Raw genomic sequence first — 52,802 nt, forward strand, 5'->3', positions numbered from 1 at the left:
ATCGTCACATGTTTTCAAGTAACTTCTACACTGTATTACAAGATTTTCAATTTGCTCCCTAGTCATTAGTGTGGTTAGTTCTTGTAATTTCATCATAATATTCATCCGTTCATTAGGTTGATAATAATCACAAATATATTGAAACTCTGCAAAAGTCATATCCATTTGTCTTAGGAGATATTCCATATTCTCAAATTTTGGCGTCGCCTTATTGCTCTCAAATGCAGCAACCGACTGCCTACTAACCATTTGCCCTGCCACCTGAGTTTGAGATAAATGCTTATCTTCTCGTATTTTTTTAAAAATCTTATAGTAATCCCATCTCATCTACTTACCTCCAAAATTTCAGGCGCAAAAAAACTTGTCATACACAAAAACGCTTACATTTTTTATTGTATACTATCTATAAATAAAAAACAAGGAGGAATATCATATGAGAATCGTACATTTCATCGTAAAAACTAGAATGGCAAGTATCTTACCTCTTCTGGTTTTCTTATTTAGTAAACCACTCTGGCCGTGGCTTCCATAAATTGAATACATAAATAAAAGAGTAAAAATAAAATGAATAATACCAATAAGCTAGCAAAATCTCTCATTCTTTTCTCTGTTATAGGAGCTCTATCATTACTCAATACACACGAAATTTATGCAGATGAAACAAATACTAATTCAGAAACCATAGGTCAAAGTCGAAGCTATGGAGGACTTACTTATCAAAAAACAAATGTACGGTATCGAAAAGAATGGTCTAACTATACACCTGTTAGCTACACAGTGACTACAGGAAGAGCAGGTGCTAGTATATCCGTAAATCAAAGTAAAACTTTTGGCACAAGTATATCGGGAGATGTAAAAGGTATTAATATCGGAGCTCAGGCTTCTATATCTAGTGGTGTCGGTTACACATTAAATGTCCCTCCAAGAAGAAGCGCTTACGTTGGATTTAGGGTTTTATATGAAATCGAAAGTGGAACTAGAATTGCTAGATTTTACGACGGTGGAGAATTTAGCAGAAATTCATATACTGTAAAACGACCAATTAGAGGAGAATATAGATTAATCTATAGATAAAACATATGAACACCAATATAATAGGAAAGCTCTGCATATTACTATCATTTCTACTCGCAATTATATGTCTATCCTATCAATCTATTTTTTTACCTGAGGGAGAATTGTACGAACCTTACATTTTATCTCGAAATTTGTTAATCATTTCAATCTTAAACTGGACTTTTTTACTTGGCCTCTATTTAATATATAGAGAGGGTAAAAATAAGAATGTCAATCACTAAGGGGCAGGAACTCAAATTATTAAATGCTAAGAAAAGGTAGTTTGACTTTATTCATTCTTAACAGTCTTCAACCGATAGTTTAAAACCGTATTTTGAAATTTCAGATATAATAGATTGAAATAAAAGGTGAACAAATCGATTAGGAAAGTCAAATTAATTTCTAGAAATGTTTTAGCAATCACGATATACTACTCTAGATTCAATCTGCTATCAACTGATCTTTATTTATAATTATCATACGTCAAAGAGAAACTGACCTTGTTTAAAGCAATCAAAAAAAACGAATAAAACAAAATTCTGACTCTCCAGAAAACTAGTTTTATTCGTTTTTTATGTTTAAGTCTAAATTTTTATTTCAAACTCTAATAACTTAACGCACTTCTGCATTGACTTTTTCTTCAAGAGACGCTTGGATTTTTTCCATGTAGCGTGCGACTTCTTCGTCCGTCAAGCTGTCTTCTGGATTTTGGAAGGTCAAGCTATAAGCCATTGACTTCATACCAAGTCCCAATTTTTCTCCTGAGAAGACGTCAAAGAGTTTGATATCTGTCAAACGTTTCACGCCTGCAGCTTGGATAGCATCTACAACTTCTTGGTGAGTCACTTCTTCCTTGAGAAGGAGGGCAATGTCACGGCTAACTGCTGGGAATTTAGTAATTTCCACAAATGGAGTAGCAGGTTGAAGGGCAGCTTCGATGGCTGAAAGGTTAAGCTCAGCTACATACGTTTCTGGAATATCGTAATCCTTAGCAGTGACTGGATGCACTTGCCCAAGAAAACCAAGAACTTGGTCACCGAGTGAAATCACGGCTGTACGTCCTGGATGAAGGCTAGCGATTTCAGATGTTGCTGTATAAGTTACTTGGAGTCCAAAACGAGCAAAGAGGGCTTCAAGGATTCCTTTAGCATAGAAGAAATCAACTGGAACTGCTGCTGTTTGGAAATCTTTTTCAGCAACCAAGCCTGTCAAGGCAAAGGCAAAGCTATTGATTTCATTTGGAAGTTCTTCTTTTGGATTACCTGTTTGTTCAAAGACTTTTCCAATCTCGTAAAGAGCCAAGTTTTTATTCTTACGAGCCACGTTGTAAGCAACTGTATCTAGGATACCAGAAATCATATTTTGACGGAGGACAGAACGGTCCACTGTCATTGGCCACATGAGTTCAGTAAGGTTACTTGGTTGAGCTGTGAACTCAACTGCTTTTTCAGGAGTTGTCAGAGCGTAGGTGATGATTTCTGTCAAACCTGCCCCTTCAGCAATCGTACGAATTTGACGGCGAAGTTTTTGTGTCGCAGTCAATTCACCAGCTGTCCCATCATCTTTTGGAAGGCTGGTTGGCAAGCGGTCATAACCATAGATACGAGCGATTTCTTCAAAGAGGTCTGCCTCGATAGTGATATCCCAGCGACGACGTGGGACGCTGACTGTAAAGCTATCTGCATTTCCAGAAAGACCAAAGCCAAGACGACGGAAGACGTCTTCTACATCCGCGTAAGAAAGTTCAGTTCCAAGAACACGGTTAACATCAGTAAGAGTTGAAGAAACTTCCACATCAGAGGTATCAAGCTCACCCGCTGAAACGATGTCTTTACGCACAGTCGCACCTGCAAGTTCGGCAATCATGCTAGCTGCCGCATCAAGTGCTTCGTTAACTGTTGCCACATTAATCCCTTTTTCAAAGCGAGAAGAGGACTCTGAACGAAGGTTGAGGCGACCGCTAGTCTTACGGATAGATTTTCCATTGAAAACAGCAGCTTCAAGGACGACACGACTAGATTTTTCAGAGATTTCTGTTGCTTGACCACCCATAACACCGGCAAGGGCTACTGGCTTGTCAGCGACAGTGATGACTAGGTCATTCACGTCCAAGTCACGTTCTTCACCATCTAAAGTCACCAATTTTTCACCAGCACGCGCTTCACGCACACGGATGTCAGTCCCTTCAAAGGTATCCAAGTCAAAGGCATGCATAGGTTGACCAAAGTAAAGCAGGATATAGTTGGTCACGTCCACTACGTTATTGATTGGACGAATACCTTCATTCATGAGGAGATTTTGCAACCATTGTGGACTTGGTGCGATAGTCACATTGTCCAAGATACGAGCTGCATAGTAAGGCACCTTGTCTGTTTCAATATCTACAGAAAGGGCATCTGCTGCGGCTTGATCTGTTTCTGAAAGAGTAAATTCTTTAAAGTTGACTGCCTTATCATAGATGGCTGCTACTTCGTGAGCTACCCCACGCATAGAAAGGGCATCAGCACGGTTAGGTGTGATTGAAAGTTCGATGATTTCATCATCTAAATCTAGATATGAGAAGACTTCCTCACCTGGAACGGCATTTTCTGGCAAAATTTGAATGCCATCTGCAAATTCCTTAGGCACAACTGAGTCAGAAATTCCCAATTCACCAAGGGAACAGATCATCCCAAGTGACTCCAAGCCACGGATTTTTCCTTTTTTGATTTTGTAGTTGTCAGCGATGCGAGCTCCTGGAAGAGCCACCATAACCTTGATACCAGCACGTACATTTGGGGCACCACAGACGATTTGACGAGCTTCTTCTTCGCCAACGTTAACCTGACAAACATGGAGGTGAGTTTCTGGCACATCTTCGCAGGACAAGACCTCACCGACGACAATTTTTGAGAGACCAGCAGCAGGTGATTCCACACCTTCGACCTCGATCCCTGTAGTTGACATTTTTTCAGCCAACTCTTGTGATGGCACATCAATGTCCACCAATTCTTTTAACCATTTATAAGATACAAGCATAATTCTGATTGTAAGATCCTACCAAGTAAGACCTTTTCAATTCCTTTCTTTTTCTTCGAGTCAGCCCTTACCATTTACCTGACTAGGACTGTATTACATGTTTCAATCTTATTTAAACTGTTCTGAGAAGCGGACATCTCCTTGGTAGAATCCACGGATATCGTTGATTCCGTAACGGAGCATAGCTACACGCTCTTGTCCCAGACCAAAGGCAAATCCAGAGTAAACAGTCGCATCGATACCACTCATTTCAAGGACACGTGGGTGAACCATACCGGCTCCCATAATTTCGATCCAACCAGTTTTCTTACATACGTTACAGCCTTCTCCACCACACTTGAAGCAAGAAACATCTACCTCAACAGATGGCTCTGTGAATGGGAAGTAAGAGGGACGCAGACGGATCTGACGCTCTTCACCGAACATTTTTTGCACAATCAACTGAAGGGTTCCTTGAAGATCAGCCATAGAGATATTTTTCCCAACAACCAAACCTTCGATTTGGTGGAATTGGTGACTGTGGGTCGCATCGTCCGTATCACGACGGAAAACACGTCCTGGTGAGATCATCTTTAAAGGACCTTTAGAAAAATCATGGGCATCCATAGCACGCGCCTGAACTGGAGACGTGTGCGTACGGAGCAAGATTTCTTCTGTGATATAGAAGGTGTCCTGCATATCACGGGCTGGGTGGTCTTTAGGAAGGTTCATACGTTCAAAGTTATAGTAGTCTTGCTCTACTTCAAAACCATCCACGACTTGGTAACCCATCCCAATGAAAATATCTTCGATTTCTTCACTGGTTTGTGTCAAAACGTGGCGGTGACCAGTCGCAACTGGACGACCTGGAAGTGTCACATCGATACTCTCGCTAGCCAGTTGAGCCGCGACTTTCTTTTCTTCCAAAAGCTTAGCTGTTTCTTCAAAAGCTGCTGTCAAGACATCACGAGCTTCATTGACGTGTTTCCCGATAATTGGACGCATCTCAGCAGAGACATCTTTCATTCCTTTGAGGATTTCAGTAAGCGATCCCTTTTTACCAAGGACTAAGACACGCAAATCTTGCATCTCTTTTTCATTTTCAGCAGTAATCTGCTTCAAGCTAGCCAGCGTTTCTTCACGAAGCGCTTTTAATTGTTCTTCAATAGTTGACATAATTCCTCCATCAGTCACTTATCAGATAAAAAGAAAACCACATGCCAAAAACTCCACTCGGAGCGTTGACACGCGGTACCATCCGTTTTCATCTGACAAGTCAGACCTTCATTTCTAAATCCATGCGCAAGTGAATTCACCCAGCTTTCATATAGAGAGCTTGCAGTCACGGCTCTCCTCCCTGATATACTTCCCTTGAGTTACTAGTCTTGCGGATTCCTATTCAATTACTACTTAGTTTATCAGATTTTGAGTTAAAAAACAAGTTAGATTAGACTAATTTCAGTATAAAAAGGAACAAGGTAACTTCTCAAAGTAACTTCCACTTGGCTAGCCGAAGTGGAAATTAGTCTAAAACGGATTTTTATGGTGGAATTAAGTATGAGACGTTTGAGTTAGAAATGAGATCCACTATGACAAAACATAAACACCTTACCCTTTCAGACCGTAATGATATCCAATTAGGCTTAGAGCGCGGTGAAACCTTCAAAGCTATCGGACAATCCATTCTAAAAGACCCGACCACTGTTTCCAAAGAAGTCAAACGAAACAGACAAGTCCGAGAGTCTACATGCCATAACCTTCCTTGCCCTCTACTCGATAAAGCTCCCTTTGTCTGTAACGGTTGCCCTAAAAGAAGACAAAATTGTGGATTTAAAAAAATTTTCTACCTAGCTAAGCAAGCTCAAAAGCAGTACGAACAAACTCTTGTCGAAGCTCGTGAAGGCACTCCCCTTAACTCGCAGACTTTCTGGGACATGGACAAAGTCATTTCTGATGGTGTTAAAAAGGGACAACACATCTATCATATCCTCAAAACTCATAACCTTGATGTCAGCTCCTCAACTGTCTATCGACACATCCGAAAAGGATACCTATCTATCGCTCCGATTGATTTAGCCAGAGCCGTTAAATTCAAAGAAAGACGGAAAAGTAAGTTACCTTCCATCCCTAAAGAAGCTAAAAAAGGACGTTCCTATGAGGATTTCCAAAATTATTTAGCTCTTAACCAACTGAACTACTGGATGGAAATGGACACTGTTATGGGCAGGATAGGAGGTAAAGTCCTACTCACCTTCAATCTCTCTTTCTGTAACTTTATCTTCGCTAGGATTCTGGATAATAAAACTGCCCTTGAGGTTACCAAACACCTCTATAAGCTCAAGAACACTCTTCACCAAGCTGACAAAGATTTCTTCCTACTCTTTCCTGTCATCCTGACAGATAATGGTGGAGAGTTTGCCAGGGTTGATGACATCGAAATGGATGTTCGAGGAGAAAGTAAACTCTTCTTTTGTGACCCTAATCGCTCTGACCAGAAAGGCAGAATTGAGAAAAATCACACGCTAATTCGCGACATTCTTCCAAAGGGAACTTCCTTTGATAACTTAACTCAAGAGGACATCAATCTCGTTTGTTCGCATGTCAACAGTGTCAAACGGGCTGCTTTGAATGGAAAGTCAGCCTATGAACTTTTTGCCTTTACTTATGGAGAAGAGATTCCTAAGCTTCTCGGTATTTCTAAAATACCTGCAGAAGATGTCTGCCAGTCTTCTACATTACTCCAACATAAAATCTAAAAACTAACCTAAAACCCCATTCAAACGTCTCACACTAACTTCCACCATAGCGGAACTTAATCTGAAACGCCTTCAGATGAGGGGATTTTGTGCGCTCTTTTTTTCGATGCCTTTCGGCTACAAAAGCGATGAAATCAAGCATTAGTAAAACCAGTGGAACTTACCCTGACACGGATTTCCACTGGTTTTTATGATTTTTATCAGACTAACTTCCACTTCTACTAGCGGTGGAACTTAGTTTGGGAATTTACCTAAAAAGGAACAAGACACAATGCACTACCTATTTGTAGGGCCTGTTTCATCTGCTTTCCTTTTCAACAAAAGAGTTGCTGCTTGATTAAAACCATCACACCAGTTATACCATTTTGCTTCATACTCATCTTGATCTAAGATATGATTTTTTAAATCTAGAACAGAGTAAATTTTTCTTTCTTCGCAGGCTTGCGCATAGAGATGATACAGTTCATCACTGCCGTCTCTATCAAACTCAGCAGAAATCGTATCCCGACCTGCCAATAAAGCCTGATAAGCCCTATGATGGCCATCTGTAATCAACAAGCAATTGCCAAATGCAAGAATACTAATTGGATCAACATTGTTTAGTTCTACCGACTGATAAAGTGTCTGGATGCCTGCTAGTTTCTTTTCTGATAAGTATAGTTGAGTCGGATGAAGATCTGCTATATTGACTTTCATTTCTTTCTCCTCAAAGGAATTTGATACTCACTTCTGCTTACCTTTAAATCGCCATTGGAAGCGAAGTTTGTCATAGAAGGGAAATTCGATAAACAGGACTCCCACGCCCACACAGAGACTGGCAAGGACATCTGATGGATAGTGAACTCCCAGATAGACCCTTGATACCAACACACTGACTAGGTAGAGACCAAGGACGATTTGCACGATTTTTCTCCAGACTGGATCTTTCATCCGTTGACTGAGGACGACAATCAGAGTGCCTACCATCAAGGTTACAGCCAGAGAATGTCCACTTGGAAAAGAAAATCCCTTCTCCTCTACCAAGTGTAAGATAGCTGGTCGTGGGCGCTGGTAGATATTTTTAAAGATCACGATTAAAAGACCTGCCAAAGCCAGATTTCCCAGCATAAAGAAACTTTCTATCTTCCATCGCTTACGATAAAAGACAAAGGCTGCACTGGCAACCCAAGTGATAATCACTGGGATATCAATCAAGCGTGTGATAGCCCTAAAAAGAATAGTTAAGTAATCTGGCAAGTCTCCTCGAACGGCAGTCTGAATAGGTTGGTCAAAACCGACCAGCGTTTCAGGGTAAAATTTGACCATATAGCCAAGAATAACGAAAAGTAAAAGGGCAAAACTGCCCTTCATTAAAAATGTTTGTTTATCTCTCATAATGTTTCAAGGTTGGTTTCAAGAGAACATACAACAACCAGAATGAAACGGAAAAGATGACACCCTCAATCAAGTTAAAAGGCAACACCATAGTCATTAGGTAGTTGGAAAGTCCCAAAATTTTTCCAATATCAAAGTTAGCAAACTTAGCGTACAAAGGAACAGCGTAAACATAGTTGAGAACCAACATTGCCACAGTTAAACCAATAGTCCCAGCTAGAGAGGCTAGTAGGAAACGAAGGGGTGTCCGTTCCTTTTTCCAAATCGAAGCAAATACGATGACAAAAACTCCCAAAGCTACGATATTCATTGGCAAACCAATGTAGGTATTCACTCCCTGGCTGTTAAGAAGCAGTTTCAAGAGTGAGCGAAGCAAGAGAACTCCTAGAGCAGCAGGCAAATCCATGACCACCAAGCCCACAAGGACTGGCAAGATACTAAATTCGATCTTGAGGAAGGACGCCGCTGGCAAAAGCGGAAAGTCAAAGTACATCAGCACAAATGATATGGCTGATAGAATCGCAATGGTCGAAAGTCGACGTGTGTTTGTCATAACAGGTTCCTCCAATTTTCTATAAAATCAGAAGAAGTTAGAAAGGATTCCTCTATCTATTCTCACTTTTTATATCCCAAAAGTTCCCTCTCACTCTATTAAGGAAATTCAAGCAGGCGGTTACAGTTTGGCTATAAATCTATCAGAACAGACAAAGCTATTCTTTCGTCTTCTCCCATCCAGACTATACTGTCGGTTGTGGAATCTCACCACATCAGCTTGCGCTCGCGGACTTATTTGGCTAAGATATTTTAGATTTATCTAGGCGTCGCAGTCGAAGATAATACTTAAAGTATATCGAGACAAGACAACGACGAGAAAGCTAAAATAGCTAGTCAAATTTACCGCCGGTCGGGAATCACACCCTGCCCTGAAGACTCTTTTATCATAACAAAAAACGCTTGCAAGCGCAAGCATTTAGTTCATTTTCATTTTTTATTTCAATTTATCCACTTCATAGGTATGAACAAGCTCAAGACCTGCAAAGTTCTGCTGTCGGAGAGCCTCATAGACAACCATGCAGACGGTATTAGACACATTGAGACTGCGGACATGTTCATCATTCATAGGAATACGGAGAGCTTTCTCAGGATGTTCTCGCATAAAGTCCTCAGGCAAGCCCTTGTCTTCACGTCCAAAGAGAAAATAATGGTCCTCATCAGTCGATAAATCCACATCAGAATACACTTTTTCCGCAAATTTCGAAATCAGATAGAGTTTTCCCTTCATCTGAGACATGAAATCCTCTAAACTGTCGTAAAAATAAATCTCTAGCTTATCCCAATAATCCAATCCAGCTCTCTTCATCTTACGGTCATCGATAGGAAAGCCCATAGGCTTGATGATGTGGAGGGGAGAATTGGTTGCAGCGCAAGTACGCGCAATATTGCCTGTATTTTGTGGAATTTGTGGTTCAAATAATACAATGTGATTTGTCATGACTTGCTTCCTTTCACCATTGCAAAAAAATAGCCACACTGCCCGGAGTCAAGCTCAGCAAACAGCGTGGTTAAGGCATCGTTAACTTACCTCACAACAGGTTTGAAGTAAATCAGCGAAACTACTTTCTTAGTATAACACTTTCAGAATCATTGTCAATAGAAACGACTTGATTTTTTCAATTTTTTCAAGCTATTTCCAAGGGGTTCTAGGAGAAAATTCTTAAATATCTGCAAAAATTGATTACTCTTTTATACCTATCTGTGGACTGGGAATGATGATATTATGGCTTCGTTATCTCAAATACTGCCGTATGAATCCACTCATTATGAATTTGTAAGTCATTTTCTATAACCCTACTAAAGGTGAAGCCATTTTTTAAAAGCACCCTCTGAGAGGCTAGATTACCTGTTGCCGTTCCTGCAATAATTCTATTGAAACCATAAGTCGTGAAGGCTTTTTCTAAAACGAGTTTAACCGCTTCGCTGGCATAACCTAAATTGCTAACATTTTCCCCAATCCTATACCCAAGCTCTGCTGTTTTTCGATTATTCTCTAAAACACTTAAATTAATTCTTCCGACCATAACGCCTTGCGAATTTCTGATAAGATGCATGTAGACATCCCGATTCGTTTGTTCCCTTAACAACTCCCTCGTAATTTCTTTAAAAACTTCTAAATCAAAATAGTTAGCTGGTCTAGGAGGTAAATTCCGCTCAAAATACTCTCGATTCTCTTTTTCAAAAAATAGACGTCTAAACTATTTTCTTTAGACAACAGCTCTAAACTGATCATTGTAAATCATCTCCCGTCATTATCTACATTCAAATTTTCTCATGTTTACACAAGTGAAATTAACACGATTTAAATTAAGTACTTTTACTATTTTATATCGTCTCTACATTATGACACTGAACTTCGTTGAAAATGATTATATTTGAATAACTTTGATTTTGTAGTGTAAATTCTACTATAAAGTATGCAAACTAATTCATATTTTGTCAAAAAGTTTCAAGCATACAATCATTAACTTTATTTCTCATACAATCTATCAATAAAAAGTTATAGAATAATTTCTCTTTACTTATCTAATGAAAACTTTGACAATACTATTTCCAAGGGTTGTAAAATCGTCCGTGATTTTGCAAGATAAGTAGTAAACTAGCTACTAAAAACAAGGCTGCCAAGAGCAAGGTAAGATAGTCTCCTTTTTTCAAGGCCTGGTAACTATACCAAGTCCGTTCTTTCTCTTTTCCAAAGCGGCGAAGCTCCATGGCGGTCGCAATGGTATCAATGCGTTCTAGAGAGCTAAAAATCAAGGGCGTAATAATGCGCAGATTGCCTTTGATTCGTTGCATGAGAGAAGCTTTCTTGGATAATTCCATCCCACGCGCTTCTTGGGACATCTTGATGGTAAAGAATTCTTCCTGCAAATCTGGAATATAGCGCAAAGTCAGGCTGACTGAATAGGCAATCTTGTAAGGCACACCAATTTGATTTAAACTGGAAGCAAACTGACTAGGGTGGGTTGTCATCAAAAAGATAATAGCCAGAGGAATGGTGCAAAGGTACTTAATGGCTAGATTTAGAAGATAAAAGAGCTCTTGACTGGTCAGAGTGTAGGCACCGATTCTCTGCCAAATCACGCTTCTCTCTCCGTAAAGTCCAACCCCATACTCAGGAGAAAAGAGATAGACCATCAAGACGTTTAAAACGGCAAATACCGTCGCAAAAACGGCCACAAAGGAAACATCTTTAAAGCGGATCTCTGAAAAATAGAGGAGAAAGACCGAAAAGATGGCAATCAGAACAAGCAGCCTGGTATCATAGCTAATCATGGCCGCCAATGACACGAGGATGAAAAAGAGAAGTTTCCCAGCTCCTGACAAGCGATGAATCACAGTATTTCTATGCTGGTAACCGATTAATTTAGCTTGCATCCTTCTCTCCTTTCTTTGTAAAATGCCGTTAAAGCAAGTGGATCCACATCGAGTTTCTTAGCCAAGTTGAAGATTGAAGTTTCTTTTAGGTTGGCTTTTACTAGCAGCTCAGGATTGCTCAACAGACTAGCTGGATCAGTATCGGCAATCAATTCCCCATCTACCATGACAAGGGCCCTGTCTGAATAATCCAGCATCAATTGCATATCATGCGTAATCATGACAATGGTATGCCCTTGTTGATGCAGTTCTTCGAGAAATTCCATAATCTCAGTATAGTTCTTCTGGTCTTGACCTGCAGTCGGTTCATCTAGGAGGATAATTTCAGCTCCTAAAACCAAGATTGATGCAATAGTCACACGCTTTTTCTGCCCAAATGACAGGGCAGAAATGGGCCAATTACGGAATTCATAAAGACCACAGATTTTCAAAGTTTCATAGACTCTCGTTTCAATTTCCTTCTCATCCACACCTCGCAAACGAAGTCCCAGAGCCACCTCATCAAAAATCATATTGGTTGAAATCATTTGATTAGGATTTTGTAGTACATAGCCTACTCGTTCCGCCCGCTCTGCAACAGAATCTCCTTTGATATCCTGTCCTTCCCAAAGATAGCGACCTTCCGTCTGGATAAAGCTACTTAAAGCCTTGGCTAGAGTTGACTTCCCTGCTCCATTTTTTCCGACAATAGCAATTTTTTCACCCTTTTTAATATCTAAATGTAGGGATTTTAAAATAGGTCTATCATCATAAGAAAAAGACACATCATCTAGTCTAAAAAGTGACTGCAAATCTGGTGTCTCTTTTACCAATTCAGTCTGCAACTGAACCTGACCTTTTGAGATAGACAAGCTATTCAGATCTGCTAATTGTTCTTCCTTAACTAAATCCACACCCAATTGACGGAGAGTGGTTAGATAAAGGGGTTCTCGAATTCCATTTTGTGTCAACAGGTCAGTCGCCAATAACTGATCAGGACTCCCATTAAAGAGGATACGGCCATCGTTTATCAAGACAATTCGATCCACAGGCCGATGCAGAACATCCTCCAAACGGTGCTCGATAATCAGAGTCGTCGTTCCCTCCTCCTTGTGAATCTGATCAATCAATTCGATAATATCCTGACCTGACTTGGGATCCAGATTTGCGAGTGGCTCATCAAACAAGAGAATCGGACTCTCATCAATCAAGACACCAGCTAGACTAACCCGCTGCTTTTGTCCACCTGATAAATCCTGAGGACGCTGAGCTAGTAAATCAAGAAGATCCAGCTTTTCAGCCCATTTATGAACACGACCTTTCATCTCATCTAAGGCTGTCACATCATTTTCTAGAGCAAAAGCCAAGTCCTCTGCCACGGACAATCCAATAAACTGCCCATCTGTATCCTGCAAAACTGTACTGACCAGATGAGATTTATCGTAGATGCTCATATCAAAGGCTGCTTGGCCCTTGATCAAAAATTCTCCAGACGGCTGCCCCTTGTAAATATTGGGAATAATCCCATTCAAACATTGACCCAAGGTAGACTTACCTGACCCAGATGGCCCAACAATTAAGACTTTCTCTCCCTTATAAATGGTCAAGTCCACCCCTTGCAAGGTCGGTTCTTGTTGCGTTTCATACTGGAAAGAGAAATCCTTCCACTCAATTATAGCTTCTTTCATCTTACTCTCTTCATTCGCTTCTTAGACTTCTATTTTATCATAAATCAAGCCCTTCTTGCAGTCTCTTCTCTTAAAATCTTAGCGCCAAAAAGATTCCTATCCTAGCTTGCTTACCCTACTAGACTATAAACAGCAAAAAGACTGGTTCCCCAGCCTTTTCCCTTATATTAATCCTTTTTCAAACTTCCTGAACGAGTCTGTGTACGTGAATAAGCTAGCAAGAGAAGGGTTCCTGCGATAGCTATAGTTACCGCGTTAGCAATACCTGCAACAATACCTTGAGCAAATACTTTTTCTGCCGCTTCTTGATATATCACAACATCTCCAAGTGGTGCCAAGACACCCCAAACAAGAGCATTTGCAAGTAGTTGAATGAGGTTAAAAATGACAATATCCTTCCATTCAAAAACACCATTGCTCACGCGAACGTACTTTCTAAATAGTCCCACAGCTAGACCAAAGAGCCCACTAGCGATAATCCAAGTCCACCACAGACCGTAACCAGCAAGAGAGTCCTTGATTGCATGCCCAATTAAACCAACAAGTAGTCCCACTAGAGGACCAAAAATGATAGACAAGAGGCTCTGTACCGCATACTGAAGCTGGATACTTGTATTTGGAACAGGGGTCGGAATGCTGATCATCCCGATAACAACAAAGAGCGCAGCTCCAACACCGATAGCAACAACTTGTTTAATTGATTGATTTTTCATCTATATTCTCCTATTTTATGATTCTATTTTCTTTATTTCAATGGTCCAAGATGAACCGACACCCACATTATAAGCCTTGGCAAAAGAACCTTGATTGATAGCCAGACCTAAACGATAGAGAGAGTTGATGTAAAGGATTGGTTGCCCAATTCTCACATCGGCAAATGATTTGCCATAGACAACCTGATTTTGATAGACCAGCATATCAGCGTGATAGATAGTCACTTCAAAACGGTCACCAAATTCTGGTTCTAGCTTGTAAAATTCTTCCCGTGTGATAGAGGTCCAAAGCGAACCGAAACGCACATCCAGAATATCAATGGCTCCCTTCACCAAATGGTCTTCAATGATAGTCTCTACGACTGGAAGCTCCACAATCTGATCTACACTAAGTTCTGGTCCCACTTCCTCAAAAGTAATGTGACCACTGGCCAGTTTAGCACCAGTATAGGCATAAACATCACGGCCGTGGAAAGTATAAGAATGCTCTGTATTTTGACGTCTATTGGCTACTTCAGAAATTTCACGAATAGCTACAATGCCAACGTGTTTCTTGATAAAGGAAAGGGTCCCATTGTCTGGTGTGACAATGTATTGATTTTTTGTAGTCTTAGCAACCACACTCTTACGTTTCGAGCCGACACCTGGATCGACCACCGATACAAAAGTCGTTCCCTCAGGCCAGTAATCCACCGTCTGAAAGAGACGATAGCTCCCCTCAAAAATATTATAAGGCGTGATATCGTGCGTCAAGTGATGAATTTTTAAGGTTGGAGATTCTTCTAAAGCCACTCCAATCATAGCCGATACCGCACCATCAACCAGACCAAAGTCTGATTGTAATACCAGTAAATTATTATTCATTTTATCTCCTTGTATACCCTTTATCATACCATATTTCAGAGAAAGGTGCTAATAGCTATTTTAATTGCTTAGGGTATAGTTTTACCTTATAGCAAATTTCCTACTAAAAGCTCTTGTTATTAGCTAGTAGGTGCATTTTTTCTTGAAAAAGGGTATGATAGTTACATCATGAAAAAGTAGGTTTTAATATGAAAATTATCCTTGTCGGAGGGGGAAAAGTTGGTTTTGCCCTCTGTCGCTCCTTGGTTGCAGAAAAGCATGATGTTTTGCTAATTGAACAAGACGAAGCCGTCCTCAATCATATTGTCAATCGCTTTGATATCATGGGCATCCTTGGCAACGGAGCTGATTTCACCATTCTTGAGCAAGCAAGTGTCCAGGATTGTGATATCTTTATCGCCCTGACCGAGTACGATGAAGTGAATATGATTGCAGCCGTTCTCGCTAAGAAAATGGGAGCTAAAGAAACCATTGTTCGGGTGCGGAACCCTGAATACTCTAACTCTTATTTCAAAGAAAAGAATATTCTCGGTTTTTCCCTTATCGTTAACCCTGAACTCTTGGCTGCCCGCGCTATTGCTAATATCATCGACTTTCCCAACGCCCTATCTGTCGAACGTTTCTTTGGTGGAAGAGTCAGCCTCATGGAATTTGTCGTCAAGTCCACTAGTGGTCTTTGCCAAATGCCCATTTCTGATTTTCGTAAAAAATTCGGTAATGTCATTGTCTGTGCTATAGAAAGAGATCATCAAATTATCATCCCAAGTGGTGACATGACCATACAGGATAAAGATAGGATCTTTGTCACTGGTAACCGTGTTGATATGATGCTCTTCCATAATTATTTCAAATCTCGTGCCGTGAAGAGCCTTCTCATCGTCGGGGCTGGGAGAATTGCCTATTATCTACTTGGTATTCTCAAAGACAGTCGTATCGATACAAAAGTCATTGAAATCAATCCTGAAATCGCCAGCTTCTTTAGCGAGAAATTCCCAAATCTCTACATCGTTCAAGGAGATGGGACCGCAAAAGATATCCTACTGGAAGAAAGTGCTCAAAATTATGATGCCGTTGCGACTCTAACAGGAGTCGATGAGGAAAATCTGATTACTTCTATGTTCCTTGACAGCGTAGGTGTGCAGAAAAACATCACCAAGGTCAATCGTACCAGTCTCCTCGAGATTATCAATGCGCCTGATTTTTCAAGTATCATCACACCTAAAAGCATTGCTGTAGACACGATTATGCACTTTATTCGTGGTCGAGTGAATGCCCAGTATTCAGATCTTCAGGCCATGCACCATCTAGCAAATGGTCAAATCGAAACCCTGCAATTCCATATCAAGGAAGCCAATAAAATGACTGCCAAACCTCTTTCTCAACTGAAATTGAAAAAAGGGGTTCTTATTGCAGCCATCATTCGAAAAGGCAAGACTATTTTCCCTACTGGAGAGGAGAGGCTGGAAGTCGGAGACAAGCTCCTAGTAACAACCTTGTTGCCAAACATCACCAAGATTTATGACTTGATCGCGAGGTAAGAAATGAATAAAAGTATGATTCGTTACCTCCTTTCAAAGTTACTTTTGATTGAAGCTGTTCTCCTCTTGGTTCCTGTAGCTGTAGCTGTCTATTACCACGAATCGAGCCAAGTCTTTACAGCCCTCTTTACAACGATTGGACTTCTCCTATTACTAGGCGGTTCAGGAATTTTACAAAAGCCAAAAAATCAACGGATTTATGCCAAGGAGGGAGTCTTGATTGTTTCCCTCTGTTGGATCCTTTGGTCTTTCTTTGGTGGTCTCCCCTTCGTCTTTGCTGACCAAATTCCCAGCGTTATCGATGCCTTTTTTGAGATTAGTTCCGGCTTTACAACTACTGGTGCAACTATTCTGAACGACGTTTCTGTCCTCAGCCGTTCCCTCCTCTTCTGGCGAAGTTTTACCCACTTGATTGGAGGGATGGGGGTTCTTGTTTTTGCACTTGCTATTATGGACAATGCCAAGAATAGCCACCTAGAGGTAATGAAGGCTGAGGTTCCTGGTCCTGTTTTTGGTAAAGTAGTGTCCAAACTCAAAAACACTGCTCAGATTCTCTATCTCCTTTATCTAGCTCTCTTCTCCCTCTTTGTCATCATCTATTATCTAGCCGGCATGCCCCTATTTGATAGTTTTGTTATCGCTATGGGGACCGCGGGAACTGGGGGATTTACCGTCTATAACGATGGGATTGCCCACTATGGCAGTTCACTGATTACCTATCTAGTTAGTATCGGGGTTTTGGTTTTTGGGGTAAATTTCAATCTCTACTACTACCTCATGCTCCGTCGCGTCAAAGCCTTCTTTGGAGATGAAGAGCTTAGGGCTTACTTGGTCATCGTACTACTTTCTACAGGCTTGATTAGCCTCAATACCCTCTATCTCTATCCAGGATTTTCCAAGAGCTTTGAAATGGCCTTCTTCCAAGTTTCCAATATCATTACAACGACTGGTTTTGGTTACGGAGATATTACCAACTGGCCCCTCTTCTCCCAGTTTATCCTTCTCTTCCTCATGGGAATCGGTGGTTCTGCTGGTTCAACCGCAGGTGGACTCAAGGTTATTCGAGGCCTTATCCTTTCGAAAATTGCCAAAAATCAAATTTTGTCAATTCTATCTCCCCACCGTGTTTTGACCCTCCATGTTAATCAAACGGTGATTGACAAAGATACCCAGCATAAGATTCTCAAGTACTTTGTCATCTATTCTATGATTTTGCTAGCACTTATCTTTATTGTCAGCCTAGATAGCAATGATTTCCTGGTCGTTACCAGTGCTGTCTTTAGCTGCTTCAATAATATCGGGCCTATCCTAGGAACCACTTCTAGTTTCTCAATCTTTAGTCCCATCTCAAAAATTCTCCTCTCCTTTGCAATGATTGCAGGCCGCTTGGAGATTTACCCAATCCTACTTCTCTTTATGAAGAGAACTTGGTCTAAGAGATAAAATATAGTAGATTGAAATAAGATTTGAACAAATCAATTAGAAAAGTTAAATTAATTTCTAAAAATGTTTTAGCAGCTGTAGTGTACTATTTTGGTTTCAATCCACTATATAACCACACCTTGTTTCCTTACAAAGTGTGGTGTTTTTATTTCAGACTACTTCCTCAACCAACTCTTTTTAAACAAAGTGAGACACTTCAGAAAATGACTTAAAATATTTAATACTCAATGAAAATCAAAGAGCAAACTAGGAAGCTAGCCACAGGTTGCTCAAAGCACCGCTTTGAGGTTGCATATAAAGCTGACGTGATTTGAAGAGATTTTCGAAGAGTATAAGAACCCAAAAACCCTCAGTCGACTGACCGAGGGTTACTTATTTCATTATTCAAGAACTTGATTAGCTCAATGCATCCAAGGCATCATCCATTGAAAGAACTTCGTGGAAGACACGTTGTGTCAATTCAGTTTTTTGTTCTGGAGTGAGGTATTTAGTGTTTACACAGTATCCAGAGATACGTACGATAACGTCTTCTCCTGACATGATCTTTTCGTAAACATCGTTCAAGTCCATAACGTTCAAGTTAACGTGTTGTCCACCGTTTTCGAAGTAACCATCAAGGATTGTTACCAAGTTATCAACTTGTTCGTCACGAGTCTTACCAAGAGCGCGAGGTGAAACTTGAGTAGTCAATGAGATACCATCAGCTGCATAACTAAAGTCAAGGCTAGAAAGTGAGTTCAAGTTTTGCAACCATCCACCTTTAGCTTTATTAGATGGGTTAGCACCTGGTGAGAAGAATTCAAGTTTAGACAAGTTTACAGAACCATCTTCGTTGAGGTATACACCTTTGTGGACTGGTGAGTTACCAGTTTGTTTAGAATAAGCAACGTTAGATGTGATTGTCAAAAGTGATACTGTAGCTTCAGCGTCTTTGTAAAGCTTGTGGCTACGTAGACGAGTTGTATAAGCTTCAATCAACCATTCTGCCAATTCGTTTGAACGAGGGTCATCTTCACCCCAACGTGGGTATTCACCGATTGTTTCGTAATCGTAGATGTAGCCATTTTCGTCACGGATTGGTTTAACTGTAGCGTATTTGATAGCTGACAATGTATCAACTGTATTGGCAAATCCACAGATACCAAATCCCATGTTCGCACGTTGTTTAGTTGGCAAGAAGGCCATTTGAACAGCTTCATAGTTGTACTTATCAGTCATGTAGTGGATGATATTCAAAGCATCTACATAAGTGTCAGTCAACCAGTCAAGAGATTTCTCAAAGTTAGCTTTAACTGATTCAAATTCAAGAACTTCGTCACGAATTGGTTCGATGTCAAATACTTTGTAGTCTTTGTGAACATCGTCGTAACCACCGTTCAAACCAGTAAGAAGAGCTTTCAATACGTTTACACGAGCACCGAAGTACTGGATGTTGTGGCGTTGTTCTTCATTTTCTGGGTCAAGTGGAGACACACAGCATGAAATACAGCTCATTTCACCATATCCGTCTTTAGCCATTGTTGTTACACCTTCGTATTGGATAGAAGAGTGTTTGTGGCTCATGTGCATACAGTAGCGACGGAAGTTGTATGGCAATTTGTCAGTCCAAAGAACTGTCAAGTTTGGTTCTGGAGAGTTACCGATATTGTCAAGAGTGTTCAAGAAACGGTAGTCCATCTTAGTAACACGATGACGACCGTCGTTACCCATACCAGCCATAGAAGTTGTGATGAAAGTTGGGTCACCTGAGTACAATTGGTCATAAGCTTTTGTACGAGCAAATTTAACTGTACGAAGTTTCATAACGAAATCATCAACAAATTCTTGGATTTCTGATTCAGTAAATGTACCACGAGCAAGGTCACGTTCTGCAAAGATGTCCAATACGATTGGCACACGTCCTAGAGATGTAGCAGCACCGTTGATAACACGGCAGACAGACATGAAGGCGATGTTAACCCATTGGATCGCTTCTTTAACGTTCATCGCTGGTTTGCGAACATCCACTCCGTAAAGGTCACCCAAGCGAACAACTTGTTGCAATGCTTGGTATTGAAGGTTGATTTCTTCACGAAGACGGATTGTTTCTTCATCGATTTCTTCGATTGCGTTCCAGTCGTTTACTTTTTCTTGCATCAAGTAGTCTGCACCGTAAAGAGCAAGACGTGCGTAAACACCGATGATACGTCCACGTGAGTATGCATCTGGAAGACCAGTTACAGTGTGAGCGTGACGAGCGCGACGGATGTTTGAAGTGTAAGCACGGAAGATACCGTCGTTAACTGTTGTTACGTACTTAGTAAAGATTTCGTGAACAGCTGGGTCTGGTTCGTATCCATTTTCTTTCAAAGTAGTTTCAGCCATACGGATACCACCTTTTGGCATGAAGTTCAATTTGAAGAGTTCATCGTTTTGGATACCATAGATAACTTCGTTTTCTTTATCGATAAATCCTGCTGGAATATCAGCGATAGATGTTGGACGAGTGTCCATTGGGAAACGAGTTTCTTCGTAGTGAGCCTTAGTTTCTTCTACAATTTTTTTGATGTGAAGTGAACGTTCTGTTGGTCCTGCAAGGAAGCTTTCGTCTCCATCGTAAGGTGTGTAGTTAGCTTGTACGAAGCGTGATACACTTGCTTTTTCTTTCCAATCTACACCTTTGAAGCCTTCCCAAGCTTTGTCAAAAATATCTTGTGCTTCAACAACTGTTTTAACAACCATGTTAATGTCCTCTGTTTTCTTTCTAGTAACAGTCATCTGTTACATTTATGAAACCAGTATACCATACAGTAACCGATTTCAACAAGCAAAAATTCCTTATTTTTACACTTTCTTTTCTAACACAGACTGTATTCTATACCAAACTGTATTATATTTTTGAAAAAATAAAATCCTTTTTTCTTTTTTTCAGAAAAAAGGGTATAATAAAAGAAAATAAGCAGTAAAAAGGTGCTAGGCATGTTGATTTTCCCCTTATTAAATGATTTGTCAAGAAAAATCATCCATATTGACATGGATGCCTTTTTTGCTGCGGTGGAAATCAGAGATAATCCTAAACTCAAAGGAAAACCTGTCATTATCGGAAGCGACCCTCGGCAAACAGGTGGGCGGGGAGTCGTTTCTACCTGTAGCTATGAAGCACGAGCTTTTGGTGTTCATTCTGCCATGAGTTCCAAGGAAGCTTATGAACGCTGTCCCCAGGCCGTCTTTATCTCAGGAAATTATGAAAAATACAAAACTGTGGGCCTCCAGATCCGAGCTATCTTTAAGCGCTATACAGATTTGATTGAGCCTATGAGTATTGACGAAGCCTATTTGGATGTGACAGAAAATAAACTCGGTATCAAGTCAGCAGTCAAAATCGCTCGCCTCATTCAAGAGGATATCTGGCAGGAACTTCATTTAACTGCTTCTGCTGGCGTTTCTTACAACAAATTCTTAGCTAAAATGGCTAGCGATTATCAAAAACCACATGGTTTGACAGTGATTCTACCTGATCAAGCTGAGGATTTTCTCAAACAAATGGATATTGCTAAGTTTCATGGAGTAGGAAAAAAGACGGTGGAACGACTTCATCAAATGGGTGTTTTTACTGGCGCTGATTTGTTTGAAGTACCTGAAGTGACCCTAATAGACCGCTTTGGCAGACTGGGCTATGATCTGTATCGAAAGGCTCGTGGTATCCACAACTCCCCCGTCAAATCCAACCGCATCCGTAAATCAATCGGCAAGGAAAAAACCTATGGGAAAATTCTCCGTGCCGAGGAAGACATCAAAAAAGAGCTGACTCTTCTATCAGAAAGAGTCGCTCTCAATCTACATCAACAAGAAAAAGCTGGAAAAATTGTCATTTTGAAAATCCGCTACGAGGACTTTTCAACTCTTACTAAACGAAAAAGTCTGGCCAAAAAAACACAGGATGCTAGTCAGATAAGCCAAATAGCCCTACAACTCTATGAAGAATTAAGCGATAAAGAAAGAGGTGTCCGCCTGTTGGGGATTACCGTGACTGGATTTTAAAACTCAATGAAAATCAAAGAGCAAACTAGGAAGCTAGCCGCAACACTGTTTTGAGGTTGCAGATAGAGCTGACGCGGTTTGAAGAGATTTTCGAAGAGTATAAAACCTTGAAGAGTTGCCCCTTCAAGGTTTTTCTTATACAAATAAACGAACAAAGCTATAAAGTAGCAAGATACTACCAAGCACGATACGGTATTTACCAAAAAGGGTAAAGTCGTGTTTTTTCACATAGCTTGTCAAGAAACGAATAGCGACCATGCTGACTGCGAAAGCGACTCCCATGGCAACCAAGAGCAAGAACAATTGCCCAAAGTTCAAGAGTTGTCCTGCTTTTACAAATTTGAAAATCTTTAAGGCGCTAGCCCCAAACATAACAGGAATTCCAAGATAGAAGGTAAATTCTGTCACAACAGAACGACTGGTTCCATTCAATAAACCGCCGACAATCGTTGCCCCAGAACGACTGGTTCCTGGTAAAAGGGCAAGAACTTGGAAGAGTCCGATATAGAAAGCTGTCGTATAAGGAAGCTTGTCCAACTCTGTTACACTTGGCTCGATAGCACGCGCTTTATTGCGTTTTTCCAAATAAATAAAGGCAATCCCATAGATAATCAACATGAGAGCAACAGAAACCATGTTATGGAAGTGGGTATCAAACCAATCATCAAACTTAAATACGGCAAGTAAAGGCAAAGTTGCAATCAAGACCTTCAACCATAGTCTCCAAGTCTTACGAACTTCCTGCTTGTCCTTAGTGGGTTTGAAAGGATTGAGCTTATTAAAGTAAATAACCATGACCGCCAAAATCGCACCAAGCTGAATTACGACATTAAACATGGAGATAAAGGCTTCGTTTTGATTTTGGTATTGGATAAATTCCTCTGCTAGAATCAAATGACCTGTACTGGAAATCGGCAACCATTCCGTAATTCCTTCAACAATCCCGAAGAAGATAGATTTTAAAATTTCAATAAGATACATAGATTACTCCTTTTTTCTATCTTCCATTATAGCATACTTTTTCAGTCTATGGCACTTCTCTTTAAAAGGCTCCGATACTGCCACCACCTCCGCCTCCAGAGAAGCCACCGCCAGAACTTCCACTTCCAGAAGATACGGAGTAGGTGCTTGCTGTATTTGCGACACTGGCATAATGGCTCATTTGCGCGCTTGAATGATAAAACATACTGTGCCAGCCATAAGCTACATAGAGGTTGATATCTGGATTTTCCACTTGAATCTGATGCACCTTCATCAAATGACTGACCTTGTCCGCATAGCCAAATAAGGTCGCATAGACCAAGAGGCGATTCCAGACCACAATACTTTCCAGTTCAGCCTGATCCAATCGTGCAATCTCCCGCAACATATTTTCAAAACTGGTCCAGAGATAGTAGACTTCTGCCCCTGCTTCATTTAGGACACCATCACGATTATCTAATCGAAGCTTCCAATAATAGAAAACAGCCAAAACCAAACCTAGAAAACCAAGTATTGGCAAGAAGAGGTAAAAATAGCCATAAACGTCCAAACTGTACAAGAACAGACCAAATCCGATAAATAATGGTAGGATAGTAGAGAGTCCCATCCCCACTTGCAAAGCCTTTTCCCCACCAGTTAAAGGTCGATAGTAATCTGGCAGCCCCCAGAAGGAAACTCGATTTCTCACTCCTTCTTGCATCTCTTTCAATACTTCTTCAAAAGAAGATTTGAGCTGACGCCCCTTTGCTTGAATCCGTTTTTCATCAGAGACTTTTGCCCCACGATAAAGACTATCAGATACCTTGTAATCCGCAAATAAATTGGAAAGAGTTTCTTCTTTTTTGCCTGAAAAAGCCAGATTTAGACAGTCTTTCTCAAAGCTTGACAAACCATCTTCTTTTACCAATCTTAACCCAACTGCATCCCCTTCTGAAATGATAGAGACATTCCCACGGTCTATCACATCTAACAAGGTAGCTTGAATAAGTTGATCAAAGGTGAATTTTCCAGCTCCCTTGACCAAGGGACTCACTTCCTCCAAGGAGGTCGAGTAGACAGCCTCTGATAAAACCATAGGCTCTAATTCCATTGGTGGTTCATAGAGACGATGATTTTTAGCATATTTGATTGAAGGAGTAGTCTTTCTTCTATAAATAAAATAGGAGCAGACGCTCAATAACAAGGAGATAGAAAGTATCGAAGGGAAGACCCAAGTAACGAGTTGTTTACTTTGCTCTTTTTCTTTAACAATCGAGTCCTCTATCTTATTAAACTCTTCTAAACGATTTCCTTTCAAGCCCTGATCCCTAGCGCTAGCAAAAACAGTTCGAGGCCAGTAGGCATGCAATTCAACTCCACGCTTAGGTGGAAAATCGTCTAAACGAATAGTATAATCAAGGTTACTCTTTTCAACCGTTCCCTCTCTAAAGAGTTTCCCTGTATGGAAAAAGAGTTTTTCAGCCCCCTTATCTCCCCTTACATGAAATTCAAACTTTCCAATAGCCCCTGAACTATCTGTTAAAGGTTGCCAATTTAATTCAGCAATGTCATCATATAGGAAAAGCAAATTTTTTAAGTTCCAGGTAAGGTCAACTTCAACTGTGTCACCTTCCTGACCTGGATTATAAACTTTAACAGTATAACCATCTGCTCCTTCTATCACTTCGCTAGTAACGTCTGCTAGTTCTGCACCATTTTTCGAGGCCTGAACTCTTGGATGAGGATCAATGTCAAATCCACTAGGCATCTTGCCAGCACGTCCAAGCCCCACGATTTGGCCCTTAAAGTCCTCCTCAAACTGATAAACTATCTTCTGTCTAAATTCCGCCGTATTGTCTGCATGAATATACAAATCGCCTTGATAAGAGTTTATCTTAAAATCAATGGCAAAAACTGAGAGTGGCAGAAGGCAAAACAAGCCTAATACCAGTAAGAAAAAAGTTTTTTTCATCAAACAAGCCTCCTTTTTATCTTTGCTATCATTATATCATTTTTTCACAAGTAAGGGCTTACCCATATTGAAAAATAGAGTTTTTTTCGATAAAATAGGAGACAGTTATTTTTTAATAGATTAGAAATAGGAGAAATCATGAGAAAAATATACTTATCTATTTTCACAAGTCTCTTACTTATGCTGGGACTTGTCAATGTTGCTCAAGCCGATGAATATTTACGCATCGGGATGGAAGCAGCATATGCTCCCTTTAACTGGACTCAGGATGATGATAGCAATGGGGCTGTCAAAATCGATGGGACTAACCAGTATGCTAACGGATACGATGTTCAAATCGCCAAGAAAATTGCTAAGGACTTAGGTAAAGAACCTTTGGTTGTTAAAACAAAGTGGGAAGGTCTAGTCCCTGCCCTTACTTCTGGTAAAATTGACATGATTATCGCAGGTATGAGTCCTACTGCTGAACGTAAACAAGAAATCGCCTTTTCAAGCAGTTACTACACTAGCGAACCAGTTCTACTTGTCAAAAAAGATTCTGCCTACGCAAATGCTAAATCTTTGGATGACTTTAACGGTGCAAAAATCACTTCTCAACAAGGTGTCTACCTCTACGACTTGATTGCACAAATCTCAGGTGCTAAAAAAGAAACAGCCATGGGAGACTTCGCTCAAATGCGCCAAGCTCTTGAGGCTGGTGTCATTGATGCCTATGTTTCTGAACGACCAGAAGCTCTGACTGCTGAAGCTGCGAACTCTAAGTTTAAGATGGTCCAAGTAGAACCAGGTTTCAAAACTGGGGAAGAAGATACAGCTATCGCCATTGGACTTCGTAAAGATGACACTCGTATTAGCCAAATCAATGCCAGCATTGAAACCATTTCAAAAGACGACCAAGTTGCCTTGATGGATCGTATGATCAAGGAACAACCTGCCGAAGCTACAACAACTGAAGAGACTAGCAGTAGTTTCTTTAGCCAAGTCGCTAAAATTCTTTCTGAGAACTGGCAACAACTCTTGCGTGGTGCTGGTATCACTCTTTTAATCTCAATCGTCGGAACCATCATAGGTCTCATTATTGGTCTTGCCATTGGTGTCTTCCGTACTGCTCCTCTCTCTGAAAATAAAGCTATTTATGGCTTACAAAAACTAGTCGGCTGGATCCTCAATGTCTACATTGAAATTTTCCGTGGTACACCAATGATCGTTCAATCGATGGTTATCTACTATGGTACTGCCCAAGCTTTCGGTATCAATCTTGACCGCACACTGGCTGCTATCTTCATCGTTTCAATCAACACTGGTGCCTACATGACTGAAATCGTCCGTGGTGGTATCCTAGCAGTTGACAAGGGACAATTTGAAGCCGCGACTGCTCTTGGTATGACTCATAACCAAACCATGCGTAAGATTGTCCTACCTCAGGTTGTCCGTAACATCCTACCAGCAACTGGTAATGAATTTGTCATCAATATCAAAGATACATCTGTATTGAACGTTATCTCTGTTGTCGAACTTTATTTCTCAGGAAATACCGTGGCAACTCAAACCTATCAATACTTCCAGACATTTACAATCATCGCCGTGATTTACTTTGTCCTCACCTTCACCGTAACACGTATCCTACGCTTCATCGAACGCCGCATGGACATGGATACCTATACTACAGGTGCTAACCAAATGCAAACGGAGGATTTGAAATAATGACCCAAGCAATCCTTGAAATTAAACACCTCAAAAAATCCTATGGACAAAACGAAGTGCTAAAAGACATCTCTCTAACTGTCCACAAGGGAGAGGTCATCTCTATCATCGGAAGCTCTGGAAGCGGGAAATCGACCTTCCTACGCTCCATTAACCTACTTGAAACGCCAACCGATGGACAAATCCTTTATCATGGACAAAACGTCCTCGAAAAAGGCTATGACCTCACGCAATACCGTGAAAAGTTGGGGATGGTTTTCCAATCTTTTAACCTCTTTGAAAATCTTAACGTTCTTGAAAACACAATCGTCGCTCAGACTACTGTCCTTAAACGCGAACGTACAGAAGCTGAAAAAATCGCCAAAGAAAACCTAGAAAAAGTCGGCATGGGAGAACGCTACTGGCAAGCGAAACCAAAACAACTCTCAGGTGGTCAAAAACAACGTGTGGCCATCGCTCGTGCCCTCTCCATGAATCCTGATGCTATTCTCTTTGATGAACCAACATCAGCTCTCGATCCAGAAATGGTTGGAGAAGTCCTCAAAATCATGCAAGATCTGGCTCAGGAAGGCTTGACTATGATTGTAGTGACTCACGAGATGGAATTCGCTCGTGATGTCTCTCACCGTGTTATCTTTATGGATAAGGGTGTGATTGCTGAAGAAGGTAAACCAGAAGACCTCTTCACCAATCCTAAAGAAGACCGAACAAAAGAGTTTCTTCAACGTTATCTCAAATAAAAAGAAAAGGCTGCATCAATCGTGCAGTCTTTTTGCTATCCTCAAAATGAAAAGGCAGACCCAATTCAAGAATCCGCCATTATCCAAAGATTAATCTTCAAATTTTTCATGATTTTTTTCATAGAAATCAATTAAACCTAGAGCTGTTTCAAATGAAATATTTTTTACTTTTGCACGACCCTGCGCTAGAGCAATGATAGACATTTCACGCGCATTCGTTTCCTTAGAGATACGGTAGCCTGTGATTTTCTTATCACGAACCCAGCCAACAACTGATTCTACTTTTTCAAAGTTTGACTTAGCCATGTCCTTCTCCTATTTTCTTCTTTACGATATATTATTCTATACGTTTTTATGTCTTTTGTCAATAAAAAAACATATATTCAATAAAATAAAAGATCTTTATTTTTCTTACTTCTTTTTTAAAGCTTATAATATATAGGTTTTTACTTACTATAAACCATTAGTAACCACCTAAAAAATAATTGCATTATTAAACTTCAAATGTGTAAGAATATTCATATAAACTACATACCAGCTACTCAATAGGATAGACAGGAGTCATATTCAAGTAATTCTATACATTCCTTTAAAATTATTAAAGCTATCAAAGATCATATTCTCCTCTGATTACCTCTTAACTATCTCTTTCCTTTCTCTTTGTCTGAGGTCCCTTCCTGTCATTATTTAAATCTTATTTTCTTTTTCAACTGGTACAATGGACTTGTTTCATCAGATTTTACATATTCTTTTTAAACACTATTTCATAGTCAGCATCTAGAATATGACTTCCTAATGTCACAAACTTTTTCTACTATTATCATTTTACAAGTATCAGATTAATTTTATCAATTAAATCATCAAAGTTATCTCATAAATACTGATTATTTTCTCTATTTGCCATTATATTTAGACAATTTTTAAATTAGTTATATATAAAACATCGTATTCTAAATAGTAGCCTTATATATAGCAAGTAATTCTTTTTTATTATTATAAACGGAAACAAAAATAATAGGTACTATAATAAGTTGTAGTAGAAATAGTAGGATAGTTTTCCTAAGTTCATAGGAATCGCCCCCTTTCTTTACCCTCATTATAGCACCTATACATCAGTTGTGCAAATAATATGATATTTTTTTATTAGTCCTCAGACAAGCATATTATAGAGCGTTTCATTACCATTCAAGTTAATATAAGATGGATCAAACCCTTCCATGCGACGAATCAGACCTGCATAATCATGCTTATCTGCCAAGGCAATCCCAATCAATACAGGCCCTGTACCCTTGCTAGCTCGTTTGATATACTCAAAACGTGTGATATCATCATTTGGCCCCAAGATATCATTTACAAACTCACGCAAAGCTCCTGGACGCTGTGGAAAATTGACCACAAAATAATGCTTGATTCCATCATAAATCAAGGCACGCTCCTCCATCTCTGGCATACGGTTGATATCATTATTTCCTCCAGAAATGATACAACAAATGGTCTTCCCCTTGATATATTCAGCTAAAACTTCTAAAGAAGCAATACTAGCCGCTCCAGCAGGTTCTGCAACAATCCCTTGTTTAGAATAGAGATCAATCAAGGTTTCAGAAATCAATCCCTCATCGACACCTACTAAGGTTTGAACATGTTGGCGAGTTGCTTCATAGGTCAACTGACCTACCTTTTGAACAGCAATCCCATCCGCAAATTTGTCAATTTCCTTGAGCTTAACAGGTCCACCAGCTTCAAAGGCTGCCTTCATAGAACGTGCTCCATTAGCCTCTACCCCAATGACTTCAATCTCTGGACTTGTTTCCTTGATATAAGTCGAAACTCCAGCAATGAGACCTCCGCCTCCAACAGGGACCAAAACAGCATCGAAATCAATTGATTCTTTTCGAGCTTCTTCTAAAATCTCATAAGCAACGGTCCCTTGACCAGCTTGAACATGGGCATCATCAAAGGGATCAATAAAGGTACGGTTTTCAGAGAGTGTAAATTCTTGAGCTGCTTTAGCTGAGGCATCAAAGGTATCTCCAACTAGTTTAATGGTTACGAAATCCCCACCAAAAAAGCGAACTTGACCAATCTTTTGTTGCGGAGTTGTAATTGGCATAAAAATAGTAGCAGGAATTTTCATTTCATTACAAGTATAGGCTACTCCCTGAGCATGATTTCCCGCAGAAGCGCAGACTACCCCTCGCTCACGCTCTTCCTTGCTGAGCTGGGAAATGGCATAATAGGCACCACGAATTTTAAAAGAACGAACACGTTGGGCATTTTCCTTTTTCAAATAAATCTTAGCACCATACTTCTCCGATAAATAATGGTCGTAATCCAGTGGAGTATTCACAACCACACCATTCAAGACCTTGTGAGCCTTGATTATATCTTTTGAACTTAACATATAAAACCTCTTTTTCTATAAAAAACAGTCACTAATGACTGTTTTTTTAGTTATTCATCTCCAAAAACTTCAGCAACACTTTCATGGTATTTATGAGCCATACGAATTGAAAACTCTTTAGGAAGTTCATAACGATTTGTAGAAATCCAATCATATAACCATTCTGCCAAACTTTCTTCACTATCATTACGATGGAAGATAAAATAGTTTAAAATTTCTTTATATTCTACATCATTCAAATCCAGCGTGTCTACAAATTGACTACGAGGAACAAAATTAGAATCTAATTTTCTTAGTTGATCTGTCAATTCTCCCAATTGTAAATCCAACTGAAAAAATAATTTTTGCAGTTGCCTATCAGTTTCATCACATCCTGTCTTGATAGAAAACAAATTGGTAATATTCATATGATTTCAACCCCTAAATAAGTATATCTAATATCCCACGAATAGCTGAAGCTACTATTTTAGCAAAATTCTTTGCTTTCTAATTAGTTATAGATTTTGAATGCATCATCGTCGTTTTTACCAACGAAAGGCATTGCTTTACGCAATTCTGCACCAACTTTTTCAATTTCAAGGTTAGCTGCTTGTTCACGGTAAGCAGTCAATTTTGGACGTCCAGCTTTATAGTCATTTACAAAGTCATTTGCAAATTTACCATTTTGGATGTCTGCCAAGACAGCTTTCATGTTTTCTTTAACTTGCTCAGTAATCACACGAGGACCTGATACATAGTCACCGTATTCAGCAGTGTTTGAAATTGATTGACGCATTTTCTTGAATCCACCTTCATAGATCAAGTCAACGATCAATTTCATTTCGTGAAGAACTTCAAAGTAAGCCAATTCTGGAGCGTATCCTGCTTCTGTCAAGACTTCGAAACCTGCTTCGATAAGGGCAGTCAAACCACCACAAAGTACAGCTTGTTCACCAAACAAATCTTCTTCAGTTTCTTCTTTGTAAGTTGTTTCAAGAAGACCTACACGGGCAGCTCCAACACCTTTACACCAGTCCATAGCAATGTTTTTAGCATTTCCTGTTGCATCTTGGTATACTGCATAAAGAGCTGGAACACCAAATCCTTCTTCATAAGTACGACGTACCAAGTGTCCTGGTCCTTTAGGAGCACACATGAAGACATCTACATCTGCAGGAACTTTGATAAATTCAAAGTGGATGTTGAAACCATGGGCAAATCCAACTGCATTTCCAGCTTCCAAGTTTGGAGCGATTTCTGCTTCGTATAATTCTTGTTGGATTTCGTCTGGTGCCAAAATCATGATAACGTCAGCCAATTTAGTAGCTTCTGCTACTGTGTAAGTGTCAAATCCATCTTCCTTTGCTTTATCAAAAGATTTACCTGGACGTACACCGATGATGACATCACGACCTGAGTCACGCAAGTTTTGAGCATGCGCATGTCCTTGTGAACCATAACCGATAACGGCGATTTTTTTACCGTCAAGTGCTGCTACTTTAACATCTTTTTCGTATTCCATTTGAACTGCCATAGTTTTTCTCTCTTTTCTATTATTTATTGCCTTTTAGGCTGGTTTAACAAATTTAAAATATTTTTATACTCAATGAAAATCAAAGAGCAAATTAGGAAGCTAGCCGCAGGCTGTACTTGAGTACGGCAAGGCAAAGCTGACGTGATTTGAAGAGATTTTCGAAGAGTATTAGTCGCGGGTAAATCCAGTTGCCCCTGTACGAGCAATATTTCGAATACCATATGGTCGAATAACTCGCAATAGAGCTTCACTCTTTTCAGCATTTCCTGTCATTTGAATAGTAATCGAGCTTGGCGCTACATCTACCACCGTTGCGCGGAAAGGTTGAATAATTGCTAGAATCTCAGCGCGCTTCTCGGCTGGCGCTGACATCTTAACCAAAATCACCTCGCGCTCCAAATGAGGCTTGTCTGTAATATCTCGAATGCGAATCACATCAATCTGACGATTGAGCTGTTTGATAATTTGCTCCACCTCATCATGTGAAGCAACATCAATAATAATGGTGATACGCGATACATTCGGATCTTCTGTCGCTCCAACAGAGATGCTTTCAATATTAACCTGACGACGAGACAGAACGCCAGTAAAGCGATTGAGGACTCCTGAACGATTTTGTAGTTTTGCTGTTAACATTCTACGCATGGAACTTCACCCCCAACATCTCATGATTACTCTTACCAGCTGGTACCATTGGTAACACCTGTTCCTTACGAGAAATATCCACCTCGATTAGCATAGGAACATCCTCAGTGATGACTTCAAGGTCTTGAGTCAAAGTCTCAGGATTGTCAAACTTATAGTTTTTAATACCGTAAGCTTGTGCCATCAATTGGAAATCAGGAAGGGTATCAAAGACCGACTCTGATGTTCTACCTTCATAGAAAGATTCCTGCCACTGGCGAACCATTCCAAGTGAGTGGTTGTTCAGCATAACCACCTTAATTGGTACCTTGTAAATGTTCAAAATAGCCAATTCCTGGTTGGTCATTTGGAAACCACCATCCCCAACAAACAAGACTACTTCCTTATCTGGGTTAGCAATTTTGGCACCGATTGCTGCTGGAATTCCGAACCCCATCGTTCCCAAACCACCTGAAGTCACTAGCTGACGTTCATTTTGGTAGGGATAATACTGAGCTGTCCACATTTGGTGTTGACCAACGTCTGTTACCACAATGGCATCTCCATTCGTCAATTCACCAATTCGTTCAATAACAGCTTGTGGCTGAACCACACGCTCTTTCTTATCATAAGAACGAACGCGGTTCTTGTCTTTAGTGACTTTTTCAATCCATTTTTCAGTATTGTTATGAACTGTCGGTTCCGCCAACAACATTTGCAAGGCCTTCTTAGCATCTCCAACTACAGGAATATCTGCACTGATAATCTTACCAATCTCAGCTGGGTCAATATCAATGTGGGCAACCTTAGCATTCTTAGCGAACGTCTTAGGATTCCCCGTCAAGCGGTCATCAAAACGGCAACCAATACTGATCATAAAGTCAGCTTCTGTCATAGCAATATTTGCTGCAAATGACCCGTGCATCCCCCCCATTCCAAGAAAGAGTGGATGACTCGTTGCAATCGTTCCTTGTCCCAAAAGACTGGTTACCACTGGAATTTGATAGCGTTCTGCAAATTCATTTAATTCTGCAGCTGCTTCAGCATAACTAATTCCACCACCAGCCAGCAAGACTGGTTTTTTAGCCTTGGATAATTGCTTCAAGATTTTCTTGATTTGCATATCATTTGGCTCAAGAGTCGGTTGATAGCTTGGTAGGTTCACTTCTGGTGAATAGATGAAGTCGGTTTCTAAAGCAGATACGTCTTTAGGTAGATCAATTACGACTGGCCCTGGTCGACCTGTAGTTGCAATATGGACAGCTTCCGTAATGATACGCGGAATATCAGCTGTCTCACGAACTTGGTAATTGTACTTAGTGATTGGCATGGTAATTCCCACGATGTCTGCCTCCTGAAAGGCATCCTTCCCAATTCCTGCTCGCGCCACCTGCCCTGTAAAGACCAAAAGGGGAACGCTGTCGCTCATGGCATCCGCTATCCCTGTAATGGCATTTGTTGCTCCTGGTCCACTAGTGACGACGGCAACACCCAACTTTCCAGTTGATTTGGCATAACCTTCAGCTTCATGCAAACAACCTTGCTCATGGCGCCCTAGAATGTGGCGAATGCCTTTAAAATTATATATCGCATCATAAAAAGGCAAAACAGCACCACCAGGATAACCAAAGATGGTATCAATTCCTAAATCACGAAGTGTTTCCAAAACTAGGTCCGACCCCGTCTTAGGAGATTCTAAACTGATTTTCTCCATTGTTCCCCTTTCTCTTCTCTTAAAAATAACTTGTTACTATCATACCATTTTTTCAAGATTTTTCAAGAGAAAAGAAGAAATTTTCTGAATTTTCTATTTTAACGTTTTTTTATGAATATTATTTTTGTTTTTATTTAAAAGATACCGATTTCATTTACTAAACAAAGAAAAAAGAACTGATTTCTCAGTTCTTCATTAATCTTATTCCACACTAAATAGGTATGGGTAAACTGGTTGTTGACCTTGGTGAATCTCGACTTCAACGTCTTCGAATTCTTCTGCGATTTCTTGGGCAATTTCATTGGCAAGTTCTTCGCTTCCGTCTTCACCGACATAGAAGGTTACGATTTCACTGTCTTCATCCAACATATGTTTCAATGTTTCAGTCAAGGTTTGGTGCATATCAGGGTTTGACACGAGGATTTTCCCATCCACCATACCAAGATTATCGTTTTCATGGATTTCTAAGCCATCAATGGTTGTATCACGCACGGCTGTTGTGACGCTACCACTAACGACATCGCTGAGGGCTGCAGTCATACGTTCTTGGTTTTCTTCGATGGACTTGCTTGGATCAAAGGCAAGAAGACTTGTCAATCCTTGAGGAAGAGTGCGAGCCTCTACCACTACTGCTGGTTGCTCCAAAACTTCTGCTGCAGATTGAGCTGCCATGAAGATATTCTTGTTGTTTGGCAGGAAGATGATGTTACGAGCATTGACCTGTTCAACAGCCTTGATAAAGTCTTCTGTTGAAGGGTTCATAGTTTGACCGCCTTCGATAACATAGTCCACGCCTTGAGAACGGAAGATATCTGCTAGACCTTTACCAGCCACCACAGCAATCAAGGCATACTCTTTCTCTTCAGCTGGTTTGCTAACTTGAGCAGCTTCTTTCTCAACTTGAGCTTCGTGTTGGTTCCGCATATTGTCAACTTTTACCTTGACCAAGCTACCATATTTGAGACCTTCTTGCATAACAAGTCCTGGATCTTCTGTATGGACATGAACTTTTACGATTTCATCATCATTGACAACAAGGAGAGAATCCCCAAGTTCATTCAAGTAGTTACGGAATTCGTCGTAGTCAAAATCTTTGGCATAGGTTGGACCTTGCTTAAGAGCTACCATGATTTCAGTACAGTAACCAAAGGTGATGTCCTCAGTCGCTACGTGACCAGCTACGGACTTGTGGTGTTCTGCATTGATCATTTCACTCATGTTGGCAGGAGTCGCTACAAAGTCCTCAGATGCAATATATTCACCAGTAAGGGCTGAAAGGAAACCTTCATAGATGAAGACCAATCCTTGACCACCTGAGTCCACAACGCCAACTTCTTTCAATACTGGAAGCATGTCTGGCGTTTTAGCTAGAGCTGTTTTAGCACCTTCCAAGGCTGCGCGCATGACTTCAACAGCGTCATCTGTTTGCTCAGCCTTTTTCTTAGCACCAATAGCTGCCCCACGAGAAACTGTCAAAATCGTTCCTTCAACTGGTTTCATCACTGCCTTATAGGCAACTTCCACACCTGATTGGAAGGCGAGGGCCAAGTCTTGACCTGTTAACTCGTCTTTATCCTTGATGGCTTGTGAAAATCCACGGAAAAGCTGAGACGTAATAACGCCTGAGTTCCCACGCGCACCCATCAAAAGCCCTTTAGCAAGAATGCTCGCTACCTCGCCAACTGTAGAAGCTGGCTTGTCTGCAACTTCTTTAGCTCCATTTTCAATGGTCATTCCCATGTTTGTTCCAGTGTCTCCATCTGGAACTGGAAAGACGTTTAATGAATTGACATATTCAGCTTGCTTATTCAAGCGAGTTGATGCAGCCTGCACCATTTCTTGAAATAAGCTAGTAGTAATTTTTGACACGGTTATTCTCCTACAACTTTGATATTTTGAATGTAGACATTTACAGTCTGAGCAGTAATTCCAAGTTGGTTTTCCAAACTAAAACGGACACGCTCTTGAATGTTTTTTGACACTTCGCTAATCTTTGTTCCGTAGCTCAACACGGTATATACATCAACTGCAATACTGCCATCTTCGGCCGCTTTTACGACGACACCTTTGGAATAATTTTCCTTACCTAGAAGGGCTTGGAAATTATCTTTGAGGGCATTTTTACTAGCCATACCGACCACACCAAAAATCTCAGTTGCTGCTCCACCTACGACGGTTGCAATCACTTCATCTGTTAGTTCGATTTGACCATCTTTTGTATTAATTTTTACAGTCATCCTTTTTACCTCAACTAGTTGATACTCTATTTTATCATATTTCAGCCCAAGTGTAAAAGCAGAATACTGTATCAGCGGATATTTACTCCGTTTTCCAAATGATTTTATACCCACAACAAAAGAAAAAAGACCCTGAGGTCTCCTTTACTTTTATATATTAAACGCGTTCAACTTTACCTGATTTCAAAGCACGAGCTGAAGCCCAAACTTTTTTAGGTTTACCATCGATAAGAACAGTAACTTTTTGAAGGTTTGGTTTTACGGCACGTTTTGTTTGGTTCATCGCGTGTGAACGGTTGTTTCCTGATACAGTCTTACGACCTGTAAAGTAACATACTTTAGCCATTGTGTTTTCCTCCTATTAGATCTAATATAGCGGATGTGCTAGCACCACATACCGTACTATGTTATCACACTTTCTTCATTTTTGCAAGGGAATTGGAATATTTTTTTATTTAACATAAACAACTCCCAACTTCCCAAAAGCCACATCTCCACGAATAATCAAGGTTTTGCTGGTTGGGGCTAGAGGACTATCTGCCTTGGCTACACCACAGAAAGTTTCTACCTTTAAATCAACTCTCCAATGTTGGGGAACATAGATAACTGCATTGCCAAAACCGACTTCTATCTTCAAGGTTGCGCTATCTCCCAACATCTCTGCATTGTCATAATAAATCTTGGCATTGCCAAAACCAACTTCTACTTGATCCTCTACCAATTCTTGCTCTTGCTTGTAGAAAGTCCCCGTCCCAAAAGCGACTTCCTTATCTGTAAGAATGGTCTTTTTACCATCATACCACCATTTTTTCCCATTCCAAGTTCTGTTAGAATGAGTGAGTGCGCTGACACCCATTACGATTAAAATACTTGCCCAGAACAATGACTGATTGGGAATTGGTAAAATGCCATAAAAGTGGTTAGCAATCATTAAGGCTACTAGAGCTGTAAAAGAGGCTGAAGTTAAGTGACGACGCAACAAAGCTCCAACTGATTGATAGGCAAAAAAGGCAATACCGAGCAAGGGCCAAATTTTCCCACCGAATGAAGGGATTCCAAAATTGCCCTGCAATAATACTAAAGCTGCCAAAATGAGCAACACAATACCAAATGCTTTCTTTTTCATCTTGTTACCTCATGTTTCTTAGATTTTCTTTTAGGAGGGATTGATAATGCCGTGAGACATGAACCTCCTTGTGGGTTTGATAAAAGGAAATGGTGCCTGTTCCTGAAAAGGACTTATCCACCGAATAGACTTGCCGAATATTAGCAATAGTTGACTTGGATACCCGACTAAAATAGCGAGGAAGGATAGCCTCTAACTCATAGAGTTTAAGCCGAACCTCGTAGGCATCTTTCTGGGTATGGGCGTAAATCTTGCTACCTTCCGTCTCAAAGAAGAGAATTTCCGACAAGTCCAGATAATATTCACCTGTTCCCTTGTAAAAAATCAACCTAGGAGACTTGGACTCTTGCAAGAGACGTTGCAAATCAGCAATCTCATCTGTCAAGGCCGCTGCCTTGATGACAATTTCAGTTTCCTCTAAATTGCTGTCAATTTCGATTCGTAACTTCATTCCATCTCCTTTCTGACTCTACTATATCAAAGCCAAAATAAGAAAACAAGAGCAAAAAAGCAAGTGGTTACTTTAGACCTGTAAGTGGTTGTAGGATTACCTTAACTTACATGTCAAAATAGAAAGAAAATCATCCCCCACGCAAGACCGCTAGTATAACCAACCACTACATCCTTGGGATAATGCACTCCCCCTAAGACTCTCACTAGACCGAGGAAGGCTGACAAGACTAACAAGATAATCCCTAGAGATAAACTAGCATGAAAGCAAGCCATGGAGATAATGGTTGCTGAAAAGACATGACGACTGGGCATAGACTGACCAGGACTATCTCTGTCAAGCAAGGGTTTAATAGTCCATTTCTCATAAGGCCTAGGAGCATTGATTTTCTTACGAAGAAGGGACAAAATCACAAAACCTGTAGCAGGTACAAACACATAGATCAAGACCTGTTTCCCAAGTCCTTGTTGGAGATAGGTAATTGCTAACAAGGTTAGATAAATCATAGGCATAACTATCGTCATGAACCGATTGAAAGCTCTTAACAATCTCAGAAAGATAGGCCTATTCTCAATCTTACCAGCAATGTGGTCATACCATTCTTGATAATTTTTCATATATTTTCTCATCATTTACTCAAATTTTGCTTATAGGGAAGTACTTGTCTTCTAGTATAGTGTAGAAAAAGAAGGTCGTCAAGCCTTCTTTCGATTTATTCTTCTGCTTCGTCTTCTGTAAACTGACTGTTGTAGAGGTCAGCGTAGAAACCAGCTTGCGCCATCAGATCATCATGATTTCCTTGCTCGATGATATTGCCATCCTTCATAACAAGAATCAGGTCAGCATTTCGGATGGTTGACAAGCGGTGGGCGATGACAAAGGAAGTTCTGCCCTCCATCAAACGATCCATAGCATTCTGAATCAATTCCTCAGTCCGAGTATCAACAGAAGAAGTCGCCTCATCTAGGATTAGGAGTGGCGCATCTTTCAGCAAAGCACGAGCAATGGTCAAGAGTTGTTTTTGTCCGACAGACAAGGTTACTGTATCATCCAAGACGGTATCGTAACCATCTGGTAGGGTCATTATAAAGTGGTGAATCCCTACAGCCTTGCTGGCTTCAATCACGCGCTCATCACTAATATTCTTTTGGTTATAGATAAGATTGTCTCGGATAGTGCCTTCAAAGAGCCAGGTGTCCTGCAAGACCATTGAAAAGGCATCGTGTACTTCCGAACGCTTCATCTCCTTGGTATCGACACCATCGATACTGATGCTTCCCTTATCAATCTCATAAAACTTCATCAAAAGATTGACAATGGTTGTCTTACCAGCTCCGGTCGGTCCGACAATGGCAACCTTTTGACCTGCATGAGCAGTCGCAGAAAAGTCATTAATGATAGTTCGCTCTGGTGTGTAACCAAAGGAAACTCGATCAAAGACTACTTGACCTTTCATATCGATCAACTGTCTTTCTTTATGAGATTCGTCTCCCATTTCCTCTTCAGCTAGGAATTCGAAGACACGTCCCATGGCTGCACTAGCCTGCTGAAGGCTGGTAATCCCTTGAGCAATTTGGGAAAGGGGCTGAGAAAAGATACGAACGTAGGCCATAAAGGCAACGATAATCCCGATACTAATCTGCCCATTCAGAGCTAAGGCTGCACCAACGATAATCACTAAGGCATAGCTAAAGTTCCCAATAAACACCATAATCGGCATCATAATCCCTGAAATAAACTGAGATTTCCATATACTGTCATACAGACGATGGTTTAATTTCGCAAACTCTTCTTTCGTGCTCTCGATGGCATTGTAACTTGTCACCACATTATGGCCAGAGTACATTTCCTCCACATAACCATTGACAGCTGCCAAATCCTGTTGCTGACTCTTAAAGAAGCTCTGGGATTTACCCATAAAGATGGATACAAATGCAAATCCAACAAGGGTTGAAACAACCGTCACCAAGGCTAAAATCCAGTTCATTCCAAACATGGTTACCAAGACTGCTACGACCAATAAACTAGATGAAAGAACTGTTCCCAGACTTTGATTGAGGGACTGAGCTGCCGTGTCAACATCATTGGTTACACGAGACAAGGTATCCCCTTGAGAATGTCCATCAAAATATCTCAATGGTAGGCGATTAATTTTATCTGCAATAGCTGTTCTCAAACGCTCTGAAAAACGTTGAATGGCTGTTGTAAACAGGAAGGCCTGCAAATAATTTGATAAGAGTCCAATCACATAAATCACGGCCAAAAAATCACCAATAGCTGCAACCGCCGCGACATCCACACTTGTTTCCAAACCACTAGCAATAATATTAGTCATTTCCTTGATGCGGGTTGGACCATATACAGTAATAATATTGGATACGATTGTTGCTAGAAAGGCTATCAGAAGGGCAAACTGGAGGCCTGCAAGATAGGGCTTACTCTGTTTCCAGAGAGACATTTTCTTATTTTCCATGTTCCAATTCCTCCTTCGATAGTTGTGAATAGGCAATTTCTTGGTAAACTTCGTTATTAGCTAGAAGTTCCTTGTGGGTGCCTTGTCCCACGACTTTCCCTTGATCCAAGACCAAAATCAAATCTGCATCCATAATCGTTGAAATACGCTGTGCGACAATGAGCTTGGTCATAGACTTGGTTTTTTCAGCTAACTCTTGGCGTAGAACTCGGTCTGTCTTGTAGTCCAAAGCTGAGAAGGAGTCATCAAAGATGAGGATTTCTGGCTTCCGAGCCAAGGCACGCGCAATAGCCAGACGCTGTCTTTGACCACCTGAGAAGTTGGTTCCTCCTTGGGCTACTTCTGACGCCAATCCTGCTTCCTTGTCTTCGATAAAGTTCTTAGACTGGGCCAACTCCAAAGCCTGCCACATGGCCTGCTCACTAAGCGGTGTTTCTTGACTCTGTCCAAAGTCTAAATTGTCCTTGACATTACCTGAAAAGAGAACCGCTTTCTGAGGAATATAACCAACCTTGTTGCGCAAATCTTCTAAGGCATAGTCCTGAACATTGACACCGTCTACCAGAATTTCTCCTGCTGATACGTCGTAAAAACGTGGAATCAGATTGACCAGAGTTGATTTACCAGAACCTGTTGACCCAATAAAGGCCACTGTTTGACCCGCTTCTGCTTTAAAGCTAACATTCTCAATAACCGCCTCCGAATTTGTCGCATAGCGGAAGGTCACATCCTTAAATTCGACCTGACCTTGAAGGTTTTCATCAGCCTGCTGGACTTGAGCAGGATTTTGGATAGAGGAATGCAAATCTAGAACTTGATTAATCCGCTTAGCAGAAACCATGGTTCGGGGAAGAACGATGAAGAGCGCCCCCATGAGAAGGAAGCCCATGACAACCTGCATGGCATAAGACATGAAAACAACCATGTCACTAAAGAGAGGCAGACGCGCTGTTGGAGCAGCGTCGTTAATCACATAGGCCCCAATCCAGTAAATCGCCACACTTAAACCACTTGAAATCCCCATCATGATGGGATTCAAAATAGCCATAAGACGGTTGACAAACAAATTCAAACGTGTCAGCTCATCATTTGCTGCTGCAAATTTTTCATTTTGGTATTCTTCAGCATTGTAGGCGCGAACGACACGAATACCTGTTAAACTTTCACGAGTGATACTGTTCAGTTTATCAGTCAGACTTTGAATCAAGGACTGTTTTGGAAAGGCTAGGGTCATCAAGACTGTCGTCATCAAAACATTGACAATCACTGCTACAAGAACGGCCCAGAGCCAGTATTCTGAATGACCTAAAATCTTCCCGATAGCCCAGATAGCCATAATCGGACCACGCGTAACCACTTGCAAGCCCATGGTAATCAACATCTGAACCTGAGTAATATCATTGGTGGTACGAGTTAGGAGACTGGGAATAGAGAATTTCTTAATCTCTGTCTGCGAGTAATCCAAAACTCGGTTAAAAATATCACTTCTCAGCCTACTAGTATAAGAAGCGGCCACTCTGGACGCAAAAAATCCAACTGCAACTGCGGATAAGAAGGCTAGAAAGGACATTCCCACCATCATACTTGCTGGCTGCCACAACTCATCTAAGTTGGTTCCCTGAGTTCCTAGCAAATCCGTGATTTTAGAGATATAAGTTGGTACTTCCAACTCTAGATAGACCGAAAAGCAAGTAAAGAGAATGGCTAGTAAAATCATCCCCCATTCTTTTCTACTAATTCTTTTGGCTAATTTCTTCATTCTCTTCTCCTATTCCCTTGATATTTTCCTGCAGTTGACCGAGAACTTTCTCAAAAATCAGTAATTCATCTTCATCAATGCCTTCCATCAACTGCTTGTCTATTCGTTCAAAGAAGGCCTTAACCTGCTTCATTTGAGAACGTGCTTTGTCCGTCAAACGAACAAATTTTGCCCGCTTATCGCTAGGACTCGCCTCCAATTCCACCAAACCATTTTGCACCATACGCTTAACTAGATTACTAGCAACAGATTTGGTAATATTGAGTTCCTGCTCGATATCCTTAATCAAGACCAATTCTTGGTTTTTCTCACGATTATCCAAAAAACGCACAACCTGACCTTGAGGCCCACCCATAAATTCAATACCACAACGTTTGGCTTCCTTTTGCACCATGAGATGAATCTGATGACCAAAACGCTTAAAGACCAACATCGGTTTATCCATACTAACTCCTTTCTAACCATTGCATTTAGTTCTCCTAGAAACTAAATAAGTTTTCATGAGAACTATTTTATCATTTTCAGAAAAGATGTCAAGAAAAAAGTTTTCAAGAGAACTATTTTAGTTTAAATTGACATTAGGCAATATCTTTTATATAATAAGCACTAACTACTGTGGATAGAAATCCATTCACTCAATGAAGGGAGAAAACTTTCAAATGAAACCAGAAGAACAAAGAGTTTTAGGAATCTTAGCAACCATTTTTGGAGCCATCGCACTTTTAGGATCCTGGATCCCGTTTATTAACTATCATCGTTGTTCATCGCCATCGTCGCATTTATCTTGGGGATTATCGGCCTTATCGTCAACCTCAAAAAACGGAAAACAATGGCTATTATCGGAACATCCCTGGCAGTTGCCTCTGTTGTACTTTTCTTTACAAGTCAGGTACTATACGCTGATGTCTACAAAGAGTATGCCAAGGAGTTTAACCGTTCCTACATGGATACGAGTTCCTCAATGGAACGCGAAGAAAAAAGCGGCTTGACAGACGATACCTTCGCCTGAACCCAAGAACAGTTCGACGCCTTAATCGAAGGTGACCTTGACAACAAAGGAAAAGGTGGTACCAACTACGAGGATATTATCAACAAACACGGAAAGCCAGATTCCGAGTTTGACTTCACTCTTGGGGGGTTACGATACGAAAAAAATCACCTATATCTCCATTGGAGACAAGATCAAAACTGTTACCTTAACTTTTGCAAAAGATGACAATGGAGAGCTCTTGCTCGTCCAAAAACATCAGTCGGTCTAGGTCTAGAAAAAAACAATCAACAAAACGATTCTGAAACCTGAGTCTAAGTTCAAATATCAAAAAACGAACAGCTAGTAAAACTGTTCGTTTTTCTATTAGAATCCGTCTACGTTTGTGTAGATCTTTTGTACGTCTTCGTCGTCTTCAAGAACGCTGTAAAGTTTTTCAAAGGTTTCAAGGTCATCGCCTGACAATTCCACTTCTGACTGAGGAATCATTTCCAATTCAGTCACTTGGAATTCTTCGATACCTGACTCACGAAGGGCAACGATAGCCTTATGAAGGTCAGTTGGCGCTGTGTAAACTGTGATTGTACCTTCTTCTGCTTCTACATCATCCACATCCACATCTGCTTCTAGCAATTGCTCAAAGACTGCGTCCGCATCTTCACCTGCAAATACAATAACACCCTTATTGTCGAAGAGGTAAGAAACCGAACCTGAAGCACCCATGTTTCCGCCGTTTTTACCAAAGGCAGCACGGACATTGGCTGCTGTACGGTTAACGTTAGAAGTCAAGGTATCAACAATCAGCATAGAACCATTTGGCCCAAAACCTTCGTAACGTCCTTCTGTAAAGGTTTCGTCTGTGTTTCCTTTAGCCTTGTCCAAAGCCTTATCGATAACGTGTTTTGGCACTTGGGCTTGTTTAGCACGGTCGATAACGAATTTCAAGGCTGAGTTTGATTCTGGATCTGGATCACCTTTTTTAGCTGCTACATAGATTTCTACACCAAATTTTGCATATACTTTAGAGTTAGCTCCATCTTTAGCCGTTTTCTTGGCTACGATATTGGCCCATTTACGTCCCATTAGGAATCTCCTTTTTTCACATTTTAATCTTTCTTATTATAACACAAGTTTTTTCGATTTTCACTAGAGGAAATGGATTTTATTTAGCAAATCAAGCTAGGATGGTACTTTTGTTACCAAGATTTCCTTGCCTTCTTTTATCAAGGGGTGACGGAAAAGCGAAAAGTACAGTTGGATGGTCATGGCAACCCAGATTAGGGGTTCGCAAAGGATAACTCCCTTATAGCCCGCCCAAGGGATAATCAAGACCACAAAAGCGATTTTCCCGATTAGTTCTATAAAGCTAGAAAGCAGAGGAAGGACTTTTTGCCCCAAGCCCTGCAAGCAATTACGATAAATCAACAAGAGACTCAAAATAGGATAAAAGGCTGAGCTGATTTGCAAATAGAGACTGCCATTTTCTACCAAATAACCATCCGTTGAACTAGCCAAGAAGGAAACCAAGGGTGGACTGGCAAAAAAGAGGAAGATACAAACAAAAACTGCCCAGGATATACTTAAACGACTGCCGATTCGAAGTCCTTGAACAATGCGGTCTGGTCGCTTAGCTCCTAGATTCTGAGAAGCAAAGGTCGTCATCGAAGCAGAAATAGCGGTCATAGGAAGAAGGGCGAAAGCCATAATGCGTCGAGCCGCCGTCTGGGCACTAATAATCACTGCACCAAAGGTATTAACAGAAGACTGTAAAATCACACTGCCTATAGATACAATTGAACTCATCAAGCCCATAGCCAAACCTTGCTCCAAAAGATCCACATACAAAGCCTTGTCCCATTTAAAATGTTTCAGCTGAGGTAGAAGTTCTGGCACACTCTTACGGATATAATAAAAGCAGAGAACCGCTGATAAGCCTTGCGAAATGATGGTAGCAAGTCCCGCAGATTGAACTCCAAGATGCAATTGCGTAATAAAATAGAGATCGAGAAACACATTAACCAAGGCAGAGAAAATCAGAAATCCCAGAGCTGCCAGACTATCCCCAATAGAACGCAACAAGCCTGCAAAGAGATTATAGGCAAAACTAACACCGACACAGGTCACAATCATAGAAATATATTGATAAGATTGAGGAAGGATTTCTGTAGGGGTATCCAAGTACTGTAAAAGTGGATACAATCCCAGAAAACCCAGCAGCATAACCACAATACTCAACAGAGCTCCTAAAATCCAGGTGGCTGCTACTGCTTCCTTGATCTTTGTAAAATTCCGAGCCCCGTAATAACGGGCAATGACAATCCCCATGCCATTGCCAACACCAAGAGTAAAACCTACAATCAGATCAAAAATCGCTGTCGTCGCTCCTACTGCAGCCAAGGATTCTTGACCAAGAAATCGTCCAACAATCAAGACATCAGCAGTATTATAGAGCTGTTGAAAAATATTTGATAGCAAGATTGGGAAGACAAAACTCAAGAGAGAGGGAAGAATCGAGCCATGAATCAAATCCACTGTTCGTTTTTTATTCATAAGGCTATTATATCAGCTTTCTAGAGGAGCGACAAGAAACAGCAAACTATGCGTGAGCTGAAAACCAGAACAAGGCAACAAAAAAGCAGTGGATTCCTCCACTACTTTGACAGCTTATACTCAATGAAAATCAAAAAGCAAACTAGAAAGCTAGCCACAGACAGTACTTGAGTACGGCAAGGCGAAGCTGACGTGGTTTGGATTTGATTTTCGAAGAGTATTATTCTTCAATTTCGATTTCAAGCTCGTCGCCTAGGTCAAGAGTTACTTCTTCATTCACTGAATCTGCTTGAACTGCTTCATCTTTTTTGGTTTCAACATCTTCTACAGTAGCTTCTTCTCCATCAATCAAGCCAAATTTAGAACGGACTTGCTTATCAATTTCATCAAAGATTTCTGGGTGCTCTGCCAAGTATTTCTTAGCATTCTCAGAACCTTGCCCGATTTTTTCATCCTTGTATGAGTACCAAGCCCCTGCTTTTTTGATAATATCCAAGTCGCTTGCAATCTTCAAGAGTTCACCAGTCTTAGAAATTCCTTCTCCGTACATAATTTCAACTACGGCTTCCTTAAATGGTGGAGCCACCTTATTTTTTACAACCTTAATCTTAGTTTCTTTACCGACATTGGTTTCTTTTTGGTCACCAGTTCCCTTAATTTGTGTATTACCACGAACATCCAAGCGGACTGAAGCGTAGAATTTCAGAGCACGTCCACCAGGAGTTGTTTCTGGATTTCCAAACATGACCCCAACTTTTTCACGCAATTGGTTGATAAAGATGGCAATTGTTTTGGTTTTATTGATAGAAGCACCAAGCTTACGCATGGCCTGGCTCATCATACGAGCCTGCAAACCAACGTGGCTATCACCGATATCTCCATCAATTTCCGCACGAGGTACAAGGGCCGCAACTGAGTCGACCACGACAAGATCCACAGCACCTGAGTCAATCAATTTTCCTGCAATCTCAAGACCTTGCTCTCCTGAGTCTGGTTGAGACAAGAGCAATTCGTCAATATTGACACCAAGGGCCGCAGCATAAGCTGGATCGAGGGCATGTTCCGCATCGATAAAGGCTGCAATACCACCTTCTTTTTGTGCTTGTGCAACTGCATGAAGGGCAACTGTTGTCTTACCAGATGACTCTGGCCCATAGATTTCGATGATACGTCCCTTAGGATAACCACCTGAGCCAAGGGCAATGTCAAGTGCCAAGGAACCTGAGCTCATCACTTGCACCTTTTGCTCGGCACGTTCACCCAAACGCATGATTGATCCTTTACCAAAGTCTTTCTCAATCAGTTTAAGAGCGTCATTCAAGGCTTTTTCACGTTCAGCCCCGAATTTTTTTGAAATTTCATCTAATTTTTTTGGTTTTTTCGCCATTCTATTCTCCTACATTCTAATGATCCTTAGACCTATCTACTATTATATCAAAAGTTAGTCACTTAATAAAGCCTTGCGAACTAGGTTAAAGGCATGCATAACCGCAATGTGACGTACATCCGCTCGACTTCTGCCTCCAATATTAACCTTGATGACTTCAGTTTCATGCTCCTGTGCCAAGCCTATGAAGACTGTCCCAGCTGGGTGCCCTTCTAAGCTATCCGGTCCTGCTACTCCAGTCAAACTAATTCCAAAATCAGACTGGGTCTTGCTTCGTGCCTGCTCAGCCATCTTCTGGGCTGTATATGCAGACACAACACCATGTTCTTCCAAATACTTAATAGGAATATCCAACATCTTTGATTTTTCCTCCAAGCTATAGGTCACAAAACCACCCTTAAATATACTTGAAGCTCCTGAAAAATCCGCCACAGTAGCTTGGAAAAGACCTGCTGTCAAGCTCTCTGCAGCCGTGATGGTTTTCCTCTGTTTTTTCAGTTCTTCTACCACAATGCTGGCCAAGCTAGTTTCTTCCCCATACCCATAACAAAGGTCTCGTAAAGAAAGACCTTCAAAGGTTTGGTGACCTAAGATTTGATTTTCCAAGATATCCAGCGCTTGATTAACCTCTCCTTGACTACTAGCTTTTGTTGACAGACGCAGGGTTACCTCTCCTGTCTTGGCATAAGGTGCTAAGGTCGGATCTGTTTGATTGTCAATTAAATCAGCCAAAATGGTCACCAGCTGACTTTCGCCAATTCCAAAGAAACGAAGAACTCGGGAATACAGCTTGCTCCCTGTCATCAACTTGGGTAGAAGTTGGTTTAAGACCATGGGTTTCAATTCACTTGGTGGACCAGGAAGGACGACATAGGTCACTCCGTCTACTTCCGACACCCCTCCTACTGCTAAACCTGTCTCATTTGGCAGTGGAGTTGCCCCTGCTACAAGTTGAGCTTGTCTTTCATTATTCGGTGTTCGGGCATAGTCTGGTCTCTGGGCAAAAAAAACATCCAACTTCGCCTGCGCCTGAGGATCGAAAACTAATTCTTTCCCTAAGAATTTAGCTAGAGTTTGTTTGGTTAAGTCATCCTCAGTCGGTCCCAAACCACCTGTCAAAATCACCAAACTGCTACGTTGACTGGCAATCTCAAGCAAAGACAAAAGACGAGCTTCATTGTCTCCTACAGCCGTCTGAAAATATACATCTACCCCAATTTCTGCTAGTTTTTCTGATAAAAACTGGGCATTGGTATTAACAATCTGTCCTGTCAAAATCTCTGTTCCAACAGCAATGATTTCTGCTTTCATGTTTCCTCCTACCTATCTATTCGTATTTTTTTGAAAAAATCGCAGGAAATTTCCCACGATTGATTTTTTATTTGTATCAAAAAACGAACTATTCTACTTCATTTGTTACAAAGACGCCTTGTTGTTGATTATCCCCATTATCAACAGGCAACCGTCCAAACAAATCTTCAAATAAGACAGCATTTGTTTCAAGTTGAGTGACTTCTTCTTGTTCCAAAGAACGTCGCAATATATTCTGCATTTCCAACATATGCTCTCTAGAAACAATCTGATAAGAAATACCTTGCAACATCTCTCCCTCACCCTTCAACTGTTGTGATTCAATAGTTTTAAACGAATCCTTGTAACCTAACAAGCTTGGAATACTTTTTGCAGATAAATCAATATTAGTCTGCATATTAGTGCTTAGAGCTTTTAAAATAGATTGGTAGTGACTAACACTATTCAAACTAAGAACTTTTTCAACAACTTTTTGAATGACTTCACGTTGTCTCTTTTGACGTCCGTAGTCCCCTTCTGGATCCTGGTAACGCATGCGAGAATAAACAAGCGCTTCTTCTCCATTTAGAGTTTGCTGCCCAACACCAATAGAAATGGTGTTAAATTCCTCTTGATCACTAATGGAAATCGGAAAACCTAGAGTATTATTGACAGTAACTCCCCCTACCGCATCGACTAATTGTTGCAAACCTTGCATATTGACCATAATATAGCGGTCAATATGAATGTTCATCATCTTCTGAATAGTTGAGATAGCTAATTCTGCACCTCCTCCAGCATAGGCAGCATTCAATTTTGCTTCCTCAATCCGCCCATCTTTTTGCTGAATTTTTGTCAAAATATCTCGCTCTAAGCTCAACATTGTTGTCTTTTTCGTATGAGGATTAACCGTTAAGAGAATCATAGAATCACTATTCCCCTCCCAAGTGTCGGTTCGTTCCACATTTCCAGTATCAACTCCCATCAAAAGAATCGTTAAGGGTTCAGTAGCCTCAATAACATTGGTTTCTTCCCCAATTTTTTTATAGGTCCGTGATAAGGTTTCCGTACCTTGCTGATAAATAGTATAAGCGAAGACACCCACACCCAAAATTGTCACAGCTAGAAAAGCTAGCACCATTCCAATAATTTTTTTAACCATATTTCTATTAATCTATCAGTCTACCCATCAGGTAAACATCGATAAATTCCCCTTCCTCTATGTACGCACCGCGCTCTTGTCTACCTTCAATTGCAAAGCCATGCTTTTGATATAAATGAACTGCCGCCAGATTACGAGTTTGGACAGTGAGTTGAAGTCTACGAAGAATGCCACTTGCCTGCGCCCATTCTACGACTTCTTCAAGCAATAAACTTCCCAGTCCATTATTCCAATATTTCTTACCAATCACAATAAAGAGATCTCCAATATGACGAACTCTCTTGCGTTGGTCAGCTGTAATATTTACAATACCAGCAATTTTATCATTTAAGAATGCAAGTAAGGTTATCTGATTGTCCCAACTAGCTTGCTTGTTGAGGAATATTGCCATCTCCTCACTGGTCAAGAGAATACCATCTCCGTCTAGACTGGTAAAATCTGTCTCCAAACTCACACAATTTAAAAACGTCACTAATTCAGCTGCATCTTCAGCTTCTGCTTCCCTAATGAGCAATTCATACTCCATGTTGAAGCTCCTCTAAGAGTTTTTCTGCGCGCAAACCCTTTGCTTGGAAATGTAATCTGCGACCGTCTTCTTCTTTTAAAATTTCCAATTCTAAATAAGTATCTGGCAAGGCATCACCTAAAAGATTCCCCCACTCGATGACAGTCACCCCGCCACCAAAGAGAAACTCATCCAAATCGATAGAATCCGCATCCCCCTCAATACGATAAACATCTAAATGGTAAAGGGGTAGACGACCTTCATACTCTCTTACGATAGTGTAGGTTGGACTCTTAATCATCTGAGTAATCTGTAACCCTTTAGCTAGACCTTTTGTAAAGGTCGTTTTGCCTGCTCCAAGTTCTCCAGTTAAGATTAAAACATCATTCTTTTCTAATAGATGACCCAAACGCTCACCTAAGGCTTGCAGCTCTTCTTCATTTTTTGTGTACATATTCTTATTATACCAAAAACTTTTCTTTTGTGTCTATTTTCCTGCTAAACTTATACTCAATGAAAATCAAAGGTAACTTCTCAAAGTAACTTCCACTTGGCTAGCCGAAGTGGAAATTAGTCTAAAACGGATTTTTATGGTGGAATTAAGTATGAGACGTTTGAGTTAGAAATGAGGTCCACTATGACAAAACATAAACACCTTACCCTTTCAGACCGTAATGATATCCAATTAGGCTTAGAGCGCGGGGAAACCTTCAAAGCTATTGGACAATCCATTCTAAAAGACCCGACTACTGTTTCTAAAGAAGTCAAGCGAAACAGACAAATTAGAGACTCGACCTCTAACAACCTTCCCTGCCCTCTACTAGATAAAGCTCCCTTTGTCTGTAACTGCTGTCCTAAAAGAAGACAAAATTGTGACTATCAGAAAATCTTCTACCTCGCTAAACAAGCTCAAAAACAATACGAACAAACTCTTGTCGAAGCTCGTGAAGGGACTCCCCTTAACTCGCAGACTTTCTGGGACATGGACAAAGTCATTTCTGATGGTGTTAAAAAGGGACAACACATCTATCATATCCTCAAAACTCATAACCTTGATGTCAGCTCCTCAACTGTCTATCGACACATCCGAAAAGGATACCTATCTATCGCTCCGATTGATTTAGCCAGAGCCGTTAAATTCAAAGAAAGACGGAAAAGTAAGTTACCTTCCATCCCTAAAGAAGCTAAAAAAGGACGTTCCTATGAGGATTTCCAAAATTATTTAGCTCTTAACCAACTGAACTACTGGCTGGAAATGGACACCGTTATGGGCAGGATAGGAGGTAAAGTCCTACTCACCTTCAATCTCTCTTTCTGTAACTTTATCTTCGCTAGACTTATGGATAATAAAACTGCCCTTGAGGTTACCAAACACCTCTATAAGCTCAAGAACACTCTTCACCAAGCTGACAAAGATTTCTTCCTACTCTTTCCTGTCATCCTCACAGATAATGGTGGAGAGTTTGCCAGGGTTGATGACATCGAAATGGATGTTCGAGGAGAAAGTAAACTTTTCTTTTGTGCCCCTAATCGCTCTGACCAGAAAGGCAGAATTGAGAAAAATCACACGCTGATTCGCGACATTTTACCTAAGGGAACTTCCTTTGACAACTTAACTCAAGAGGACGTCAATCTCGTTTGTTCGCATGTCAACAGTGTCAAACGGGCTGCTTTGAATGGAAAGTCAGCCTATGAACTTTTTGCCTTTACTTATGGAGAAGAGATTCCTAAGCTTCTCGGTATTTCTAAAATACCTGCAGAAGATGTCTGCCAGTCTTCTACATTACTCCAACATAAAATCTAAAAACTAACCTAAACCCCCATTCAAACGTCTCACACTAACTTCCACCATAGCGGAACTTAATCTGAAACGCCTTCAGATGAGGGGATTTTGTGCGCTCTTTTTTTCGATACCTTTCGGCTACAAAAGCGATGAAATCAAGCATTAGTAAAACCAGTGGAACTTACCCTGACACGGATTTCCACTGGTTTTTATGATTTTTATCAGACTAACTTCCACTTGGATTAGCAGTGGAAGTTAGTTTGGGAATTTAGCGTAGGAGCGAAAAAAACCAACCTCAGGACCAATGTCATTAAGTTAGTTATCTAACGACTTGAATAGGAGGTGTGATTGAGGTCATCAAGGTGATTCTCTATCGCATCTTCTGTTTTTTTGCATGACAAATAAAGGTTTTTTCATCCTATTTTTTGAGATTTATGTTACTCTATAGATGAAATCAACTACCGATTGAGCCTTTATCTTTCTTGGATATTTTCGATTCGGTCGAATAATAGATAACTGTTTTTTGAGGTAGTTTTTCAACTGGAGAGAAGAAAGGGAACCGTTTAAAAATAAACGGCAGGCATAAGCCGCATCTGAGAAACACACTTTATATCTTTGCTTTTTGTGACTACTGTCGATGGCAACTTGCGAGGTTACCCAACGACAAAAGTTAAAATTTGTAAAACGAGCAAAGATTTCTTGGAGAATCCCTTCCTTCTTTTTTGCATGAAAATTGACCAAGCCAACACTGTATTTCAGGTCACGAAAACTAGTCTCTATGCCCCATCTGCTGGCGTAGAGATTTTTTAATTCTTGGACTGAATAGTCTGTATTTGTCACTAAAGTTTCGTATTTTCCTTCTTCCACTTCTAAACGCACCATACGAAAAGGAAGCTCATAGAGTGCTACAGGATCCTGTTTTTGACTTGTTTCTGGAAGAAAATCAAAAGTAGAATTGTGCGGAATAAAATGATAGTCATTGGGAAAATCATGATAAAGTTTTTTAAACTGCTTGGTTTGTTTTCGTGATAATGTTAGAGAAAATGTTTGATCAAAACACTCTGTATTTGGCAAGTTGAAGGAGGAACGCATGGATTGTTTTCCATCTCGAATACGGATGATATAAAGGCAACCTTTTTCTTGAAAATGAGCCATAAGATTGTAACTTTCATAGCCTCTATCCATAATAACAAGAGCTTTCTCGAAAGGGAGAAGTCTCCATCATCTGAATCAGAGCTAAGCGCTCATGTTGTGCATGTTTGTCTTGAATAAAAACATCTCGATACACTCCAGTCGTCAAGTCGTATAGGGCATTTATGTGCATAAGATTATAGGATTTAACGAGCCCACTGAAAAAGTCATCAACTTGATGGCTTTTTTTGTTATACTAGAGATGAAGTGAAATCATGCTTGATAATCAGTTAACTATGGATGTCAGTCCTTATTTTAGTTTGTATAATATCGTTGTTCCTAAAACCCACTTTTTACGTCAGCTAACTGAACTCTGTGATTTTAGCTTTATTTATGATGAACTAGAAAAGAATTATCATCCCGATTTTGGGCGTAAAGCTTATTCACCGATTATGATGTTCAAATATCTTTT

Annotated in this window: 44 protein-coding genes, 4 pseudogenes and 1 riboswitch (1 of these 49 only partly in view); of the genes and pseudogenes, 10 read left to right on the forward strand and 38 right to left on the reverse strand. The window is 40.5% G+C overall.

Annotated elements, in window-relative coordinates; all coding sequences use genetic code 11:
• Positions 1-327, reverse strand: the 5' portion of a protein-coding gene (locus GEZ84_RS06730) for a helix-turn-helix domain-containing protein (protein ID WP_153223963.1). It extends 555 nt beyond the left edge of the window; only the first 327 of its 882 coding nucleotides appear in the window; the start codon lies at positions 325-327; the stop codon falls past the left edge of the window.
• 237 nt (positions 328-564) lie between these two features.
• Between GEZ84_RS06730 and GEZ84_RS06735 the strand changes: the two genes are divergently transcribed.
• Entirely contained in the window at positions 565-1,074 is a 510-nt protein-coding gene (locus GEZ84_RS06735) for a hypothetical protein (protein WP_153223964.1), read from the forward strand.
• Between the two features lie 594 nt (positions 1,075-1,668).
• Here the strand turns inward: GEZ84_RS06735 and pheT are convergent.
• A complete protein-coding gene (gene pheT, locus GEZ84_RS06740) occupies positions 1,669-4,074 on the reverse strand; it encodes a phenylalanine--tRNA ligase subunit beta (RefSeq protein WP_153223965.1) in 2,406 nt (801 codons plus the stop codon).
• A 108-nt stretch (positions 4,075-4,182) separates the two neighbouring features.
• Positions 4,183-5,229, reverse strand: coding sequence for a phenylalanine--tRNA ligase subunit alpha (gene pheS, locus GEZ84_RS06745; protein ID WP_153223966.1), 1,047 nt, complete (start codon positions 5,227-5,229; stop codon positions 4,183-4,185).
• 413 nt (positions 5,230-5,642) lie between these two features.
• On the opposite strand from pheS, the gene GEZ84_RS06750 reads away from it, so the two are divergent.
• The gene (locus GEZ84_RS06750) at positions 5,643-6,809 is read left to right on the forward strand and encodes an IS30 family transposase (RefSeq protein ID WP_153223967.1); all 1,167 of its coding nucleotides are present in this window, start codon (positions 5,643-5,645) and stop codon (positions 6,807-6,809) included.
• Positions 6,810-7,085: 276 nt separating this feature from the next.
• Here GEZ84_RS06750 and GEZ84_RS06755 read toward each other — a convergent pair whose 3' ends face one another.
• The 9 genes and pseudogenes from GEZ84_RS06755 to GEZ84_RS06795 form a co-directional block, all read right to left on the reverse strand.
• Entirely contained in the window at positions 7,086-7,505 is a 420-nt protein-coding gene (locus tag GEZ84_RS06755; RefSeq protein WP_153223968.1) for a chromosome partitioning protein ParB, read from the reverse strand.
• A gap of 27 nt (positions 7,506-7,532) precedes the next feature.
• Entirely contained in the window at positions 7,533-8,183 is a 651-nt protein-coding gene (locus tag GEZ84_RS06760) for a phosphatase PAP2 family protein (protein WP_153223969.1), read from the reverse strand.
• On the reverse strand, positions 8,173-8,736 hold the full coding sequence (locus GEZ84_RS06765) for an ECF transporter S component (protein ID WP_153223970.1): 564 nt from the start codon (positions 8,734-8,736) through the stop codon (positions 8,173-8,175). Before GEZ84_RS06765 ends, GEZ84_RS06760 begins: the two co-directional genes overlap by 11 nt.
• A 163-nt stretch (positions 8,737-8,899) precedes the next feature.
• Positions 8,900-9,118: riboswitch (FMN riboswitch) on the reverse strand.
• Between the two features lie 53 nt (positions 9,119-9,171).
• The gene (locus tag GEZ84_RS06770) at positions 9,172-9,675 is read right to left on the reverse strand and encodes a tRNA (cytidine(34)-2'-O)-methyltransferase (RefSeq protein WP_153223971.1); all 504 of its coding nucleotides are present in this window, start codon (positions 9,673-9,675) and stop codon (positions 9,172-9,174) included.
• 283 nt (positions 9,676-9,958) lie between these two features.
• Positions 9,959-10,470, reverse strand: a pseudogene (locus tag GEZ84_RS06775) (GNAT family N-acetyltransferase).
• Positions 10,471-10,784: 314 nt separating this feature from the next.
• Positions 10,785-11,615 (reverse strand): energy-coupling factor transporter transmembrane component T family protein, encoded by an 831-nt coding sequence (locus tag GEZ84_RS06780; protein ID WP_153223972.1) that lies wholly within the window; start codon positions 11,613-11,615, stop codon positions 10,785-10,787.
• Complete coding sequence (locus GEZ84_RS06785; protein WP_153223973.1) at positions 11,600-13,282, reverse strand: ABC transporter ATP-binding protein; 1,683 nt, start codon at positions 13,280-13,282, stop codon at positions 11,600-11,602. Before GEZ84_RS06785 ends, GEZ84_RS06780 begins: the two co-directional genes overlap by 16 nt.
• A gap of 167 nt (positions 13,283-13,449) precedes the next feature.
• Positions 13,450-13,995 (reverse strand): ECF-type riboflavin transporter substrate-binding protein, encoded by a 546-nt coding sequence (locus GEZ84_RS06790; protein ID WP_153223974.1) that lies wholly within the window; start codon positions 13,993-13,995, stop codon positions 13,450-13,452.
• 15 nt (positions 13,996-14,010) lie between these two features.
• Positions 14,011-14,859, reverse strand: coding sequence for an SAM hydrolase/SAM-dependent halogenase family protein (locus tag GEZ84_RS06795; protein WP_153223975.1), 849 nt, complete (start codon positions 14,857-14,859; stop codon positions 14,011-14,013).
• Between the two features lie 188 nt (positions 14,860-15,047).
• Between GEZ84_RS06795 and trkA the strand changes: the two genes are divergently transcribed.
• Both trkA and GEZ84_RS06805 read left to right on the forward strand, forming a co-directional pair.
• The gene (trkA, locus tag GEZ84_RS06800) at positions 15,048-16,397 is read left to right on the forward strand and encodes a Trk system potassium transporter TrkA (protein WP_153223976.1); all 1,350 of its coding nucleotides are present in this window, start codon (positions 15,048-15,050) and stop codon (positions 16,395-16,397) included.
• Between the two features lie 3 nt (positions 16,398-16,400).
• On the forward strand, positions 16,401-17,840 hold the full coding sequence (locus tag GEZ84_RS06805) for a TrkH family potassium uptake protein (protein ID WP_153223977.1): 1,440 nt from the start codon (positions 16,401-16,403) through the stop codon (positions 17,838-17,840).
• A 396-nt stretch (positions 17,841-18,236) separates the two neighbouring features.
• On the opposite strand, the gene pflB is transcribed toward GEZ84_RS06805, so the two are convergent.
• Positions 18,237-20,561: a formate C-acetyltransferase gene (pflB, locus tag GEZ84_RS06810; protein WP_153223994.1), complete on the reverse strand. Its 2,325-nt coding sequence runs from the start codon at positions 20,559-20,561 to the stop codon at positions 18,237-18,239.
• A 237-nt stretch (positions 20,562-20,798) separates the two neighbouring features.
• Here pflB and dinB point away from each other — a divergent pair, with 237 nt between their 5' ends.
• Complete coding sequence (dinB, locus tag GEZ84_RS06815) at positions 20,799-21,860, forward strand: DNA polymerase IV (RefSeq protein ID WP_153223978.1); 1,062 nt, start codon at positions 20,799-20,801, stop codon at positions 21,858-21,860.
• A 135-nt stretch (positions 21,861-21,995) separates the two neighbouring features.
• On the opposite strand, the gene GEZ84_RS06820 is transcribed toward dinB, so the two are convergent.
• The gene (locus tag GEZ84_RS06820) at positions 21,996-22,841 is read right to left on the reverse strand and encodes an undecaprenyl-diphosphate phosphatase (RefSeq protein WP_153223979.1); all 846 of its coding nucleotides are present in this window, start codon (positions 22,839-22,841) and stop codon (positions 21,996-21,998) included.
• Positions 22,842-22,902: 61 nt separating this feature from the next.
• Positions 22,903-24,792, reverse strand: coding sequence for a DUF2207 family protein (locus GEZ84_RS06825; RefSeq protein ID WP_153223980.1), 1,890 nt, complete (start codon positions 24,790-24,792; stop codon positions 22,903-22,905).
• A 138-nt stretch (positions 24,793-24,930) separates the two neighbouring features.
• Between GEZ84_RS06825 and GEZ84_RS06830 the strand changes: the two genes are divergently transcribed.
• Together GEZ84_RS06830 and GEZ84_RS06835 are read left to right on the forward strand one after the other, a co-directional pair.
• Positions 24,931-26,496, forward strand: a complete 1,566-nt coding sequence (locus GEZ84_RS06830; protein ID WP_153223981.1) for an ABC transporter substrate-binding protein/permease — start codon at positions 24,931-24,933, stop codon at positions 26,494-26,496.
• Positions 26,496-27,236 carry an amino acid ABC transporter ATP-binding protein gene (locus GEZ84_RS06835; protein WP_000189477.1) on the forward strand — a complete coding sequence of 247 codons (741 nt, stop codon included), beginning with the start codon at positions 26,496-26,498 and terminating at the stop codon, positions 27,234-27,236. The genes GEZ84_RS06830 and GEZ84_RS06835 overlap by 1 nt, the downstream gene beginning before the upstream one ends.
• A gap of 90 nt (positions 27,237-27,326) precedes the next feature.
• Here the strand turns inward: GEZ84_RS06835 and GEZ84_RS06840 are convergent, their stop codons facing one another.
• From GEZ84_RS06840 to GEZ84_RS06910, 15 genes are all read right to left on the reverse strand, one after another.
• Positions 27,327-27,542, reverse strand: a complete 216-nt coding sequence (locus GEZ84_RS06840; protein WP_001130036.1) for a hypothetical protein — start codon at positions 27,540-27,542, stop codon at positions 27,327-27,329.
• Between the two features lie 844 nt (positions 27,543-28,386).
• Entirely contained in the window at positions 28,387-29,637 is a 1,251-nt protein-coding gene (ilvA, locus tag GEZ84_RS06845) for a threonine ammonia-lyase IlvA (RefSeq protein ID WP_033682348.1), read from the reverse strand.
• A gap of 50 nt (positions 29,638-29,687) precedes the next feature.
• Positions 29,688-30,044 carry a hypothetical protein gene (locus GEZ84_RS06850; RefSeq protein WP_001027897.1) on the reverse strand — a complete coding sequence of 119 codons (357 nt, stop codon included), beginning with the start codon at positions 30,042-30,044 and terminating at the stop codon, positions 29,688-29,690.
• 83 nt (positions 30,045-30,127) lie between these two features.
• On the reverse strand, positions 30,128-31,150 hold the full coding sequence (gene ilvC / locus GEZ84_RS06855; protein WP_000290683.1) for a ketol-acid reductoisomerase: 1,023 nt from the start codon (positions 31,148-31,150) through the stop codon (positions 30,128-30,130).
• A gap of 168 nt (positions 31,151-31,318) precedes the next feature.
• Positions 31,319-31,795 (reverse strand): acetolactate synthase small subunit, encoded by a 477-nt coding sequence (ilvN, locus tag GEZ84_RS06860; protein WP_001253803.1) that lies wholly within the window; start codon positions 31,793-31,795, stop codon positions 31,319-31,321.
• Positions 31,788-33,488: an acetolactate synthase large subunit gene (locus tag GEZ84_RS06865; RefSeq protein WP_153223982.1), complete on the reverse strand. Its 1,701-nt coding sequence runs from the start codon at positions 33,486-33,488 to the stop codon at positions 31,788-31,790. The genes ilvN and GEZ84_RS06865 overlap by 8 nt, the downstream gene beginning before the upstream one ends.
• Before the next feature lie 201 nt (positions 33,489-33,689).
• Entirely contained in the window at positions 33,690-35,357 is a 1,668-nt protein-coding gene (locus tag GEZ84_RS06870) for a DAK2 domain-containing protein (RefSeq protein WP_000036655.1), read from the reverse strand.
• A gap of 2 nt (positions 35,358-35,359) precedes the next feature.
• Entirely contained in the window at positions 35,360-35,725 is a 366-nt protein-coding gene (locus tag GEZ84_RS06875; protein ID WP_000216437.1) for an Asp23/Gls24 family envelope stress response protein, read from the reverse strand.
• 157 nt (positions 35,726-35,882) lie between these two features.
• Positions 35,883-36,071: a 50S ribosomal protein L28 gene (gene rpmB, locus GEZ84_RS06880; protein ID WP_001140948.1), complete on the reverse strand. Its 189-nt coding sequence runs from the start codon at positions 36,069-36,071 to the stop codon at positions 35,883-35,885.
• A 105-nt stretch (positions 36,072-36,176) separates the two neighbouring features.
• Positions 36,177-36,851: a LiaF transmembrane domain-containing protein gene (locus tag GEZ84_RS06885; protein WP_153223983.1), complete on the reverse strand. Its 675-nt coding sequence runs from the start codon at positions 36,849-36,851 to the stop codon at positions 36,177-36,179.
• 4 nt (positions 36,852-36,855) lie between these two features.
• A complete protein-coding gene (locus GEZ84_RS06890; RefSeq protein WP_000776606.1) occupies positions 36,856-37,302 on the reverse strand; it encodes a LytTR family DNA-binding domain-containing protein in 447 nt (148 codons plus the stop codon).
• A 113-nt stretch (positions 37,303-37,415) separates the two neighbouring features.
• Positions 37,416-37,919: a phosphatase PAP2 family protein gene (locus GEZ84_RS06895; protein ID WP_194252041.1), complete on the reverse strand. Its 504-nt coding sequence runs from the start codon at positions 37,917-37,919 to the stop codon at positions 37,416-37,418.
• A gap of 95 nt (positions 37,920-38,014) precedes the next feature.
• Positions 38,015-39,775: an ABC transporter ATP-binding protein gene (locus GEZ84_RS06900; protein ID WP_153223985.1), complete on the reverse strand. Its 1,761-nt coding sequence runs from the start codon at positions 39,773-39,775 to the stop codon at positions 38,015-38,017.
• Positions 39,765-41,534 carry an ABC transporter ATP-binding protein gene (locus GEZ84_RS06905; protein ID WP_153223986.1) on the reverse strand — a complete coding sequence of 590 codons (1,770 nt, stop codon included), beginning with the start codon at positions 41,532-41,534 and terminating at the stop codon, positions 39,765-39,767. The genes GEZ84_RS06900 and GEZ84_RS06905 overlap by 11 nt, the downstream gene beginning before the upstream one ends.
• Positions 41,509-41,979, reverse strand: coding sequence for a MarR family winged helix-turn-helix transcriptional regulator (locus GEZ84_RS06910; protein WP_153223987.1), 471 nt, complete (start codon positions 41,977-41,979; stop codon positions 41,509-41,511). Before GEZ84_RS06910 ends, GEZ84_RS06905 begins: the two co-directional genes overlap by 26 nt.
• Positions 41,980-42,193: 214 nt before the next feature.
• On the opposite strand from GEZ84_RS06910, the pseudogene GEZ84_RS06915 reads away from it, so the two are divergent.
• Positions 42,194-42,834, forward strand: a pseudogene (locus GEZ84_RS06915) (CD20-like domain-containing protein).
• Positions 42,835-42,888: 54 nt separating this feature from the next.
• Here GEZ84_RS06915 and GEZ84_RS06920 read toward each other — a convergent pair.
• The 7 genes from GEZ84_RS06920 to tsaE all read right to left on the reverse strand — a co-directional run bounded on the left by GEZ84_RS06920 (position 42,889) and on the right by tsaE (position 49,870).
• Positions 42,889-43,605 carry a YebC/PmpR family DNA-binding transcriptional regulator gene (locus GEZ84_RS06920; protein ID WP_000532882.1) on the reverse strand — a complete coding sequence of 239 codons (717 nt, stop codon included), beginning with the start codon at positions 43,603-43,605 and terminating at the stop codon, positions 42,889-42,891.
• Positions 43,606-43,701: 96 nt separating this feature from the next.
• The gene (locus tag GEZ84_RS06925; RefSeq protein ID WP_153223988.1) at positions 43,702-45,072 is read right to left on the reverse strand and encodes an MATE family efflux transporter; all 1,371 of its coding nucleotides are present in this window, start codon (positions 45,070-45,072) and stop codon (positions 43,702-43,704) included.
• Positions 45,073-45,292: 220 nt separating this feature from the next.
• Positions 45,293-46,459 (reverse strand): recombinase RecA, encoded by a 1,167-nt coding sequence (recA, locus tag GEZ84_RS06930; RefSeq protein ID WP_153223989.1) that lies wholly within the window; start codon positions 46,457-46,459, stop codon positions 45,293-45,295.
• Positions 46,460-46,513: 54 nt separating this feature from the next.
• Complete coding sequence (locus tag GEZ84_RS06935) at positions 46,514-47,770, reverse strand: competence/damage-inducible protein A (RefSeq protein WP_153223990.1); 1,257 nt, start codon at positions 47,768-47,770, stop codon at positions 46,514-46,516.
• An 88-nt stretch (positions 47,771-47,858) separates the two neighbouring features.
• Positions 47,859-48,911: a biofilm formation/cell division transcriptional regulator BrpA gene (gene brpA / locus GEZ84_RS06940; RefSeq protein WP_153223991.1), complete on the reverse strand. Its 1,053-nt coding sequence runs from the start codon at positions 48,909-48,911 to the stop codon at positions 47,859-47,861.
• Positions 48,912-48,918: 7 nt separating this feature from the next.
• A complete protein-coding gene (locus GEZ84_RS06945) occupies positions 48,919-49,437 on the reverse strand; it encodes a GNAT family N-acetyltransferase (RefSeq protein ID WP_153223992.1) in 519 nt (172 codons plus the stop codon).
• Complete coding sequence (tsaE, locus tag GEZ84_RS06950) at positions 49,427-49,870, reverse strand: tRNA (adenosine(37)-N6)-threonylcarbamoyltransferase complex ATPase subunit type 1 TsaE (RefSeq protein WP_000288242.1); 444 nt, start codon at positions 49,868-49,870, stop codon at positions 49,427-49,429. The genes GEZ84_RS06945 and tsaE overlap by 11 nt, the downstream gene beginning before the upstream one ends.
• 183 nt (positions 49,871-50,053) lie before the next feature.
• On the opposite strand from tsaE, the gene GEZ84_RS06955 reads away from it, so the two are divergent.
• Complete coding sequence (locus tag GEZ84_RS06955) at positions 50,054-51,220, forward strand: IS30 family transposase (protein WP_153223993.1); 1,167 nt, start codon at positions 50,054-50,056, stop codon at positions 51,218-51,220.
• A 411-nt stretch (positions 51,221-51,631) separates the two neighbouring features.
• Here GEZ84_RS06955 and GEZ84_RS06960 read toward each other — a convergent pair.
• Positions 51,632-52,532, reverse strand: a pseudogene (locus GEZ84_RS06960) (IS4 family transposase); the annotation flags it as partial.
• Positions 52,533-52,605: 73 nt separating this feature from the next.
• Between GEZ84_RS06960 and GEZ84_RS06965 the strand changes: the two are divergent.
• Positions 52,606-52,802: pseudogene (locus GEZ84_RS06965) on the forward strand (IS5/IS1182 family transposase); the annotation flags it as partial.

Origin of the sequence: Streptococcus mitis (genome assembly GCF_009496155.1) — a bacterium.
GTDB lineage: Bacteria > Bacillota > Bacilli > Lactobacillales > Streptococcaceae > Streptococcus > Streptococcus mitis_BQ.

Excerpts from the sequence above, each read along its gene's own strand:
- GEZ84_RS06755 (WP_153223968.1), bottom strand. The coding sequence starts at position 7,505 with ATGAAAGTCAATATAGCAGATCTTCATCCGACTCAACTATACTTATCA.
- dinB (WP_153223978.1), top strand. The coding sequence starts at position 20,799 with ATGTTGATTTTCCCCTTATTAAATGATTTGTCAAGAAAAATCATCCAT.
- GEZ84_RS06920 (WP_000532882.1), bottom strand. The coding sequence starts at position 43,605 with ATGGGACGTAAATGGGCCAATATCGTAGCCAAGAAAACGGCTAAAGAT.
- GEZ84_RS06850 (WP_001027897.1), bottom strand. The coding sequence starts at position 30,044 with ATGAATATTACCAATTTGTTTTCTATCAAGACAGGATGTGATGAAACT.
- GEZ84_RS06945 (WP_153223992.1), bottom strand. The coding sequence starts at position 49,437 with ATGGAGTATGAATTGCTCATTAGGGAAGCAGAAGCTGAAGATGCAGCT.
- GEZ84_RS06865 (WP_153223982.1), bottom strand. The coding sequence starts at position 33,488 with ATGGAGAAAATCAGTTTAGAATCTCCTAAGACGGGGTCGGACCTAGTT.
- GEZ84_RS06760 (WP_153223969.1), bottom strand. The coding sequence starts at position 8,183 with ATGAGAGATAAACAAACATTTTTAATGAAGGGCAGTTTTGCCCTTTTA.
- GEZ84_RS06830 (WP_153223981.1), top strand. The coding sequence starts at position 24,931 with ATGAGAAAAATATACTTATCTATTTTCACAAGTCTCTTACTTATGCTG.
- GEZ84_RS06910 (WP_153223987.1), bottom strand. The coding sequence starts at position 41,979 with ATGGATAAACCGATGTTGGTCTTTAAGCGTTTTGGTCATCAGATTCAT.
- GEZ84_RS06835 (WP_000189477.1), top strand. The coding sequence starts at position 26,496 with ATGACCCAAGCAATCCTTGAAATTAAACACCTCAAAAAATCCTATGGA.
- GEZ84_RS06795 (WP_153223975.1), bottom strand. The coding sequence starts at position 14,859 with ATGAATAATAATTTACTGGTATTACAATCAGACTTTGGTCTGGTTGAT.
- ilvN (WP_001253803.1), bottom strand. The coding sequence starts at position 31,795 with ATGCGTAGAATGTTAACAGCAAAACTACAAAATCGTTCAGGAGTCCTC.
- GEZ84_RS06820 (WP_153223979.1), bottom strand. The coding sequence starts at position 22,841 with ATGTATCTTATTGAAATTTTAAAATCTATCTTCTTCGGGATTGTTGAA.
- tsaE (WP_000288242.1), bottom strand. The coding sequence starts at position 49,870 with ATGTACACAAAAAATGAAGAAGAGCTGCAAGCCTTAGGTGAGCGTTTG.
- GEZ84_RS06790 (WP_153223974.1), bottom strand. The coding sequence starts at position 13,995 with ATGAAAAATCAATCAATTAAACAAGTTGTTGCTATCGGTGTTGGAGCT.
- recA (WP_153223989.1), bottom strand. The coding sequence starts at position 46,459 with ATGGCGAAAAAACCAAAAAAATTAGATGAAATTTCAAAAAAATTCGGG.
- GEZ84_RS06885 (WP_153223983.1), bottom strand. The coding sequence starts at position 36,851 with ATGAAAAAGAAAGCATTTGGTATTGTGTTGCTCATTTTGGCAGCTTTA.
- ilvC (WP_000290683.1), bottom strand. The coding sequence starts at position 31,150 with ATGGCAGTTCAAATGGAATACGAAAAAGATGTTAAAGTAGCAGCACTT.
- trkA (WP_153223976.1), top strand. The coding sequence starts at position 15,048 with ATGAAAATTATCCTTGTCGGAGGGGGAAAAGTTGGTTTTGCCCTCTGT.
- GEZ84_RS06895 (WP_194252041.1), bottom strand. The coding sequence starts at position 37,919 with ATGAAAAATTATCAAGAATGGTATGACCACATTGCTGGTAAGATTGAG.
- brpA (WP_153223991.1), bottom strand. The coding sequence starts at position 48,911 with ATGGTTAAAAAAATTATTGGAATGGTGCTAGCTTTTCTAGCTGTGACA.
- GEZ84_RS06900 (WP_153223985.1), bottom strand. The coding sequence starts at position 39,775 with ATGGAAAATAAGAAAATGTCTCTCTGGAAACAGAGTAAGCCCTATCTT.
- GEZ84_RS06925 (WP_153223988.1), bottom strand. The coding sequence starts at position 45,072 with ATGAATAAAAAACGAACAGTGGATTTGATTCATGGCTCGATTCTTCCC.
- GEZ84_RS06805 (WP_153223977.1), top strand. The coding sequence starts at position 16,401 with ATGAATAAAAGTATGATTCGTTACCTCCTTTCAAAGTTACTTTTGATT.
- GEZ84_RS06875 (WP_000216437.1), bottom strand. The coding sequence starts at position 35,725 with ATGACTGTAAAAATTAATACAAAAGATGGTCAAATCGAACTAACAGAT.
- GEZ84_RS06750 (WP_153223967.1), top strand. The coding sequence starts at position 5,643 with ATGACAAAACATAAACACCTTACCCTTTCAGACCGTAATGATATCCAA.
- GEZ84_RS06780 (WP_153223972.1), bottom strand. The coding sequence starts at position 11,615 with ATGCAAGCTAAATTAATCGGTTACCAGCATAGAAATACTGTGATTCAT.
- ilvA (WP_033682348.1), bottom strand. The coding sequence starts at position 29,637 with ATGTTAAGTTCAAAAGATATAATCAAGGCTCACAAGGTCTTGAATGGT.
- GEZ84_RS06905 (WP_153223986.1), bottom strand. The coding sequence starts at position 41,534 with ATGAAGAAATTAGCCAAAAGAATTAGTAGAAAAGAATGGGGGATGATT.
- GEZ84_RS06765 (WP_153223970.1), bottom strand. The coding sequence starts at position 8,736 with ATGACAAACACACGTCGACTTTCGACCATTGCGATTCTATCAGCCATA.
- GEZ84_RS06735 (WP_153223964.1), top strand. The coding sequence starts at position 565 with ATGAATAATACCAATAAGCTAGCAAAATCTCTCATTCTTTTCTCTGTT.
- pheS (WP_153223966.1), bottom strand. The coding sequence starts at position 5,229 with ATGTCAACTATTGAAGAACAATTAAAAGCGCTTCGTGAAGAAACGCTG.
- rpmB (WP_001140948.1), bottom strand. The coding sequence starts at position 36,071 with ATGGCTAAAGTATGTTACTTTACAGGTCGTAAGACTGTATCAGGAAAC.
- GEZ84_RS06785 (WP_153223973.1), bottom strand. The coding sequence starts at position 13,282 with ATGAAAGAAGCTATAATTGAGTGGAAGGATTTCTCTTTCCAGTATGAA.
- GEZ84_RS06935 (WP_153223990.1), bottom strand. The coding sequence starts at position 47,770 with ATGAAAGCAGAAATCATTGCTGTTGGAACAGAGATTTTGACAGGACAG.
- pflB (WP_153223994.1), bottom strand. The coding sequence starts at position 20,561 with ATGGTTGTTAAAACAGTTGTTGAAGCACAAGATATTTTTGACAAAGCT.
- GEZ84_RS06955 (WP_153223993.1), top strand. The coding sequence starts at position 50,054 with ATGACAAAACATAAACACCTTACCCTTTCAGACCGTAATGATATCCAA.
- GEZ84_RS06840 (WP_001130036.1), bottom strand. The coding sequence starts at position 27,542 with ATGGCTAAGTCAAACTTTGAAAAAGTAGAATCAGTTGTTGGCTGGGTT.
- GEZ84_RS06825 (WP_153223980.1), bottom strand. The coding sequence starts at position 24,792 with ATGAAAAAAACTTTTTTCTTACTGGTATTAGGCTTGTTTTGCCTTCTG.
- pheT (WP_153223965.1), bottom strand. The coding sequence starts at position 4,074 with ATGCTTGTATCTTATAAATGGTTAAAAGAATTGGTGGACATTGATGTG.
- GEZ84_RS06770 (WP_153223971.1), bottom strand. The coding sequence starts at position 9,675 with ATGACAAATCACATTGTATTATTTGAACCACAAATTCCACAAAATACA.
- GEZ84_RS06890 (WP_000776606.1), bottom strand. The coding sequence starts at position 37,302 with ATGAAGTTACGAATCGAAATTGACAGCAATTTAGAGGAAACTGAAATT.